The following is a 57,671-nucleotide window of genomic DNA, read 5'->3' on the forward strand; positions in this document are numbered from 1 at the left end:
GCGGGGGGGGCGCCGGCTGACCCCCCGCCTCGGCCCCGGGGCGCCCCCCCCGGGGGGCCGCCCCCCCCGGGGGGGGGGCCCCCCCGGCCGTGGCGTTCTGCCTGGCCGTGGCGTTCTGCCCGGCCGCCGCGGCAGCTCGTGTCGGGCACGTCACAGCACGTTCTGCACGGACTCCGCGACCGCCGAGATCCTGGTGTACACCCCCGGGCGCCCGGCCTGCGCGCAGCCGGCCCCCCAGGACACCAGGCCGGCCAGCCGCCCGCCCACCAGCAGCGGGCCGCCGCTGTCGCCCTGGCAGGCGTCCTTGCCGCCCCGGTCCTCCCCCGCGCACACCATGGTGCTCGCGTCGTACGCGCTGTCCGGTCCGCCCGGGTAGGCGCGCCCGCAGGCGGCGTCCGAGATCACCGGCACCGTCACCTGCCGCAGCGTGTTCGAGTAGCTGCCGTTGCCCCGGGTGTCGCCCCAGCCGAACACCGTCGCCGGGGTGCCCACCGCGTACGGCCGGCTCTCGCCCGCGCCCACCATCTCCAGCACCTGCCGGTCCTCCTGCGGCTCGGCCAGGGTGACCACCGCCACGTCCCGCGAGTTCGCGGCGAAGCTGTAGTTCGGCTCGATCCACACCCCGCTGACCGCCACCTCCCGCCCCGCGCTGCCCCGCAGGTCGTCCCGCCCGACGATCGCCCGCAGCCCCGGCCGCTGGACCGGCCGGCCGGTGGTCTCGTCGTAGAAGCAGTGCGCGGCCGTCACCACTTTGGTCGGGGTGACCAGCGCCCCGCCGCAGAACTGCCCGGAGCGGGACGAGCCGAACTGCGCACGGCTGGACAGCGCCACCATCCACGGATGATCGCTGGTGCTGGCACTCGTCCCCCCGACGATCCGCCGCTGCGCGGCGGCCGGGGCGGCCGCACCCAGCGCGATCAGCGGGGCAGGCAGGGCCGCCAGGGCGACGAGCGCGACCGCCCGGCGGCGGAGCCGAGGCGCGGACGGGTCCAGGATGGGCACCGGTTCTCCAGGGGGTTCGGCGTGCAGACGTGGGAAGTGCACTGGTCGGAGTGCGACAACCTGCCCAGCGTAGTCGCACCGTCACCCGCCGTGCCCAATCCGAACGCACCTGCCACCCCATCGGGCGACCCCCGGACATACGAACGGGCCCCTCCGCCGGCGGCGAAGGGGCCCGTCCAGGTGACGAACTGTCAGTCCAGGTAGTCGCGCAGCACCTGCGAACGCGACGGGTGGCGCAGCTTCGACATGGTCTTCGACTCGATCTGACGGATGCGCTCACGCGTCACGCCGTAGACCTTGCCGATCTCGTCCAGCGTCTTCGGCTGACCGTCGGTCAGGCCGAAGCGCATCGAGACCACGCCCGCCTCGCGCTCGGACAGGGTGTCCAGCACCGAGTGCAGCTGCTCCTGGAGCAGGGTGAAGGAGACCGCGTCGGCCGGAACGACCGCCTCGGAGTCCTCGATCAGGTCACCGAACTCGCTGTCGCCGTCCTCGCCGAGCGGGGTGTGCAGCGAGATCGGCTCGCGGCCGTACTTCTGAACCTCGATGACCTTCTCGGGGGTCATGTCGAGTTCCTTGGCCAGCTCCTCCGGGGTGGGCTCGCGGCCCAGGTCCTGGAGCATCTGGCGCTGCACGCGGGCGAGCTTGTTGATGACCTCGACCATGTGCACCGGGATACGGATGGTGCGGGCCTGGTCGGCCATGGCGCGGGTGATCGCCTGCCGGATCCACCAGGTCGCGTAGGTGGAGAACTTGTAGCCCTTGGTGTAGTCGAACTTCTCGACCGCACGGATCAGACCGAGGTTGCCCTCCTGGATCAGGTCCAGGAACAGCATGCCGCGGCCGGTGTAGCGCTTGGCCAGCGAAACCACCAGGCGGAGGTTGGCCTCCAGCAGGTGGTTCTTGGCGCGGCGGCCGTCCTCGGCGATGATCTCCAGCTCGCGCTTGAGCTTCGGGGCGAGCTTGTCGGCCTGGCTCAGCTTGTCCTCGGCGAACAGGCCGGCCTCGATCCGCTTGGCGAGCTCGACCTCCTGCTCGGCGTTGAGCAGCGGGACCTTGCCGATCTGCTTCAGGTAGTCCTTGACCGGGTCGGCGGTGGCACCGGCCACCGCGACCTGCTGCGCCGGGGCGTCGTCCTCGTCGTCGTCGGAGAGCACGAAGCCCTGGTCCGACTCCTCCTCGGGGCCGCTCTCTTCCTTGCCGTCGCCGGGCAGGGCCACGTCTTCGAGGAGCTCCTCCTCGCCGATCATGTCCTCGTCGCCCTTGGCGCCGGCCTTGCCGGCCGCGGTCTTCTTGGCGGCGGTCTTCTTCGCGGGAGCGGCGGTCTTCTTGGCTGCCGCCTTCTTCGCCGGCGCGGCCTTCTTGGCGACCGGGCGGGCCTCGGCGAGACCGATGGTCTCGACGACGGTGACCTCACCGGTCGTCACCGCGGCGGCCACGGCCACCGACGGGGCCGCGACGGGCGCGCCGGGGGCGATCCGGACCGGGGGCTTGGTCTGGGCGACCGGCGTGCGGGTGGTGACCGCCTTGGTCGCGGTGCGCTTGGTGGTGCTCTTGGCCGCAACGCTCTTGCGCTTGGCGCCGGCCGGCTCGGCCGCGCTGACCATGAGCTCCACCCCCTCCTCAATCAGCACCTGATTGAGGCTGCGCATGACGTTCTTCCACTTGGTGACCGGGATCTGGTCCGCCTCGAACGCGTGGCGCACGTCGTCACCGGCGATCTGCCCCTGGGCCTTGCCCCGCTCGATGAGCGCCAGCAGTGCCGCGGACTCGGCGATCTCGGGGGGAAGCGAACGGGATGTGCTGGCCGACACGAACAACCTCTCGGACGATGAGTGGACGATCCCGCACCGACCGCCCGAGCAGCTCGGATGGGTGGACGGTGATCGGGGTCTGCAGGACGGCAGCAGCGCCGCGCACCAACACAGCCATCTGGTCTGTGGTGGTATTCCGGAGCTGCTTCCGCTCCGTACACATCGCTGCCGCCACTCAAGTGTTACGCATGCCCGTCGTGGCGCCCGTCACACCACCCGGCGGCCGGTACGGGCTGCCCCGGGCGGCCTATCGGCGAGCGCGGCACCGGGGCCCTCGCGGCCGGCGGCCGAGGGCCCGGTGGCACCCTCCCGGACGGACCGCGTGCCTTTGCGGACAAGGTACCGGGGCCCTCGTGGGCGAGGTCTTCGCGGGCCGCCTCGCGGTGTGGCCCGCGCAACTGTGTGGCACGCGACACGCCGATGGCCCCCCGGCTGCGGGTGGAGCAGCAGAAGGGCCATCCGTTCGGAACGGGCGGGGCTGGACCGCTCAGTGCTCCCGCGGGGCCGGGACGGCGTGCTCGACGTCCGGGTGGACGGTGAGCAGCGCGCGGACGGCGGCCTCGGCGGCGGTGCCGTCCCCGGCGCCGAGCGCGTCGACCAGGCGGGTGTGCAGGCCGACCGCCGACTCGGACGGGCGCTCGCAGGTGCTGCCGGAACCGCCGGACACCTGGAGCGCGCCGGCCACGATCCCGGAGAGGTGCTCCAGCATCCGGTTCCCGGCCATCTGCAGCACCAGACCGTGCAGCTCGGCGTCGGCGCGGGAGTAGCTGACCAGATCGCCCTGGCTGCCCGCCTGGCTCATGATCTCGGTCAGCTCGGCCAGCCGCTGCTGAACGTCCTCCCGGCCGTGGCCGGCGGCGAGGCGGGCGGCCAGCGGCTCGATCGCCCAGCGCAGCTCGAACAGCTCACGGCGCTGCTCGTCGCGCTGCGGCCCGAAGGCGCGCCATTCGATGATGTCCGGGTCCAGCAGGTTCCAGTCACTGACCGGGCGGACCCGGGTCCCGACGTTCGGCCGGGCCGAGACCAGGCCCTTGGCCTCCAGCACCCGGAGCGACTCGCGCACCACGGTGCGGGAGACCTCGAAGCGCTGGCCGATCTCCTCCGGCACCAGCGGGCGATCGGCGCCCAGGTCTCCGGAGACGATCATCTGGCCGAGCTGCTGAACCAGCTGGCCGTGCAGGCCGCGGCCGCGGCTGCTGGTGGTCTTCCGACCGGCCCGGGCGAGTTCGTTCTCCGCCCCCTCCCAGCGGGGAGCGGGTGGCATCGGGCGGTCGGCGTACGGAAAACGGTCCAGCTCGGAGGCGGAGATCGACTCGGCCTGGCGAGCGGCGGTCACGGTGGGGTGCGCAAGGGTACTCACGCCATCCTTTGTCGGCGATCGGCGGGGCCGTCTTGAGCATTCTCCTGAAAAGCACACGAAAGGGTGATCGGCCGTGTCTGGATAATTGACTTCTTATCAGCCAGAAATGCGCATATCGGTCATCCTGGCTCGAATTCAGCTGCCGTTCCGAACGGTGCTTCACCCCGCCGCCACCGGCTCCGCCACACCTGCCGAACCGTCAGCACCGGCTGCCCGATGCACCGCCACCGACAGTTCCGGGGCGGGGTTTCCGTGCGGATTCCCGCGGTGCGCGGGGCATCCGAAAGCGGGCGGGCCTTCACGGCAGGCAGGGTCGTTACAGTGCGCGGCGGCGGAACTGGGCCACCAGCACCGCCAGCACCAGCAGCCCGGCCGGCGCCAGCAGGGCGGCCATCACCACGACGTCCAGCGCCGCCGCCGTCCGGTCGGCCGCCTCGCGCACCAGGTTGAAGCCGTACTGGAAGGGCAGCAACTCCCACACCCACAGCGGCCAATTCCGGCCGGAACGGTGCAGCAGCAGACCGGCGGTGGGCTCCAGCAGGGCAGGCGTCGCGCAGGTGAGCAGAACTCCCAGGACGGCACTGCGCACCAACGTCGCCAGCAACAGGCCGGCCCAGCCACCGGCCACCGCCAGCGCCAGGAACACCGGGAGCGGACGGCCGATCCCGCCCACCGCGAACGGGCCCGCCGCCGGGGCCGGCGCCAGGCCCGGGAAGGCCGTCAGTTCGGCGGGGTGCGGCAGGGCGAACACCGCCGAGGCATCCACCGCGCCAGGCAGCGCGAACCGGACCACCAGGGCGTTCACCACGAGCGTCAGCACCGCAAGCAGGAGCGCCGCCGCCCCGACCACCAGCAGCTTCGCGAGGAGCGCGCCGAGCCGACGGCCCAGATTCACCCGGGACGCGGCCAGGCCCGGCCAGCGCATCTCATGGCTGTACGCCAGCGCGCCGAGCACCGCAGCGGCCAGCGCGGTCAGCGGGAGCGGCAGCCACGGGACCACACCGGCCAGCGCCCGCACCGCCCCCGACACCGCCAACTTCCCGGCCGGGAACCGCTGGGCCAACGTCGCCGCCAGCGCCGCGTTCAGCAGCAGTGCCGCCGCGACCACCACCCACGTGGAGCGCACCCCGCGCAGCCGACGCACCTCACAAGCCACCAACCGCACCGTCACTCACTCCCGTTCTCGTCACCGACGGCACGCCTGCGCACCGCACTTGCCCCGCCCTCGCCCGCCGGCACCTGCGCCCGACCCGCCGCCGCCGACCCGACCGGCCTGGCCGGCCCGGCCGACCGCAACTCGGTGGCGTGGACCGGCCGGAGACGCACCTGCGCCCGGTCCTGCTCCTGCGCGGGCACCGGCCCCTGGGCTTGCGCCGGAGTGGAACCGTGGCCAACTCCCCTGATCCGGGCGGGAGTCAGCAACTCGGCGTCGGTCGGGTTGGCGGCCAACTGGTCGGCCTCGAGCACGATCGGCGTGGACGCGGCGGGCGTCGGTCCGGGCCGGGTCGCTGCGGGCTCGGGAGCGTTTCCGGCGGGCGGCTCCAGGTGTTCGGAGACCGGCTGCTCGGTGCGTACTCGGCGGAGCGCGGAGGCGCCGCGGGGCGTCCGGCGGGTGAGGTCGACAACGGGCGGCTCGGCCGGGGGCGTCGGGGCTGCGGGCGTCGCCTCGGGGGCGGTCGGGGCTGCGGCCGTGGCCTCGCGGGCGGTCGGGGCTGCCGGGGCAGTCGGGGCAGTCGGGGCAGTCGGGGCGGTCGGGGCGGTCGGGGCCGCCGGGGCAGTCGGGGCCGCCGGGTCGGGCGCGAGGGCGGCGGCGGCCCAACGGCCGGCCTGGAGGCCGCGATGGCCGAGGGCGCGGTGCTCGATGGTTCGCTCGGCGTCCGGGCCGGTGGCCGGGCGGCCGACGGTGACGGGCCTCGGGGCGGCGGGGGCGATCTGGGCCTGCCCGCCGGTACTTTGCCGGACCGGGCTCTGCCAGGCCGGACGGATCGCGACCTGGCCGGAGTGGCCCGATCCGCTGGGCAGGGCGGCCGGGAAGGAGATCGGACGCTGCACCACCCGGTCGGCCAACTCGTGCAGCAGGACACCGTTGCGGTAGGCGAGTTCACCGATCTCGGTGCGACCGACCCCGCTCACCGCGAGACCGACACCGCCCTCCCGCCGGACCTGCGCACCTTGGGCGACCAGCAGGTCCGCGAGACGGGCCATCTGCGGGCCCCGGACCAGGACTTCGGGGTGCAGCCGGCTGCGGCGGAACTCCACCACGGGCTGGTCGGCGGCCAGCCTGCCAGCGTCCAGGGTGACCACCCGGTCGGCGAGCACGGCGGCCGCCTCCGGGCTGCGGGTGGACATCAGCACGGTGCCGCCCGTCAGCGCGAAGGAGCGCAGAAAGCCGTGCAACCACTCCTCGCTGCGCGGAGACAGGCCCTCGGCCGGGGCATCCAGCAGCAGCGTCGCCGGGTCGCCGAGCAGGGCGGCGGCCAGGGCGAGCCGGCGGTGCATTCCGGGCGAGAAGGTGCCGATCCGGTGGTCGGCGACAGGGGCGAGGCGGACCTGCTCCAACAGGTCGTCGGCCCGACGCGCCGAAACCCCGACCGCCCCTGCCAGCATCCGCAGGTGCGCCCGGGCCCGCTGCCCCGGATGTCCGGCCTCCGGCCTGCCGGACGGCAGCAGCGTGCCGATCTCCCGCTCCGGTCGCCGAATCCGCCGATAGGTGCGGCCGTCGAACAGGGTGAGGCCGTGGCCGCGTTCGAGCTCCACCATCAGCCGGAAAGCGGTGGACTTGCCCGCCCCTTCCTCCCCCAGCACCGTGGTGATCATCCCTGGACGGGCGTCGAAGGTCAGGTCCAGCACCGCTGGGGGGTGGCCCCTTCGGTATTTCTTGGTCAGTCCGGTGATTTGGATCATCGCCGCCCGCTCCCTCGCCCGCCGACAGACCGGGGTTCGTCCGCCAGGCCTGAGCCTGCACAGTAGGACGCGGAAGCGGTGAAACCAGGCATTCCGGATGGATCGTTGACGGTGTTAGCGCCGAGCTCACCCGAACAGGGGACAGCGCACTCGCGCCACTGACGATTTACTTACGGATCGCCACCACCCCACCACCACAAGGGAACTGGCCCACCTCGTCTCGCCGAGCCCTCCCCTCGGCGACGGCGGCCACGACCTCGCCAGGGTCGGAGGTCAGGCCTCGGGGCGGAGCATCGGCGGGTTGAGGACGGTCGCCCCGCCCGCGGTAAACAGCTGTGCGGGGCGCCCGCCTTGACGGGTCGTCGTGCCGCCGGAGGGCAGCAGGAAGCCCGGGGTGCCGGTGACCTTGCGGTGGAAGTTCCGCGGATCCAACACCACGCCCCAGACCGCCTCGTACACCCGGCGCAGCTCGCCGACGGTGAACTCCGGCGGGCAGAAGGCCGTTGCCAGCGAGGAGTACTCGATCTTCGACCTGGCCCGCTCCACGCCGTCCGCCAGGATCTGCCCGTGGTCGAACGCCAGCAGTTCACCGTCGTTGCCGTCGACGCCGAACAGTTCACTGACCGGTGCCCACCGGGCGCTGCTGGCGTCGCCGCCCGCACGGGGCGACGGCAGGTCGGGGGCAAGCACCAGGTACGCGACGCTCACCACCCTCATCCGGGGGTCGCGCTGCGGGTGTCCGTAGGTGGCCAGTTGCTCCAGGTGCGCCCCGAACGGGTTCTGCCCCGCCAGGACTTGGCCCGGTGCGGACTGCGCCCTCAGCCCGGTCTCCTCCGCCAGCTCCCGGGACGCCGCCTCGGCCAAGCCCTCGTCCGGCCGCACGAACCCGCCGGGCAGCGCCCAGTAGCCCTGGAACGGCGCCTCACCACGCTTCACCAGCAGGGCGCACAGCTCATGGTCGCGCACCGTCAGCACCACCAGGTCAACCGTGACTGCGAACGGGGGGAAGGCCGACGGGTCATAACGCGACATGCCGCCGATCTTAGTCGTCTCTCTGACGATAATCACAGACCACGGCCTTTTCCCGTCCCCTTTCCCGCGCCTTTCTCGTGTCCTTCTCCCGTCCTTCCCGTCTTCTCTCCCGCCTCCTGGACCGCCCCGCGGACGGTCAGCCGGCGGCCAACTGCAGGAACGACGGCGCCTCTTCCACCACCGCGACGCCAATCCTGCTGACCCGAACCGAGAACGGCTCGCCGGCCACTCGCAGGCCGGTGAGTTCCAATGCGCCCAGGGGCGCGGTGCTCGCCGGGTGGGTGGCCACCCGCCCTGAGGGGACGTCGGGCCGGACTCCGGCCAGTGAGAGCACCAGGTGAACGGCCGCGGCCGCCGACATGGCGGCCGGACGGCAGGCCGCCGGGTGCGGCACCGGTGGGCAGTCGGCGACCTTCTGCTCGCCCGCGTACATCTCCGGCAGCCGGTACTCGAAGTGCGCGGACGCCTCCAACAGGCCTTCCAGCAGAATCTCGGCCTCCCGCTCGAATCCGGCGTCCACCAGCCCGCTCACCGCGAGCGCGGTCTCCTGCACCCGGACCACGCCGCTGCGATGGCCGAGCGGGTTGAACCGTGGGGACTTCGCGCTCAACGTCCGCAGGCCCCACCCGCAGTCGAGTTCGGGCGTCACCAGCCGCTGGGCGAGCAACCTGGTCTGCTCCCGGTCGAGCAGGCCCTCGTGCAGCTCGCCCTCGGCGCCGAGTCCGACGTCGAAGAGGTGGACCAGAGTTGAGGCGAGGGCCGGCACCGGCCGGTCCGGGCCCAGCAATGCGGCTGCCGGCCGACCACCTGACAGGTCGTCGATCCAGAACTGCTCGCGGAACCGTTCCCTCAGCTCAGCTGCCCAGGCCCGCCACTCCGCCGCTCCGGGACGGTCGAACGCTTCCAGCAGGTCCGCCCCTTGGAGCGCCGCGCGGTGCGCCTGCGCCTGGACTTCGCACCTGGCCGGACCTGGCCGCGCGGCCCGCTCCTCCGCCGGGCGACCGAGGTCGGTGACGAAGCCGATCGGCCCGTCCGGCCCCTCTGCCACTGCGGCCCGCAACGCCCCGAGGGCGCGCTCCGCGGCGGGCAGCAACTCGGCGACCTCGGCCCGGGGCATGCCCCAACGCCAGGCCTCTGCCAGCACGGTGACGAACAGCAGCGTCGCCTCCGTGGCCGTGCAGCTCGCCGGCAGCTCCGGGCCTCCGTGCCGCAGCGGCCCGGGAATCACGCCGTCCATCGCCTGCGCCGCCGCACCACTGTCAGTGGCCGGGGCGGACACGCTGCCCGCGCCCTGCACAGCGGCAGGCTGCGCTGCCGGTGGGCCTCCCGGCGCGGCGGCGACGGCCGGCGACGAACCGACCGCCGATGGGCTGGACGCCCCGTCGGCAGCGCCACTTTCGGCCGGGCGTGCGGCGCCTGCCGATGGCTGGGGCGCGAGGTGCTGACGGCGGGCCGTCGCGCGGAGCGTTCCGGCAGCGAGCCGGGTGCCGAGCGGCAGCGTCATCCGGGCCGCCCAGAGCGCGTCGGCGGCGGTGAGGCCGAAACGCCAGGGGGCGCCCGAGGCGGTGTAGAGGTCGGTCGGACGGTCCGCGTCGGCGAGCAGCAGCCCGCTCAGCGTGCCGAGGGCGCGGCCGACCAGGCGTGTGGCACGGCGATCGTCGGCCCGGACCTCCGGCTCGGACCACGGCAGCGGCACACCCGGGCCGCGCCCCGTCGGTGGACGACCGGTCGATGGAGCCTCCAGCTCCACCTGCAGGTCCACCGACCATCGGGCCCCTGGCTGGATGTCCAGATCCCACCGGAGCACACCCGCGCCGGCCAGCACCGCGTGCGGCGACGGGCGGGCGCTGACGGTGGCCGCGCGGCCCTGCCCGGCCCAGCGCAGGCCCGAGGACTGGACCTGGCCCGGCAGATCGGCCGAGCGCCGGCCCGCCGCGATGTCGGTGAGCTGGCCCAGGTCGGTACCCAGGGCGATCTCCAGTGGGAGGCGGGCCGGTCGGGCACCGGTGTTCCGGACCGTCACGGTCTCCGCGCCGTCGGCGTGCCGCAGCCGTTCGACCGTCAGCGCCGGATCCGGGTCGAGATCGCCCGGCACCCGGACCGAGCCGAGGAACCGAGCCGCCGCCGCGGACGTCAGGGTGCCCTGGAGCGGGAGCGGCTCCACGCCACCGAGGCGCAGCTCCATCCTGGCCAGGGTGCGCACGCCGTGCCGGAAGAAGCCGTGCAGGCTCTGGCCCCGAAGCTGCCCGTCCGGGCCGGAGGCTGCCATGCCCGGGGCATTGACGCACAGGACGTCGTGCGCCGCCGAGGGCTGCGGTCGTGGCACCGCCGCCGGAGCCGGCTGGCGGGCCGCCCCTGGAGCGGCCGCACCGGCTACCTGCTCCGAGCGTGCGCCCGCCACGCCACGCACCGGGGCCGTCACGCCCGGGCCCGGCCGGGTCGGGGTGCCGTAGGGCGGGGTGGGAGTGCCGTAGGGCGGGGTGGCCCCCGGCGCGTAGGGCGTGGGCGTGGTGGGAGTGCCGTACGGCGGGGTGGCCCCCGGTGCGTAGGGCGTGGGCGTGGTGGGAGTGCCGTACGGCGGAGTGGCCCCCGGTGCGTAGGGCGTGGGCGTGGTGAGCGTGCCGTACGGCGGCGTGCTGAGCGGGGCTCCGTGCTGCTGGACGGCGGCACCCGCGAGCGGCGTGCCGTACGCGGGGGTGGCGGATGCCGGGCTCGCGCCGGGCGTCCCGGGGGCGTGGCCGGTGGGTACCGGGGCGCCGGTGGGCGTGCCGTACGGGGGTGTGGCCCGGCGCGGACTCGGTGGGCCGGCCAAGTGTGGGGGCATGGGGGAAGCCGCTGCTCCGATGGGTGCCGAAGCGCCGCCCGGTGCGGGCGGGTTGGTGGGCGGCAGCGGGTGGGACGCTGCGTGGGGTGGCCTTGAATCGGTCACCAGGCTCTCCTCCCCTCGACCGGCCGACGGCTGCGGGCCCGGCCGGCCGCGAGCGTGCTCGATCGCGGACTTTGCTGCTCTGCCGCCGGAACACGCGGCTCTGACCTGGGCGGGACCGGATCGCCGGTGCTCCGCCCCGACCGGGGTGGTGTCCCGGCCCGGACGCCAAGGTCGCGCGTGGCCCGGTCGCACCGGGTCGAGCGACGCGTGACCGGTGCCCGACACGGTCGCCCTGGCCGCTACTGGCCCGGCGGTGCCGGTTCTGGTTTCGGCGTTCCGCAGGTTGAACGCCGTACACCTGCCCGAGGTCACGCCTGTCCGGCGGACCTCCGGTCGAATGCGGCCACGCGCCGTCGGTCCTTCGGCAGTCTGCGGCCGGCACCCGGGGTGCCCGCTGTGTCGTGGCGCCGTTCGGGGTTCTCCGCACGTGGCGGCCGCCCCCGGGCGGCTCCTGTCCGCCGTCAGGATACGGTGCGAGCACGGCGACGGAACCCCTGGTGACCTCGGTGACCGGCGCCGCAACCAGCCTGTGACCAGCTCACATCTAGGAGTTGCATGTCCTCCCTCAGCCGCATCCCCGGGATCGTCGCCACGGATCATGTCTTCCGGGTGCCGCTGGACCACGGAGCTCCGGGCGGCGAAGCGATCAAGGTCTACGCCCGCGAGGTGGTGGCCGCCGGACGCGAGCACGACGAACTTCCTTGGCTGCTCTACTTGCAGGGCGGCCCGGGTGGAAAGGCCAATCGGCCGCTCGGCCGGGACGGCTGGCTGGACCGGGCGCTCGACGACCACCGGGTGCTGCTGTTGGACCAGCGCGGCACCGGCCGCTCCACGCCCGCCAACCGGCAGACCCTGGCCCGGCGCGGCGACGCCCGGCAGCAGGCCGACTACCTGGCGCACTTCCGTGCCGACTCGATCGTCCGGGACGCCGAGCTGATCCGCCGCCAACTGCTGGGCGAGGACGGTCGATGGAGCCTGCTGGGGCAGAGCTTCGGCGGCTTCTGCACCCTCACCTACCTCTCGCTGGCCCCGGAGGGCCTGCGAGAGGCGTTCGTCACCGGCGGGCTGGCCGGCCTTCGCCGCTCGGCGGACGAGGTCTACCGCGCGGCATACCCGCGGGTCGCCCGCAAGAACGCCGGGCACTACGCGCGCTTCCCCCAGGACGTGGCGGCGGTACGGCGAATCGCGGCGCACCTGATCGAGCAGCCCGCACCTCTGCCGGATGGTGGGGTCCTCACCGTCGAGGCCTTCCAGGCGCTGGGCATGATGCTGGGCAGCGGCACCGGCTCCTACGTCCTGCACTATCTGCTGGAGGAGGCCTGGGTGGAGGGGGCGGACGGGCCGGAGCTGTCCGACACCTTCCTGGCGGGGGCGCAGGTGCAGCTGTCCTTCGCCCAGGGGCCGCTGTACGCCGTGCTGCACGAGTCGATCTACGGGCAGCGCTCGGTCGACGCCGGGGCCACCGACTGGTCGGCGGAGCGGGTGCGCAAGGAGTTTCCCGAGTTCGACGCCGCGGCAGCGCTGGCCGGGGACGGGCCGGTACTGCTCACCGGCGAGATGATCTACCCCTGGATGTTCGAGACCGACCCGTCGCTGCGGCCGCTGCGCGAGACGGCGCAGCTGCTGGCCGAGCGCACCGAGTGGCCCGACCTGTACGACCCGCAGCGCCTGGCTTCGAACCAGGTGCCGGTGTACGCGGCGGTGTACCACGACGACATGTACGTGGACACGGCGCATTCGCTGGAAACCGCGGATGCGGTGGCCGGTGTGCGGACGTGGATCACCAACGAGTGGGAGCACGACGGGGTGCGGGTGAGTGGCCGCCGGGTGCTGGACCGCCTGATGCGGATGGCGCGCGGCGAGGTCTAGCCGTTCGCCCCGCGGCCGGGGGGTGAGCGTACGCATGTCAGCCTCCGGTGGACTGCTGGTGTCGGAATGCCCTGCTGCGGGGCCTGGGGATTCGCGGCGACGCGGCCCGCAGCGGGCAGGATCGGTGCTCGCCGCCCGGCCGGCGGACCTCGGCTGACGCGGCGTCGGGCGAGATTGTCGACCGGCCGCCGCCTGGGCTGCCGTCCTCGCCCGGCTCGGCGTGGCCCGGCCCGGGCTCGGCGCCCGCGCGGTCCGGCCCGGATCCGCCCTGGCCTGCCCTGACGGCTTTCGTCGGTTCGGCGCCGGACCGGGGCGGGGGCCCGGGCGGGGCGGCGGACGCCCGCGAGGGACCGCCGGGCCGTTCGGCTCCCGACGGCCCGGCGGGCGGCAGGAGCTCTGGGTGCCGGCGGCTCCCCGCCCCGCGCAGCCGGGTGCTGCGTTCGCTCCGGACCACCTGGAGCAGTGCCTCCGCGGCGAGGCCGGAGTTCAGTGATTCGTAAAGCAGTTGGGCAAGGGTGTAGCCCGCGTCCAGTTCCAGTGCCCTGGCCAGTACGACCCTCGCCGTGGCGGGGTCTCCGGCCAGCCAGGACGTCCAGGCCAGCAGTGTCATCGGCGGGGCGGCGAGGTGTTCGAACGGGTCGACGCAGCGCTGGATGAGGTAGCGCCACAGCTTCTGGGCGGTGGCGAGTTCGTGCGGTTCGGCGTACTCGGCAGCGCGATCGCGGCCGAGTTTGTCCTGCAGGCCGATCAGCAGGCGGGCCGTCCGTCTGGTGTCGAGCTCCCGGGCGCCGCTGCGGAACTCGGCCATCGCGCTGGCCAGCAGCTCGTCGGTGCGCTCGACCGCCGTATGGCGGCCGCCGGGGCCGGCCAGCTCACGGATGAACGGCGGCCCGGCGTCTTCCAGGGCGCGGCGCTGCACCTCGCAGAGCGGCGGGCCCACCGGGGCGAGGCCGGCCACGATCGCCTTGCGGCTGCCCCTCGGGGCGAGGCCCGCGAAGGTGGCCGCGGCGGCGAGCGGACTGGGCTCGTGGGCGGCACGGACCGGAGTGCCGTCCGGCGGACAGCAGTCGACTCCGGTACACAGGAAGGACCACCAGCGGCCCGCAGAGACGCACAGCGACTCCTTGACGATCACCTGCTCGCCCTGGAAGGCCCTGGTGAGTGCGGCAGCCAGTGGGCGGAGCTCCGCCAGCACGGCCTGCCGCCCCTCGGACACTGGCGTGCCGTCGGCGGGATCCCGGCACAGGTACAGCAGGACTTGGACGGGGCGGCGGTCGCGCTGTTCGGACAGCTCGACCAGCAGCCGGGCGGATTCTTCGGCGGTGCGCTCCCAGGATTCCGGATCGGCCGGAATGTCGATACGGATCACTCCGCCCTGATCGAGCGCGGGGCCCTGCAGGCCCACCGCGACGATGCTGTCGTCGGGGAAGAAACCCAGCAGGTAGGGGAGCATCTCCGCCATGTCGGCGGGGCCGCGCAGCCGGACCGGGAGGTGGCCGGGGCGCGAGGAGGGCTTGGTGGTGCGGTCGTCTGCGGTCATGGCGGAAAGCCTGGACCCGATTCCGCCACCACTGCGGATATTTCATTCGCCCTGTGGATAAACCAGGGGGTTCAGCATTAGCTACCCCTAATGGCGGACAATTCCGGCCCGAACAGCGCACTCTGACGCCATATCACCCGATTAGATCCAGGTTGTCCACAGCCCGCCATTCGCGGTCCGTCCGTGAAGCGCGGTATCCATGACCTCATGCAGACGCGCGAACTCCATCCGACCACCCCAGCCGACCGCGAAGCCGTCCGGGCCGCCGCGGAAGCCGTGCTGCACAGCCTCGCGGGGCCCTCCGCGACGCTGCGCGAGGACCAGTGGAAAGCCATCGAGGCCCTGGTGGTGGACAACCGCCGCGCTCTGGTGGTGCAGCGCACCGGATGGGGCAAGTCCGCCGTCTACTTCATCGCCACAGCGCTGCTCCGCGCGCGCGGGGCCGGCCCGACGGTGATCGTCTCGCCGCTGCTGGCGCTGATGCGCAATCAGGTCGAATCGGCCGCCCGGGCGGGCATCCACGCCCGGACGATCAACTCGGCCAACCCGGAGGAGTGGGAGGAGATCCAGCAGGAGGTCGCCGACAGCCGGGTCGATGTCCTGCTGGTCAGCCCGGAGCGGCTCAACAACCCCGACTTCCGCGATCAGGTCCTGCCCAAGCTCGCCGCCTCCACCGGCCTGCTGGTGGTGGACGAGGCACACTGCATCTCCGACTGGGGCCACGACTTCCGGCCCGACTACCGACGGCTGCGCACCATGCTCGCCGAGCTCTCCCCCGGCGTCCCGGTGCTGGCGACCACGGCGACCGCGAACGCCCGGGTCACCGCGGATGTCGCCGAGCAGCTCGGCACCGGCGTCGGTGACGCGCAGGCCCTGGTGCTGCGCGGCCCGCTGGACCGGGAGAGCCTCAGCCTCTCGGTGCTCTCACTGCCCGACCCGGCGCACCGGCTGGCCTGGCTCGCCGACCACCTGGCCGATCTCCCCGGCTCCGGCATCATCTACACCCTGACGGTCGCCGCCGCCGAGGAGGTCACCGAGTTCCTGCGCGAGCGCGGCTACCCGGTCGCCTCCTACTCCGGCCGGACCGAGGACGCCGAGCGCCGCGAGGCCGAGGCCGCCCTGCTGGCCAACCGGGTCAAGGCCCTGGTCGCCACCTCCGCGCTCGGCATGGGCTTCGACAAGCCGGATCTCGGCTTCGTGGTCCACCTCGGCTCGCCGAGTTCTCCCATCGCCTACTACCAGCAGGTCGGCCGCGCCGGCCGTGGCGTCGACCGTGCCGAGGTGCTGCTGCTCCCGGGCCGGGAGGACGAGGCGATCTGGCGGTACTTCGCCTCCATCGGCTTCCCCGCCGAGGAGCAGGTCCGCCGTACCCTGGCCGCGCTGGCCGAGGCCGGCCGCCCGCTCTCCACGGCGGCACTGGAGACCTCTGTCGACCTCCGTCGCTCCCGACTGGAGATCATGCTCAAGGTGCTCGACGTGGACGGCGCAGTCCGCCGGGTACGCGGCGGCTGGGAGTCCACCGGCGAGCAGTGGCGGTACGACGGCGAGCGGTATGCCAAGGTCGCCCGGGCCCGCGCGGCCGAACAGCAGGCGATGCGGGACTACATCGCGACCGAGGGCTGCCGGATGGAGTTCCTGCGCCGCCAGCTCGACGACCCGGAGGCAGCCCCGTGCGGGCGCTGCGACCGGTGCACCCATGCCCAGCACTCCACCGAGGTCTCGGCCGAAGCCACCGGCGCTGCCCGCGCCGCCCTCGGCCGGCCCGGGGTCTCCTTCGAGACCCGGCGAATGTGGCCGACCGGCATGGAGTCCCTCGGTGTCCCGCTGCGTGGCCGCATCCCTCCCACCCAGCAGGCCGAGCCGGGGCGCGCCCTCGGCCGGCTCTCCGACATCGGCTGGGGCACCCGGCTTCGCACGCTGCTCGACGAGCGTTCCCCGGACGGCCCGCTGCCGCGCGAGGTGCTGGACGCCGTCGTCGGTGTGGTCGCGGACTGGGCGCGCGGCCCGGGCGGCTGGGCCGGACCGGCCGGTCCGGACGGCACCCGGCTGGAGCGCCCGATCGGCGTGGTCGCCCTGGAGTCCTCCACCCGACCACAGTTGGTGTCCGATCTCGCCGGAGGCCTCGCCTCGATCGGCCGGATGCCACTGCTCGGCCGGATCCAGTACGCCACCGGGGAGCCCCCGCACGGGCCGCGCAGCAACAGCGCCCAGCGGCTGCGCTCGGTCGCCGGAACGCTCGTACTCTCGCCGGGCCTGGCCGACACACTGGCCGCGACTCCCGGCCCGGTCCTCCTGGTGGACGACCTGGTGGATTCCGGCTGGACGCTGACGGTCGCGGCTCATCTGCTCCGCCAGGCGGGTGCCACCGCGGTGCTCCCACTCGTCCTGGCCATCCGGGGGTGAGGACGATTCGGCCGAGCTCGACGCCGGTCCTGGCACTCCGGCACGCCCGGACGCCAGGCCCCGGTCACCGGTCGGCCTCCACACACCCCGCTCACCGATCTGTCAGCCGAATGGCCGCACGACAGGGCTGGGACATGTCGGGCAATTAGGCGGGTCCCGGGCGGCGTTTGTCAGTTCATCATTGCCGCCCGGCGGCTCTCGCCCGAGAATTGGAAGGTATCCAGCGCCCGGTCCGTCGGACCCGGCCTTCGGCGTACGCCCGCGCACCTCCGGGAGCGTGGGCACGGGAAGGAGGATCGTGATCAACGGCATCGACCGAGGTCCTTCCCACTACGACGGCCGTCGGGCCATCACGCTGCAGGAGTGGGAGCGCCTCGGCGTGCCCCTCCTTCGCACACCCCGAGAGTTCGTCACCGAACTTCACCAGCGGCACCTACCGCAGCCCGGCACCACCGTGGTCGCGGTACTCGACCCCGAGCATCGGGTGGTGGCGTCGGCCTCCTTCGGCGTCCGCCCGCAGTTCAGCGACGGCTGGGACCACCGCAACGCCCTGCTCGGCCACCTCCGCCGGGTCACACCGCACGACCTGAGGCGGATATCCCCGAGCCGCACCGCCGTCCTGCTGCGCTGCCGGGACGGCGGGCCGGACTGGACCGAGCAGGACGGGGCATGGATGTGGGCGCTGCGCGCCGCCGCCGAACTGCACGGGCTGCGCTGCGGCTCGTACCTGACGCTCACCCCGGCCGGCTGGCAGTCGCTCGGCGACGGCCGGCGCGGGCGCAATCCGCACGCCGGGTCGTGGGCGCTCGGCCCAATTCACACCGTCACCGAACTACCCTCGCGCATCCCGTCCGGCACCGGATCCGAACACCCCGCACTGCCGGCGCCCTTGGAGCCACCGGTCGCCCCGGTCACCTCACTGAACGCGATCCGCGCCCTGGAGGCCGGCCGCGACAGCCGGGCGATCCGTCGAACCGCCGCCCGCTGAGCGGTCGTCCACCCGCGGTGACCCGCTCACCGAAGCAGGCAGCCCGACGCGCCCCGGCAGCAAAAGCCCCAACGGCACCGCAGGACAACCGCGTTACGGCCCGGCGGAACCAGGACACGGCAACGGTCCGGCCCCGCCCGCAGACGGAGCCGGACCGGCACGACGAACCGGCGGTCAGGCGGACCGGCGGACCAGCGGTCAGGCGAACAGCGGGGCGACGGTGTCCGTCTCGCCGCAGACCACCAGCAGCTTCGCGGCACGCTCCAGCGCCTTGCGCGCCGCAGCGGCCACCCGCTCCGGGTGGTTCTCGTTGACCACCAGCACCACCACGTCGCGGCGCAGCGTCCGGGCCGTGGCGGCGTCGGCGTAGAACACGTCGCCACCGTCGGCGAGTTGAGCCCAGTAGCGCTCCTCGCCGAAGCTCGTCTCGTGCTCCTGCCAGGGGTGCGCGGCACCGACTGTCAGGACCAGCACGTCGCCGGGGCGGCGGCCGGACTCCAGCAGTGCGTCGACGGCCTCGTCGGCGCGGTCGAGCGCCTCGGCCGCAGCCACGGGCAGGAGTTGAACGGTCGGCCGACCGGGGCGCGGCGCGTGGCCGGGCTTGGGTCGGGGTGCGGGCCGCGGGCCGGGAATCGGCCGGTCCGCACGGGGCGGTGCGGGACGCGGCGGGCCGGGGCGAGGGCCCGGGACCGGAGCGGCGACGGCGGTGGAGGAAGGCATACGGTGGGCAGGTGCGTCCGACTTGTGGGGAAGGGGAACGCCGGGGCCCGGGATCGTCTCGTGAATCTCCGGCTCCTCGGGGAAGACAGGCATACCCGGATTCCTATCAAATGCCGGTCGGATGCGCACGGGCACCCCACCACTTGAAAGTGTCGCCGCCGGAACGCGGGTACGCGGCAACGCCCGAGTGACGGGTGGATGAATGTTGACGAACCGTCAGAATCGACGAATATCGACGGACACGGTCGCCGCCAAAGCCCTCGGAGGGCACCCGGCAGCCGCAGCGAACCATCGGATTGTGCGACTGCGCGAGGGCGCGTTGCGGCACTGAGGGCGCTCAGAAACCGAGCGAGAGCTGCTCGCCGGTGTCGACCGGGATCCGCTGCCGCTTGAGGTGGCTCCACTTCGGCAGGGCGTCCATGTAGGCCCAGGACAGGCGATGGTGCTCGGTGGGCCCGAACTCCTCCAGCGCGGCACGGTGGGTCGGCGAGGGGTAGCCGGCGTTCTCCTCGAACGCGAACGCCGGGTGGTCCACCCCGAGTTCGGCCATCAGCGCGTCCCGCCGGACCTTGGCCAGCACCGAGGCGGCGGAGACACAGACGCACGACTGGTCGCCCTTGATCACCGTACGGACCCGCCACGGGCCGCCCAGGTAGTCGTGCTTGCCGTCCAGGATCACCGCGTCGGGCTGCACCGGCAGCGCCTCCAGGGCGCGGACGGCGGCCAGCCGCAGTGCGGCCGTCATGCCGAGGTCGTCGCACTCCTGGGACGAGGCGGCGCCGATCGCATAGGCGGTCACCCAGTTCTCCAGGATCGGGACGAGCGCCTCCCGGCGCCGCTCGGTGAGCAGCTTGGAGTCGGTGAGCCCCTCCGGCGGGCGGCGCAGGCCGGTGACTGCGGCACCGACCATGACCGGCCCGGCCCAGGCGCCGCGGCCCACCTCGTCCAGCCCGACCACCAGGCGGGCTCCGGCCCGGCGCAGGGAGCGCTCGACCGAGTGGGTCGGGGGGTCGTACGGCATCGGGGTTCCTTCACTGGACAGGGGACAGCCGGGGCCGCGCCCGAGGACGCGCCCAGCTGCTTTCAGCCTACGCCGCCGCCCGGACAGCCCAGCCGCCCAAGCCGGGCCCGGCGACCCCGGGCCCGGACCCGGACCCGGACCCGCCACGCCACGCCACGCCACGCCACGCCACCGGGCCAAGCCCGCTCCCCCGCCCGGCCCGCGTTACGGCCTGATCGCCGGCAGCAGCACCTGCCCGAGCAGGTCCTCGCAGAACTCGTCGTCGAACACCCCGGCGCAGAACTTGGCGCGGTACAGCAGCATCGCCGGCAGCACGTCGGCGACAATCGACACCGCCGCGCCCCGGCGGACGTCGCCCCGCGCCTCGCCGCGGCGCAGGATGCCGAGGATGCCCTCGGCGGTCGGTCCGACCACCCGCTCGTGCATGAAGCCCTTGAAGAACTCGGCGCGCTCGTGGTCCAGTTCACCCATCAGGGCGCGGACGGCCGCACCGGTCCGGGAGTTCAACACCGCGATGTAGGCCTCGATGACGTGCCGCAGCTCGGCCTCCGCGGAGCCGAGGTCGGGGATGTCGGCGGGGGGCGGCATCACGGCGACCAGGGCGTCCATCACCAGGTCCGCCTTGGAGGCCCAGCGCCGGTAGAGCGCGGCCTTACCGGTCTGCGCGGCGCCGGCCACGCCTTCCATCGTCATCCGGGCGAACCCGCCGGACGTGAGCTGGTCGAGCGCGGCCTCGAAGATCGCGGCCTCCAGCGCCTTGCCGCGCCTGCGCAGCGGGGCTCCCTCCACGGGGCCGTCGGCCGATTGCCGCCGGTCCGGCTGATCCATCGTCATCCACCCTAAAAGACGGTTGCGTTCACTATCGGCGCCGACTAATGTCCCCGACAGTGAACGAGACCGTTCACTATCCGCATTGCCGAGCACCTTACCCAAACAGCAACCGATAGCAGTAGCCGGCAGGGGGCACAACAGTGGCTATCTCCGACATGCTCAGCAAGTCGGCTCCACCGGGGGCCGGTCGCGACCGGCGCAAGGGCATCACGCTCACCGTCATCGCGGCCACGCAGCTCATGGTCGTCCTCGACGCGACCATCGTGAACATCGCGCTTCCGCACATCCAGGACGCGCTGAAGTTCTCCACCACCGACCTGTCCTGGGTGATCAACGCCTACACACTGACGTTCGGCGGCCTGCTCCTGCTCGGCGGCCGGGCCGGTGACATCCTCGGCCGCCGTCGGGTGTTCGTCGTGGGCGTGCTGTTGTTCGGCCTGGCCTCGCTGCTCGGCGGTTTCGCGCAGAACGGCGGCATGCTGCTGGCCGCCCGGGCGCTGCAGGGCGTCGGCGGTGCGATCTGTTCACCGACGGCGTTCGCACTGATCGCCACCAACTTCAAGGAGGGACCGGAGCGGAACCGCGCGTTCGGCGTCTTCTCGGCGGTGGCCGGCTCGGGCGCCGCGATAGGCCTGCTGGCCGGCGGAGTGCTCACGGAGTACCTGAACTGGCGCTGGGTGTTCTTCGTGAACGTGCCGATCGCCGCGCTGATCGCCATCGCCGCGCCGCGCTACATCAACGAGTCCGAGCGGCACCCGGGCGCCTTCGACCTGCCCGGCGCGCTCGCCTCCACCCTCGGCCTGGTCAGCCTGGTGTACGGGTTCATCCACGCCGCGGACCCGAAGGCCGGCTGGGGCAACGGCGTGACGATCGCCTCGTTCGCCGTCGGCGCGGCCCTGCTGGTCGCGTTCGCGGTGATCGAGCAGCGCACCGCCCAACCGATCACCCCGCTGCGGCTGCTGCGGAACCGCAACCGCACCGGCGGCCTGATCATGATGCTCTGCCTGGCCGCGGCCATGTTCGGCATCTTCTTCTACGTCACGCTCTTCGTTCAGCGCGTGCTCGGCTACAGCGCGCTCAAGGCGGGTGTGGCCTTCCTACCGATCAGCGTCGCGATCATCGTCGCCGCGCAGCTCGCCTCCGCCCTCCAGGCCAGGCTCGGGCCCAAGCCGTTCCTGGCCACCGGCAGCCTCCTGGTGACGGCCGGTCTGAGCTGGCTGACGCAGACGGACGTGCACAGCAGCTACCCACTGGGCGTGCTCGGCCCGACGGTCACCTTCGGCTTCGGCATGGGCCTGATCTTCGTCCCGGTGATGCTGATGGCGGTCTCCGGGGTCGCGGCGCACGAGACGGGCGCGGCCTCGGGCCTGCTCAACTCGGTGCAGCAGATAGGTGGTTCGGTCGGCCTGTCGATACTCACCACGGTCTTCGCCAAGGCCGCCACCTCCGAGGGCAGCCGCCAGCAGCCGGACTTCCTCGCCCACGCCGGCCCGGCCGAGCTGCAGTTCGCCCAGCAGCACCAGACCTTCCCGCCCGGCAGCAGGTGGGCCAACGAGGTGCTGGCCTACGCCGTCTCGCACGCCTTCGTGGTGGGCGTGGCGTTCGCGGCGGTCGCGCTGCTGTCCGCAGTGTTCGTGGTCAGGGCGAGGGCCTCCGACCTGCCGGCCGAAGCCCCGGCCGGAATAGCGATATGACGCCACATCACGCCGGCTGACACACAAGGAGGGCGGGGGGTGCCACTCGACACTCCCCGACCCCCGTCAACGACCGCCGGCCGCCGGCCGCCGAACGTCAGCGGACCTCAATGACCGTGACCAGCCCGACCCGCCGGCAGGCCTCGCCTCGGTCCCAGATCACGGGGCGTGCCGCGAGGATCTCCCGGGCTCGGGCCTCGGCCCGGCTGACGGCGTACCAGGAGGGCGCGGGCTCGTTCGCCAGGTCGGCGGCGATCGGCTGGAGCGCGCAGGTGCGCAGGTCCTCGGGCAGCCGGTCCAGAGCGGGCACGGCGTCGACGGAGAGGCCACGCAGGTAGTCGACGTCGAGGTGGGCCGCGGAGGTGCGGTAGCGGTCGACGTTCTGCTCGGCGATCAGGCCGTCGGTCCGCAGCAGGCCGAACAGCGCCACGGCCAGGGCGGCACTGAGCACCACCGCGCGGGGCAGCCAGCGGCGGGAGGAGAGCACCGAGCCGACCAGCACCATCAGGAAGACCAGGCCGAGCCAGATCTCCATCGCGGCGACGTTGACCCGCAGGCGGGTGAGTCCGAAGGCGTCCATGTACAGGCTCATCCGGACCAGCGCGGTGCCGACCACCACCAGGGTGAGCGCGCACAGCAGTCCGAGCATCACCTTGACCAGCAGCCGGTCGCCCGCGTTGCTGCGCGGCGCCCAGTACTTGGCGAGCGCGACGACCACCAGGGTGAGCACGGCGATCCAGAGCAGCTGCCAGAAGCCCTGGCGGGCGTACTCGGCGGGGGTCATCCCGGTGCGGCGCATGATCGAGCCGTAGCCGCCGATCAGCACCACCAACTGCACCACCACGAAGACGCCGAACAGCAGGTTCATGACCGCGAGCGGCATCGCCCACTCCAGCCGTCCGCGCTCCTTGCCGGCCCGGGTCCTGGTGCGGTCCCAGCGGCGGGGGGCGGCGGCGGCGTGCGCGGCACCCAGGGCAAGCAGCACTCCACCGACGAAGTACACGAAACGCTGCGGGACGTCCCCGGCCTCCACCGAGGGAACGAGGTGCCCCAGCAGGCCGGCAACGGTGGAGTCGGCGCCGGCGAACAGCATGCCGAAGACCACCAGCAGCACCAGGGAGACTCCGACGGCCTTCACCACCTGCCCGACCCGGGCCTTGGCCGGAAAGCGACGCTCCTTCAGCGCCCGTATTCCCCAAGCGAGTCCGGGCAGGAAGTGGGCCCACAGACCGATCGATCCCATCGCCACCCCGACCCAGCGGGCGCCGCCGTGCAGGGTGAGTGAGGCGACGCAGATCGCGGCGATCACCGCGAGCGTCACCGCCCCACCCGCACCGCTGACGGCCGGGACCAGGCAGAGCAGCAGCGCGGCCGCGGCGAACGCCAGGTGCCAGGGCTTGACCCGCCGCCCGGTGCCCAGTGCGGTGATCGCGGCACCGACCGCGCCCGCGAGGGCGCAGAGCAGCAGGTTGACGCCGAGTCCGCCACCGAGTGCCAGTGCGCTGACCAGCCCGGACGCACCCGCCGCCGCCAGCACTCGCAGCCCGGCGGGCTCGATCGTCCGGGCCTTGCTGGGCCGCAGCCACTCCGGCTCGGGCAACGGCGCCTGCGGCCGGTGCTGGTACGGCGCGTAGGGATTGGCACCCGCCACACCTGCCGCACCCGCCGCACCCGCCGCAGTCGCCGAGCCCGCAGCGACCCCCAGCGGCGTCCCCTTCCCGAAGGCCCCCGGACGCGGCCCCGCAGGTGCCGCGAACGGGTCCGCCGGCTGCGGCTGTTCGCCGGAAGCACCGGGACCGGTAGAACCGCCAGCGCCACTGGAGTCGGACGGCTGCGACATGAAACCCCCTCAGAATGCGGGCATGCGGCGGTTTTCGGCCAGCCGCACGCCCGGTCGTGCCGGTGACTCTAGAGCCCGAACACCACTTCTGAACAGGTTCAAAAAGCCGCCGGGGCGGCTTGGTCACAGACTTGTGACACAAACCGCCCCGGCGGTGGGACGACAAGCGGGACAACGGGTGGGACGTCGGACGGGGCCAACAGGCCCGGTCAGTAGGCCCCGTACAGCGAGTACACGAGGTTGTCCTTCACGGCGGTGCCGAAGCTCGCCGGGAAGGTGCCGAACGGGACGCTCGCGTTGCTGTAGACGCCGGACCCGGCGGGGCCGGAGCTGTAGTGCATGTTGTTGACGGTGGAGCTGGTGCCGTTGGAGTTGTAGACCAGCCAGTAGGTGGTGTTGGCGGCCAGCGTGTAGGTGACGGCGGCGCTGTTCCAGGCGTTGGCGTTCAGCACGCCGACCGAACTGGTGGCCAGCAGGGCGTCCGGCGAGCCACCGTTGTCGCTGTAGACGGCGATCTGGAACTGGTTGTTGGGCGAGGCGCTGGTCTGTCCGGTGTGCACGTTCAGCGAGCTGAGCGCGATCGGCGAGTTGCCGGTGGTGATCTTCGAGCCGTTGAGGTGGTTGGAGTTGGTGTCGTCGAGCTGGGTGCCGATGGCGTTGTTGCCGATGGTCTGCGGCGGTGCGCCGGCGGTGGTGAAGGCCGCCGTGTAGGCGGCGGCCTGGGTGTTGCCCGCCAGGTCCTTCACGTTGGCGACGCTCAGCGTGTAGCCGGTGTTGAGCGAGAGGGCGGCGTTCGGGGTGAAGGTGGCGGTGTTGGTCGCGGAGTCCAGCGCGACGGTGCCGGCCACCGCGGTGCCGCCGCTGGTGGTCTTCAGCGTGACGTTGGTGGAGTTGACGGTGGCGGCCTGGACCGGCTCGCTGAAGGAGGCCTTCACCGGGGCGGTGGCGGCGACGCCGGTCGCGCCGTTGGCCGGGACGGAACCGGTGACGGTCGGCGGGACGGTGTCGGTGCCGTAGGTCGCGGTGTAGGAGCCCACGTTGCCGTCGAAGAAGGCGTACGTGATGCCGTGGATGGTCTCGATCCGGTAGTTGACGGCGGTGGTGCCCTGCTTGATGCCGGTGAGGGTGCCGCCCGCCGAGTTGACCGGGACCATGGCGCGCAGGCCGTTCGCGCCGCCGGTGATGCTGAAGCTCAGGGTGTTCGCGTTCCACGCCATCCCGGAGAACGCGGAGCCGTTGCGGAAGTCCAGCCAGTTCAGCAGCTGGCGGCCGGAGACCACGGGGGTGCCGTGCGCCTTGGCCGAGGCGATGACCTGGTCGGACGCGGTGGAAGCGGCGTAGTCGGTGTGGATGTTGGCGGTCAGGACGGTGTAGTAGCCCTTGGCGTTGTACGCGTTGTCCAGCAGCGTGTTGACGGTGCCCGGCATGGACTGCCCGGACTCGTCGGTGAGTTGGGTGGTGGCCTGGTACTCGTTGATGGTGGCGCCGTTGCTGTCCGCGAACTTCATCGGCAGGCCGGTGCCGTTGAAGTAGCCGGGCCGGTCCTGCACGAAGCTGCCCGGGTAGTAGTAGTAATCGGTGTCCAGCCGGATGCCGTTGGCCAGCTTGGTCTTGGCCTGGGTGGCCCAGTCGTCCCACTCGACGCAGTGGGTGCGGGTGCTGTCCGGGTTGGGCAGCGAGGGGTACTTGGCCTTCCAGGCGGCGAGCTGGGTGGTGTAGACGTTCGCCAGATCGGTGGGGGCGCCCCACGGGGTGCAGTTCGTGGTGATGTGGGTGCTGATCTCGAAGCCCTGGTCGGAGTAGGCCTTGGCCTGGGCGTCGGTCATCGGCCCGCTGGTGTAGACGTTGGACGAGGCGCGCACGCACTCCCAGTTGGCGACGTTGCAGCCGGCCGGGCTCTGCGCGATGTAGCCGTCGAAGCGTCCGGTGGTGCCGCCGATGCCGTGGTCGTCACCGGTCATCACCACGACGGCCTTGACGTCGCGGGGGAAGTACCAGAACTTCGGCAGCGGCTTCTTGGCGGCGTCCATGGTGGTGATCAGGTTGCCGAGCAGGCGCTGCTGTTCGTCGGCGATCGGGATCTGCGCCTTGTCGAGGTTGTTCCAGTTGAGTTGGCCGCCCGTGCCGAAGAACATCTCGCTGGCTTCGATGCCGTCCACGTTGTCGCGCTGCTGTCCGCCCCAGGCGATGTTGCCCTGGCGGGTCTGCACCACGGACTTGGCGAGGTCGAAGGTGAACGCGGCGGCCTGGCCGGTGCCGGCGGTGCGCAGGGTGACGGCCGGGTTGGTGGTGGCCACGGCGACGTCGCTGTACAGGGTGGCCACGGCGGTGGCGCCGTTCAGCGTGTACTTGTCGGCGGTGCCGTGGAAGCCCATGGTGTCGGAGGTCAGTCCGGTGCCGGGCGCGGCGGTGGTGTCGATCTTCAGGTAGGAGTCGGCCAGCGTGTCGGTGGTGGCGGTGAGGCCGAGCAGCCCGGCGAGCTGCTTGTCGGGCCGCATCGCGACCAGCCGTCCGCCGCCGTTCACCCAGGTGGTGAACATGGTGGTCTGGGCGGCCGTCAGCTGGTTCTCCGCCAGCAGCACCACGTCGTACTGGGCGAGCGTGGCGGAGGTGACGGTGCCGAGGTCGGCGGTCTTGTAGTAGTTCAGGCCCTCGGCCTTGAGGATCTCGCCGTAGTACGAGGTGTACGGGTTGGCGGGGTCGGTGACCAGCAGGATCGGGCCCTCGTTGCCGGGGCCGTTGCCGGGTGTGGTGCTGCCGCCGCCGGACGGGGTGTAGGTGGCGTAGATGGAGTAGTTGAGGCTGCCGGTGGAGACGGCGCCGAAACTGCTGGGCCAGGTGCCGAAGGCCTGGCCGCCGGTGGAGTAGCCGCTCTGGCCGCCGCCGGAGTAGTTGAGGTTGTTGACGGCGGCGGAGACACCGTTGGAGTTGTACGCCAGCCAGTAGGGCGTGTTGGGCGCGAGGGTCGCGGCGACCGGCAGGGTGTTCCAGGCGTGCGCGGTGAGCGTGCCGGACGCGGAGGAGCCGAGCAGCGGGCCGGGCTTGCCGGCGACGTCGCCGTACACCGCGACCTGGTACTGGTCGTTGGGCGTGGAGCCGACGGCGCCCACGTACACGCTGACGCTGTTGACCGTTCCGCCGCTGGAGCCGGTCACGAAGCGCGAGGTGTTGATGTAGTTGGAGTCGCCGGAGTCGGTGGCGGTACCGACGGTGTTGTTGCCGAGGACGGCGGTGGTGCCCGCGTGTGCCGCGGGCGCCGCCATCAGTCCGGTGGATGCGAGCAGGGCCACGAGCAGCCCGGCGAGCCGTTTTCTGAACCTCACGCCAACCCCCCAAGGTCGGATGACCGGATGAACGGCAGAAGTGCCGTCCTCCGTCCTATCGGCTCCGACCCCGGCGCGTCCGCAGAACCCTCACATCACAGCCACGACTTCCGGCCAACTCGAACGCGAAAGCTCCGCATCCGACCAGTATGTCTGCACACCTTCAACACAGCCGTTTGCGTTCAACACTTGAACAACCCGGTCGCAGGCGTCACAGGCTTCAGCCCTTCACCGACCCTGCCAGCAGCCCGCGGACGAAGAAGCGCTGCAGCGCGAAGAACACCGCCAGCGGCACCAGCATCGACAGGAAGGCGCCCGCCGAGAGCAGTTCCCAGCGGCTGCCGTTGGAGCCGGACAGCTGGGCGAGCCGGGAGGTCATCGGCGCGACCGTCGGATTGCCGCCGGCGAAGGTGAGCGCCACCAGCAGGTCGTTCCACACCCACAGGAACTGGAAGATGGCGAACGAGGCCAGCGCGGGGGCGCTCAGCGGCAGCACGATCGAGCGGAAGATCTTGAAGTGCGAGGCGCCGTCCACCACCGCGGCCTCCATCAGGTCGCGCGGCAGCTGGGCGATGAAGTTGTGCAGCAGGAAGATCGCCAGCGGCAGCGCGAACATCGTGTGGGTCAGCCACACCGGCACATAGGTGTCCTTCAGATTGAGCGCCGGAATGATCGTCATCGAGCCGAGGTGGGCGCCGCCGGAGAACAGCCGCAGCAGCGGGATCAGCGACATCTGCAACGGAACGATCTGCAGCGCGAAGATCACGAAGAACAGGGTGTCGCTGCCCTTGAACCGCACCCAGGCCAGCGCGTACGCCGCCATCGCGGCCAGCACCAGCGGGAAGACGGTGGCGGGGATGCTGATCGCCACCGAGTTGACCAGGTACGGCATCAGGCCGCCGGAGGTGCCGAAGGAGTTGTCGAACAGCACCGCCCGGTAGTTCTCCAGCCCGAAGTCGGGGTGGACGAACGCCTCCCACCAGCCGGTGGACGCCACGTCGGCCTTGGGGCGCAGCGAGGTGACCAGCAGACCGACGGTCGGGATGGTCCACAGAGCGGTCACGACGACCACCAGGAGGCTCGCCAGCGGGCTGCTGAAGGACCGCCGGACGGCCTTCACGGGCGGCAGTTCGGGCTCGGGTGCCTTGGCGGGGGCCAGGGTGGGCTGGGCGCTCATCGGGTCGCACGCTCCTTGCGCAGCAGGGCGATGTTGTAGACCACCAGGGGGACCACCGCGAGGAAGAGGATCACCGCGAGGGCGCTGCCGCGTCCGTAGTTGTACTGCTCGAAGCTCTGCGAGTACATCTCGTTGGCGAGCACCTGGGTGCCGTAGTTGCCTCCGGTCATGGTGCGGACGATGTCGAAGGCCTTCAGCGTGATGATCATGATGGTGGTGAGCACCACCACCAGCGTGGTGCGGATCATCGGCACGGTGACGTGCAGGAACAGCCGCAGGCCGGTGGCGCCGTCGAGCCGGGCGGCCTCGGTGATCTCGTCCGGGATGGCCTTGATCGCGGCGGACAGCACCACCATGGCGAAGCCGGTCTGCACCCAGATCAGGACGGCCATCAGCAGGAAGTTGTTCAGCGGCTGGGACAGGATCCAGTTCGGCGGGTCGTCCCAGCCGAGCGCGACGGCGAGCTGGCTGAGCAGGCCGACCTGGTTCTGCCCGGCGCCGCGCGACTCGTACACCAGCTTGAAGATCAGCGAGGCGGCCACCAGCGAGACCGCCATCGGCATGAAGATCAGCGACTTCCAGACCGCCTGCCCGCGCATCCGGTCCACCATCAGGGCCAGCGCGAGGCCGAGCCCGGTGGCCGCGAGGGGGGCGATCACCAGCCACAGCAGGGTGTTCAGCAGCACCCCGTGGATGGGTGAACTGGTCAGCGCCCAGCCGTAGTTCTTCCCGCCGACGAAGCTCGCGCTGTCGGCGTCCAGGAAGCTCAGCACGACGGTGCGCACCAGCGGCACCACCAGGCCGGTGAGCAGCAGGACGATCGCCGGGCCGAGCATCAGCGCGATCGCCAGTGGCCGGGAGAAGCGTCCGGTGGCGCGGCCGGCCGCGAAGAACACGGCGAGCAGGATGCCGACGAAGCCCAGTACGGCGCCGCCGGTGTTGCCGAACTTGACTGCCGCGTCCTGCCACAGCGAGTCCGCGAGCTGGAGCGCCGGCCCGGCGAGCCGGGTGTCGGTGGGCATGCGCAGGGTCCTTCCTCAAGACCTGGTGATCCCGGGCATGGGGAGGGCAGCGCGGGCGGACGGCTCACCTGCCCGCGCTGCCCTGCGAGTTCGACCTACTGGGGCCAGGCGGCGTCGATGTCGCCGGCCGTCTTCTGGATCGACTGGCCCTCGGCGAACCAGGCGGTGAGCGCCTTCCATTCGGCGCCGGCGCCGACGGCGGCGGGCATCAGGTCGGAGGCGTCGAACCGGAAGGTGGCGGTCGGGTCGGTGAGGAACTGGGCGGACAGCTTGTCGATCGGGTCGGTGTAGAGGCTCTTGTCGACGCCCTGGTTGGCGGAGACCCAGCCCGGCGAGACCTTGACCCGGCTGCCGGCCCACTCCGAGGTGGACAGGTAGTTCTGCACGGCCTGCACCTCGGGCCGGTCGGAGAACGCGGTGAGGAATTCGCCGCCGCCCTCGACCGGGCTGGTGACCTGCGGGTTCACCGCGGGCAGGTGGAAGGCGAAGACGTCGCCGTCGGGGCCGATGTTGGTGCCCTTGGGCCACTGCGCGCGGTAGAAGGACGCCTGCTGGAGCATCGCGCACTTGTTGCTGAGGATCGGGGTGCCGGCGTCCTGGAAGGTGGTGGTGGCGATCGACTTGACGTCGCCGAAGCCGCCGTTGACCCAGGCCGGGTTCTGCATCCAGTCGGCGACGGTCTTCATCGCTGTGGTGATCTTCTCGTCGGAGAACTTCACCTTGTGGCTGACCCACTGGTCGTAGACGTCGCCGCCGTACGAGCCGAGGACGATCTCCTCCAGCCAGTCGGTGGCGGGCCAGCCGGTGGCGGTGCCGGAGCCGATGCCGCCGCACCAGGGCTTGGTCGCGCCGGCCTTGGCGATCTTGTCGCTGAGCGCCATCAAGTCGGCCCAGGTCTTGGGGACTTCGTAGCCGGCGGCCTTGAAGGCCTTCGGGGAGTACCAGACCAGGGACTTCATGTTGGCGCTCATCGGCGCCGCGTAGAAGGTGCCGTTGACCGATCCGTAGGTCTTCCAGATCGGCGACCACTTGTTCTCGTTGTCGACGGTCTGCTGCGGGGGCTTGACCACCTTGCCGCTCTTCACCATCTGGGCGAGCAGGCCGGGTTGCGGGATGACCGCCAGGTCGGGGGCGTTGCCGCCGGCCACCCGGACCGGCAGCTGCGACTCGAAGTCGTTGGAGCCCTCGTAGACGATTTTGATGCCGGTGCAGGAGCTGAAGTCGGCCCAGGACTTCTCCAGCGAGTCCGACTCGGGCGCCAGGATCGACGCGTACATCGACACCTTGGTACCCGAATGACCGGCGTAGGCCTGGTACTTGGCGCAGTCACCGGTGAGCGCGGCGGCCGGCGCCCCGCCCCCGCCGGACGAGGAGCTGTTGGAACAGGCGGCTGTCAATGCCAGTGCCAGAACAGCCGGTACGGCCAGCAGCCTCCGGCGTCCAGTGGTCACGGGGATGATCAATGCGGTCCTCCTTGCCAGGGCATGGGCATGCCAGCCGTAAGAGAAACAACACTGCGCTGTACCGAAGATGGGGTCTGTGTACCCAGCTGATCGCTGGCTCAAAGACGTTAACCCACCGACCACCCCACGCCAAGGAGCGCGTTCGACCTTCATCGGGCAGCACTCCAGTTGTGACCGCGCCGTGCTACGAGGCCGCCGCCCGGCCGTCCGTCAGCGCCGCCTCCGCCTCCCGCTCCAGATCCGCCAGGTCCACACCCCGCTCGCGCAGCAACCGCGCCGCCGCACCGCCCTCCCGGATCAGCCCGAGCAACAGGTGGCCGGTCTCGATCCGGCGCACCCGCCGCCCGGCCGCCGCGCGCAGCGACAGCGCCAGCACCCGCTTGGCCGAGTCGGTGAACCTCGGACCGCCCCAGCGCGACGGCCGGCCCGGCGGCGGGGCGTCCAGCGCGCCCGGGCCGAACGTCGACTCGACGGCCTCGCGGACCGCCGCCAGGTCGATGCCGATCGCCGCCAGCGCCGCCCCGTCCCGCTCCGGGTCGGGGCCGCCCACCGCACGCCTGGCCTCGTCGAGGCCGATGCCGAAGCGGCCGAGCAGTACGGCCGTCGGGTCCTGCGGCTGGGCGAGCAGGCCGAGCAGCAGGTGCTCGGCGCCCAGGTGGTCGTGGCGCAGGAGCTGCGCCTCCTCGGCGGCGAGCGTCACCGTGCGGCGGGCCTCCGCCGCGAACCGTTCGAACATCTCAGTCCCCTCCCCGTTCGGTCGTCCGCTTGGCGTACTTCTTGTGCACCGCCTGCCGGGTCACGCCCAGGCAGACCGCGATCTCGTGCCAGGACCAGCCCTTGCCGCGGGCGTTGCCGACCTGGAGTTCCTCCAGCCGGTCGGCCAGGTCGCGCAGCGCCCGGACGGCGCGCAGGCCGATCGCCGGGTCGCCGCTGCTCGCGTCGGCCGCGAGCTGTCTCGTCTCGCTCATGGTGTCAACATAGGTTGACACGGGCGGGCCCGTCAACCTTGGTTGACAAAATCAGTACCGCTCCGCCAGGAACTCCGCGAAGGTGATCCGCCCGTCCGCGTGCTCGGGCGTCAGGTTCGCCCCGGCGCGCATCGCTCGCACCGCCCCGCCCGGCGTCGGCACCCGCAGCACCGGCCGCCGCCGGCCCCGCGCGTGCAGGAACTCCGCCGCCAGCGCCTCGACCGCGCGCACCTGCGGGCCACCGAAGTCCGCCACCCGCCCGGCCGGCCCGCCCTCCGCCAGGTCCGCCAGCCGCTCCGCGACGTCGCGGACGTCCACCGGCTGGAACGCCACCCCGCGCGGCAGCAGCAGCACCGGCGCCTTCGACAGCCCCTCCAGCACCCGCAGCACCAGGTCGTGGAACTGGGTGGCCCGCAGCACCGTCCAGCCGAGACCGGACCCGGCGATCAACCGCTCGCACTCCTCCTTCGCCCGGTAGTAGCCGAGCGGCACCGCGTCCACGCCGACGATCGACACATACACCAGGTGCGCGACGCCGGCCGCGCGGGCCGCCGCGACCAGCCGGCCGGTCGCCTCCACGTCCCGCTTCCCGTTGGTGGTCGCGCAGTGCACCACCGTGGTCGCGCCCGCCAGCGCCGCCTCCACCCCGCGGCCGGTCACCAGATCCGCGACCGCCCACCCGTGCTCCCCCGGCGTGTGCGCCTGCCGGCTCACCACCCGCACCGGGCGCCCTCGCGCCACCAACCGGCGCACCACGACCCGCCCCAGCGTCCCCGTCCCGCCCGTCACCACGATCTGCCGCATCGCGCTCACCCCTCTCCTCCCCCAGCCTGCGCGGGCCACCCGCGTCCGGCAGCCCGGCCGACGCACCCGGGGGAACGGGGTCACCCCGGGGTCACAGGTCCTCCGGCCACGGGTAGCCGAGCTGTTCCGCGTACTCCGCACTGCCGCCGCAGACCCGCGCCCAGGCGCGCGGGTCCGCCGAGGTGAGACGGTCGACCAGCTCGGCGGCCAGGGCGACTGGGTCTCCGGCGGGAACGGTCAGCTCGGCCAGGAACTGCAAGTGCGGAGATGTGCCGCGGCCGACCGGCACGGCCGGGTGGTAGAAGGTCAGGTCGATCCGGTCAGGGCCCCCGGGCCAGGTCCACACCTCATCGAGCTCGCACTCCCAGGCGGCCAACAGCTCCGGCCGACGGACGAGTTGGGCCTGCAACAGACGGCCGACGCCGCGCGCGGGCCAGTCCTGGACACCGGTGCCCGCGCGGTCGATCTCCCCGAGGTACTGCCCGGCGTCGAACCGGTACGCCGGGAGATCGAGGTCCTTGATGTACGGGTTGCGCCAGCCGTCCCAGACCACGACGCCGCCCTCCTGGCGCACCGTCACGTACAGGGCGCCGCAGCACTTCTCGCCGCATCCGGACAGGTGGAGCCGGACTTCCCGGGGCTCAAGACCCGGAACCAGCGGGCTGTACGGCCCGAGCAGCGACCGCGGGTCCGGGCCGAGGTGCCCATCGGCGAACCCCGTGTCCAGCAGGTCGCGCCCGTCGACCAGCAGCCGGAGGTGGCGCCGTCCTTCCGAGGCGTCCTCGATGCGCAGTTCCAGCCGGTTGTTCGATGCCTCGTCCATCCCGGCATTGTGCCCGCACACGGCGCAGGGCGCCGACCGAATTACGGTCGACGCCCTGCGCGTCACTGCACGTTGACGGCTTGTCAGCTGCAGCCGCTGGTGGAGCCGCAGCCCTCGCAGAGGTAGCAGCTGCCGGCGCGGCGCATCTTGGTGCCGCAGGAGAAGCAGAGCGGCGCGTCGGCGTTCAGGCCGAGGCGGATCTCGGCGAGCTCCGTGGAGTTGTGCGCGGCCGGGGCCGACTTGGGCTGCTCGACGACCGGCAGGGCGACGTGCGGCTTCTCGGCGGCGAGCGGCGCGGACTGGGCCAGCGACTCGACGTCGAGCTCGTCCTCGATCGGCTCGTAGGAGCCGGTCTCCAGGTGCCGGGTGCGCTCCTCGACGGAGTGGATGCCGAGCGCGGAGCGGGTCTCGAACGGCAGGAAGTCGAGGGCCAGGCGTCGGAAGATGTAGTCCACGATGGACTGCGCCATCCGCACGTCCGGGTCGTCGGTCAGACCGGCCGGCTCGAAGCGCATGTTGGTGAACTTGGCGACGTACGTCTCCAGCGGGACGCCGTACTGGAGGCCGACCGAGACGGCGATGGAGAAGGCGTCCATCATGCCCGCGAGGGTCGAGCCCTGCTTGGACATCTTCAGGAAGACCTCGCCGAGGCCGTCGTCCGGGTAGGAGTTGGCGGTCATGTAGCCCTCGGCGCCGCCGACCGTGAAGGAGGTGGTGATGCCGGGGCGGCCCTTGGGCAGGCGCTTGCGGGTCGGGCGGTACTCGACGACCTTCTCGACGGCGGGGGCCGCGGCCGGGGCGGAAACCGAAGTGGCCGCCGGGGCCTTGGTCTTGGCCGAGAGCGGCTGGCCGACCTTGCAGTTGTCGCGGTAGATGGCGAGCGCCTTGACGCCGAGCTTCCAGGCCTGGAAGTAGATCTCCTCGACGTCCTCGACGGTGGCGTTCTCCGGCATGTTGACGGTCTTGGAGATCGCGCCGGAGATCCACGGCTGGATCGCGGCCATCATCCGCACGTGGCCCATCGGGGAGATCGACCGCTCGCCCATGGCGCAGTCGAACACCTCGTAGTGGGCGGCCTTCAGGCCGGGCGCGTCGATGACGTTTCCGGTCTCGCCGATGTGCGCGACGATCGCCTCGATCTGCTCGTCCTGGTAGCCGAGGCGCTTCAGGGCGCGCGGGACGGTGCCGTTGACGATCTGCATCGAGCCGCCGCCGACCAGCTTCTTGAACTTGACCAGGGCCAGGTCGGGTTCGACGCCGGTGGTGTCGCAGTCCATCATCAGGCCGATGGTGCCGGTCGGGGCGAGCACCGAGGCCTGCGCGTTGCGGAAGCCGTTCTGCGCGCCGAGCCGGACCACGTCGGTCCAGGTGTCGTTGGCGACGGCCCACACCGGAGCGTCCAGGTCGTCGAGCGGGGCGACGGCGGAGGAGGCGTCCGCGTGCTGCTTCATCACGCGCTGGTGCGGGGCGGCGTTGCGGGCGTAGCCGTCGTACGGGCCGACCACGCCGGCGAGTTCGGCGGAGCGGCGGTAGGCGGTGCCGGTCATCAGCGAGGTGATCGCGCCGGCCAGGGCGCGGCCGCCCGCGGAGTCGTAGGCGTGGCCGGTGGCCATCAGCAGGGCGCCGAGGTTGGCGTAGCCGATGCCGAGCTGGCGGTAGGCGCGGGTGGTCTCGCCGATCTTCTCGGTCGGGAAGTCGGCGAAGCAGATGGAGATGTCCATCGCGGTGATGACCAGCTCGACGACCTTGGCGAAGGTCTGCGCGTCGAAAGTGTCGTCGTCGCGGAGGAACTTCATCAGGTTCAGCGAGGCCAGGTTGCAGCTGGAGTTGTCCAGGTGCATGTACTCGGAACACGGGTTGGAGGCGTTGATCCGGCCCGACTCGGGGCAGGTGTGCCAGTGGTTGATCACCGAGTCGTACTGGATGCCCGGGTCGGCGCAGGCCCACGCGGCCTCGGCCATCTTGCGGAACAGGCCCTTGGCGTCGACGGTCTCGATGACCTCGCCGGTCATCCGGCCGCGCAGGCCGAAGCCGGTGCCGTTCTCGACCGCGGTCATGAACTCGTCGTTGACGCGGACCGAGTTGTTGGCGTTCTGGTACTGGACGGAGGCGATGTCGTCGCCGCCGAGGTCCATGTCGAACCCGGCGTCGCGCAGGGCGCGGATCTTCTCCTCCTCCTTCACCTTGGTCTCGATGAAGGCCTCGACGTCCGGATGGTCGACGTCGAGGACGACCATCTTGGCGGCCCGGCGGGTCGCGCCACCGGACTTGATGGTGCCGGCCGACGCGTCGGCGCCGCGCATGAAGGAGACCGGGCCGGAGGCGTTGCCACCGGAGGACAGCAGCTCCTTGGAGGAGCGGATCCGGGACAGGTTCAGGCCTGCGCCCGAACCGCCCTTGAAGATCATGCCCTCTTCCTTGTACCAGTCCAGGATCGACTCCATGGAGTCGTCGACGGACAGGATGAAGCAGGCGGAGACCTGCTGCGGCTGCTGGGTGCCGACGTTGAACCAGACCGGCGAGTTGAAGCTGAACACCTGGTGGAGGAGGGCGTACGTCAGCTCGTGCTCGAAGATCTCGGCGTCGGCCGGGGAGGCGAAGTAGCCGTGCTTCTCACCGGCGGCGCGGTAGGTGAGCACCACGCGGTCGATGATCTGCTTCAGGCTCCACTCGCGCTGCGGGGTGCCGACCGCGCCGCGGAAGTACTTGCTGGTGACGATGTTCACCGCGTTCACCGACCAGAAGTCGGGGAACTCGACGCCGCGCTGCTCGAAGTTGATCGAGCCGTCGCGCCAGTTGGTCATCACGACGTCCCGGCGCTCCCAGGAGACCGCGTCGTACGGGTGGACCCCAGGAGTGGTGTAGATCCGCTCCAGCCGCAGGCCCGACTTGGGGGCCTTGGCGCCCTTCGCGGCCTTCTCCGACTTCGACCCGCGCGCGGAACCGCTCGTGGTGTCTGTCATGCCTTGCTCCTCCTCCTGGGCAAACGCCCGAAGTGCCCTGAAAAGTCCGGGCACGACTGGTTCGTTCTCCTGGTGCGCGGGCAGGCCGGAGCCCGGCCACGGCACACGGGTAATGCGGTGACTTGAATGAAAAAAGATGAAAGGAAGGACCCGGCCGTTACGGCACGGGCAGCGGGACCGCGGGCCGCTCGGAGCGCAGCTCCGCGATCGCGGCCTCGAAGTCCTCGAGGTTGTCGAACGCCCGGTAGACGGAGGCGAACCGCAGGTACGCCACCACGTCCAGCTCCTTCAGCGGGCCGAGTATCGCCAGGCCCACATCGTGGGTGGAGAGCTCGGCGCTGCCGCTGGCCCGCACGCACTCCTCGACCCGCTGCCCGAGCTGGGCCAGCGCGTCCTCGGTGACCGGGCGGCCCTGGCAGGCCTTGCGGACGCCGGAGATCACCTTCTCGCGGGAGAAGGGCTCGGTGACGCCACTGCGCTTGATCACCATCAGGGTGGCGGTCTCGACGGTGGTGAACCGGCGGCTGCAGTCCGGGCACTGCCGGCGGCGGCGGATCGAGCACCCGTCGTCGCTGGCGCGACTGTCCACGACACGGCTGTCCGGATGCCGACAGAAGGGGCAGTGCACCTGGAACTCCCTCCCTGCGACCCGACGGCGAACGACTCGTACCACTCTACCCGACTCGAAACACAAGACCTGTGCCCGATCGAGGACACTAGCCACTAGATCTAGTGGCGGATGGGGCGCCACGCCGGGCGAACGGGTGACAGCCGGGGACCGGCCGGGGACATCGCGCGCCGGGACCCCATAGACTGTTCGAGTCGAACATGCAATCGACTTACACCCGGAGGCTTGATCAAGTCAGGCAACCTCGAATAAATTCACTCGAACGTGTGTTTGGCGCAACCTTTCGATAGAGGCGCCAGTTGAGCTGGGCAGTTGGAGCACCAGTCGAGAGGGTCGCCCGCGATGTCCACCCCCAGCGCCGCCAGCGTCATGCACACCGTCGAAGCCAAGACCGCCATCCCGGTGCAGGAGCGTTCCGCGCGCACCACTGACCAGGAGAGCATGGATCAGACCATGAGCCGTAGTCAGCCGATCGAGGAGTCCCCGCTCGGTGTGCCCACCCCCGTCGTCCGTGCCCTCCCCGGCCGACCCCCCGGCATCCGCACCGACGAGGCAGGACTGACCGAGCGCCAGCGCCGCGTCATCGAGGTCATCCGGGATTCCGTCCAGCGGCGCGGCTACCCGCCGTCCATGCGCGAGATCGGCCAGGCCGTCGGCCTGTCCTCCACCTCCTCGGTCGCCCACCAGCTGATGGCCCTGGAACGCAAGGGCTTCCTGCGCCGCGACCCGCACCGCCCGCGCGCCTACGAGGTCCGCGGCGTCGAGGTCGCCCGCCCCGCCGCGGCGGAAACCTCCGGCCGGCCCTCCACCTCCTACGTCCCGCTGGTCGGCCGGATCGCCGCCGGTGGCCCGATCCTCGCCGAACAGACCGTCGAGGACGTCTTCCCGCTCCCCCGCCAGCTGGTCGGCGAGGGCGAGCTGTTCGCCCTGACGGTCAAGGGCGACTCGATGATCGACGCCGCGATCTGCGACGGCGACTGGGTCACGGTCCGGCGCCAGCCGGTCGCCGAGAACGGGGACATCGTCGCGGCGATGATCGACGGCGAGGCGACGGTGAAGCGCCTGAAGCGCGAGGACGGGAAGATCTGGCTGATGCCGCACAACGTGGCGTACGAGCCGATTCCCGGCGACAACGCGACCATTCTGGGCAAGGTCGTGGCCGTTCTGCGCCGCCTCTGAACGCACTACGTGGATCGGCCCGAGGAGAGGGGTTCTCTCGTCGGGCCGATCTTTGCGTTCAGCGCCTTCTGCTTCGCGCAGTTCCCCGCGCCCCTGTCGGGGCGCGGGGGAGTCAGCGAGGCTTGACCGGGGGCGCCGACGCGTCGATCGCGGCCAGCGACCTGCGGACCTGGTTGCGGTCCGTGGTGTACCAGAAGTCCGGCATGGACGAGCGGAAGAAGCTCCCGTACCGCGCGGTGGCGAGTCGCGGGTCGAGGACGGCGACGACGCCGCGGTCGTCCGCCGCGCGGACCAGGCGGCCGGCGCCCTGCGCCATCAGGAGCGCGGCGTGCGTCGCGGCGACGGCCATGAAGCCGTTGCCGCCGTGGGCTTCGACGTCCTTCTGGCGGGCGCTCATCAGCGGGTCGTCGGGGCGCGGGAAGGGGATCCGGTCCATGACGACGAGCTGGCAGGCGGAGCCGGGGACGTCGACGCCCTGCCAGAGCGAGAGGGTGCCGAACAGGCAGGTCTGCGCGTCGGAGGCGAAGGTGCGGATGAGTTCGCCGAGGGTGTCCTCGCCCTGGAGGAGGATCGGCACGTCGAGGCGTTCCCGGAGGGCTTCGGCCGCGGCCTGCGCGGCCCGCATCGAGGAGAACAGGCCGAGGGTGCGGCCGCCGGAGGCGCCGATCAGTTCGGTGAGTTCGTCGAGCATCTCGGGCCGGTCGGGTTCCCGGCCGGGCGGCGGCAGGTGCTTGGCGACGTAGAGGATGCCCTGCTTGGGGTAGGTGAACGGGGAGCCGACGTCCAGTCCGCGCCAGTACGGCGGGGCGTCCTCGCCGGTCTCGGCGCTGGGCCCGTCGGGGGTGCGGTGGTCGGGCAGCCTGGTCTCGCCGGGCAGGCCGAGGGACGCGGCGACGCCGTTGAAGTCGCCGCCGAGCTTGAGGGTGGCGGAGGTGAGGACGACCGAGCGGTCCTTGTACAGGTTCTCCCGGAGCAGCCCGGAGACGGACAGCGGGGCGACCCGCAGCGACGCGGTGCCGAGGCCGAAGCGGTCGCTGCGTTCGATCCAGATGACGTCGTACTCGGAGCCGGTGAGCAGCCGGTCCGCCGTCTCGTGCAGGGTCTCCGCGGAGGCCATCGCCTGCTTGCGGACGGCGTCCTCGTCGCTGAGGCCCTTGTCGCGGTTCTCGCCGAGCGAGGTGATGACCTGGCGGCAGGCGTCCCGGATGCCGGCCACGGCGTAGCCGAGGTACTCGGGGAGTTCCTCGACCTGGCCGGGCTGGGCGGTCTCCATCAGGCCGTGGAAGTTCTCGGCGGCGGCCTGCAGCGCGTCCACGGACTTCTCGTTGGCGAGTTTCGCGGCGCGCTTGACCGCCCGGTTGACGGCGCCGACGGTGAGTTCGGCGGTGGCGGCGCCGGTGACGCGGTTCACCAGCTCGTGGGCCTCGTCGATGATCAGCAGGCCGTGTTCGGGGAGGACGGGCGCGCCCTCGATCGCGTCGATCGCCAGCATCGCGTGGTTGGTGACCACCACGTCCGCCAACTTGGCGCGTTCGCGGGCCTGTTCGGCGAAGCACTCCTGGCCGTAGGCGCACCGGGCGGCGCCCAGGCACTCCTTGGAGGTGACGGAGAGCTGGGCCCAGGCCTTGTCGGAGACGCCGGGGGTGAGGTCGTCGCGGTCGCCGGTCTCGGTCTCGTCGGCCCAGTCGCGCAGCCGCAGGACGTCCTGGCCGAGCTTGCCGGTGGGGCCGCCGAGCGCGTCGACCGGGTCGAACAGGCCCTCGCCCTCGTCGCTCGGGGTGCCCTCGTTGGCGCGGTGCAGGCACAGGTAGTTGGAGCGGCCCTTGAGCATCGCGTACAGCGGGCGGCGGCGCAGCGTCGGGTGCAGGGCGTCGACGGTGCGCGGCAGGTCGCGTTCGACGAGCTGGCGCTGGAGGGCGAGCGTCGCGGTGGCGATCACCACGTTGTCGCCGTGGGCGAGGGCGGGCACCAGGTAGGCGAGGGACTTTCCGGTGCCGGTGCCGGCCTGGACGAGGAGGTGTTCGCCCTCGTCGACGGCGGCGGCGACCGCCTCGGCCATCCGGACCTGCCCGGGCCGCTCCACGCCGCCGACGGCGTTGACGGCGGCGTGCAGCAGCTCCGGGATACGGGAGGCGGGGACGGGGGGCGCCGATGCGTCCGGGCCGCCGGGCAGGGGTGCGGTGTCGTTCGTCATGACGCAACCAGCCTACGGGGCCGGGGTGACAATTCGGTGCCGTCGGGACGGGAGGTGCGCGGTGCTGTGCAGCGGGTTGTCGACCTGGCCGTGGACGGCGGCGTGCGGACGGTCCGGGCGGTCGCGGTAGCCGTCGAGCAGCAGCCGGTTGCGGTTCAGGCAGAGCCGGTCGATCCGCGGCGCGAACAGGTCGAACAGTTTGTGCCGGTCGGCGAGTTCCGGGAAGCGCCGCTGGCAGTCCCGGATCCGCTCGGCGAGCAGCTCCCAGAACTCGGTCTCGGGGAGGCCGAGTTGTTCCTCCAGCAGGGGTGCGAGGTAGCGGTAGACGCCGATGAACAGCCCGGAGTGCAGGAACTGGCACAGGTAGTCGGGGTTCTCGCGCAGCAGGACGTCGCCGATGCCGTCGGGCAGGTCGGCGAGTTCCGGCAGCGGCTGGTCGCTGATGTTGACGTCGTCGACGAAGTCCTTGACGGCGAGCCGGACGGGGACGTCCTGCTGGTCGAAGACGATGATCGCGTTCTCGCCGTGCGGGGAGAACACCAGGCCGTAGCGGTACAGGAAGTGCAGCAGCGGCGGCAGCATCACGGTGAACAGCCGGTCGGTCCACTCGCGGACGTCCAGGCCCGAGCGGGCGACGAGTTCGGCGGTCAGCGCGCGGCCGTCGGAGCCGGTCTGCAGCAGCGCGGCCAGGGTGCGGCCGTGTTCGCCGTCGTCGAGGTGGCGGCCGAGCGGCTCGCGCCAGATCGCGCCGAGCAGTTCCTTGTACTGGTAGGGCGCGTCGGGAAGGTCCCGGTACAGCGGGTGTTCGACGGTGACGGAGGCGATCTCGCCGAGCAGGATCACCCGGCATTCGTCGCGCAGGTACGGGTCCTGGTCGCGCAACCCCTGGATCCAGCCGGTGACGGCGGGTGCGGCGAGGGCGCGTTCGGTGGGCAGGCCGCGCCAGACCAGGGTGTTGAGGATGGCGAGCGGCAGTTTGACGGTGCACCGGTCGGGGCGGCTGAGGTTGAAGAACGACCGGATGGACTGCTGGGGCAGCCGCAGGTCGCCGTCGGTGGGCAGTGGGACGATCTCGCCGCTGGCGATCCAGGGCGCGAACAGGCCGACCACGGTCTCGTCCCACTGCCAGGGGTGCACCGGCAGCAGCCAGAACTCGTCGGCGCGTTCGCCGAGTTGGGCGCGGAACGCGGGGTCGAGTTCGGTGTCGTAGATGGTCTCGTCGCCGCGGAAGGCGGCCAGGTTCTTGTGCACGGCGAGCCACGGCAGGGTGCGGGGCAGCCGGGCCTCGGGGGCCCAGCGGGCGGCGTCGGCGGCGGAGAAGCCGAGCCGGCCCTTGTTGGCGACGATCCACGGGTGGCCGGTCTGTCTGCCCTCCAGCGCCGCGTGGTCGAGGTCGGCGAGTTCGGCGGCGGTCAGTGCGGTGGCCCGCAGGTGGGCGTCGGCGATCAGGGTGGCGGTGAGTTCGCGGACCAGGTGGCCGGTGGTGTCGCCGGTCAGCTTCAGGGTGTGCCGGGCCTGTTGGAGGAATCTCAGCGGGTCGTCGCCGCCGATTATCGAGGCCGGGTCGACCCGCCAGCTGCCGTAGGCGCCCCGGCGCGCGGTGAACCGGTAGTCGGCGTCCGGGAGTTCGAGCAGGTAGTGGTCGCCCTCCGGCCGGGGGTGCAGCAGTTCCTCGTAGGCGAATTCGCCGAACAGTTTGGCCAGCATGGCGCGTGCGGCGGCCTGCCAGTGACCGGTGGTGAGCTGGGACGGCAGGTGGAGTGCGGTGTCAACGGCCGGCTGCGGCACGCTCGTTCCCTTCCTGGGGTCGCGGGAGCACCGGGGCCGGGGCGGGCTCGGGTGCGAAGGTGGTCCAGGCGGTGCGGTGGGGCAGCGGGTGCAGGGTCTTGCCCGCGACGGCGTTCAGGATCACGGCGGCGCGGTGCGCGCCGAGCCCGAGGTCCGGGGTGCCGACTCCGTGAGTGTGCAACTCGGCGTTCTGGACGTACAGCCCCCCGGTGAGTTCCGGCCGGGTGGCGACCCGGTGGTCGAGGTCGACCCGGTAGCGGCCCTGTGCGTCCCAGTCGATCAGCCCGGCGATCGGGTCGAGCAGGGCGGGGCGGTGCGCCCGGTAGCCGGTGGCGAGCACCACGGCGTCGGTGCGGATCAGGTGGCGGCGGCCGGAGTCGGTGTGCCGGCAGCGCAGTTCGAGCCGCCCGTCGGGGCCGGGGAGGGCCTCGGTGACGGCGGTGCCGGGGAGGATCTCGACGGGTTCGGCGTCGATCGGGCGGCCCACGGTGCGCTCGTACAGGTGATCGTGGATCTCGGCGAGGGTCTCCGTGCTGGCCGCCTTGTGCAGTTGCCACTGGGCGGGCACCAGGGCGTCCCGGACCGGCTCGGGCAGGCCGTGGAAGTAGCGGGTGTAGTCGGGGGTGAACTGTTCCAGGCCGAGCTTGGAGTACTCCATCGGCGCGAGCGCCCTGGTGCGGGTGAGCCAGCGCACCCGGGTGCCGTCGCCGGCGTGTCGGCGCAGCAGGTCGAGGAACACCTCGGCGCCGGACTGGCCGGAGCCGACCACCGTGATGTCCCGTGCGCCGTCGAGCCTCTGACGCTCCGTCAGGTACTCGGCGGAGTGCAGCACCGCCGGGTGGTGGCGCAGCGCCGCGAACGCCTCGGGGCGGGCGGGTTCGGTGCCGACGCCGAGCACCAGGTTCCGGGCCAGGTGCACCGCGCCGGCCGCGTGCACCCGGTAGTGCTGCTGCCCGGCGTCCCAGTGGACGGCGTCGACGGGGCTGTCGAAGCGGCAGTTGGGGAGCCGGTCGGCAGCCCAGCGGCAGTAGTGCTCGTACTCGCGGCGCGGCAGCTGGAAGCGTTCACTGAAGTAGAACGGGAACAGCCGCTGCTGGTGGCGCAGATAGTTGAGGAACGACCACGGGTTGGTGGGGTCGACCAGCGAGACCAGGTCGGCGAGGAACGGGACCTGCATCCGGGCGCCGTCCACCAGCATGCCGGGGTGCCAGCGGAATTCGGGGCGGGCGTCGAGGAACAGCGCGCTGACGGTGTCGGCCCGGTCGGCGAGCGCGGCCAGCGAGAGGTTGAACGGGCCGATGCCGACGCCGATCAGGTCGTACGGCTCGGGCTGCTGAGTGTTCATGACGTCCTAGGTCTCGGGCCGCGCGCGGATCATCAGGGCGGCGCGCTTGTCGGGGAGGTCGAGATCGGCGGCGCGGGTGAATCCGGCGGCGGTGAACGCCCGGACGGAGGGCGTGTTGCGGACGTCGGGTTCGGCGAGCACCCGGGTGCAGCGGGGTTCGTCCCGCAGCAGCCGGGCGGCGATCGCGTCGAGCAGCAGGGCGCCCAGGCCCCGGCCGCGGGCGGCGGGGGCGAGCAGCAGGTGGATGCCCAGATCGTGCGGGCGGGCGGGGTAGTGCGCGGCGAGCGGGTCGAGGTCGGCGCGGTACAGCTCGAAGTAGCCAGTGGGTTCGCCGTCGAGCAGCGCGAGGACGGGGCGGCTGCGGCCGTCGCCGTCGAGCTGCCCGGCGAGGTGCGCCGCGGTGGTCCCGGGCGGGCCCGCGAGGGCCCACCAGCGGTCGGTCTCCGGGTCGTTCATCCAGCCGGTGATCAGGTCCAGGTCGGTGCTCAACTGGACGGTGCGCAGGACGAGTTCACCGGCGCTGGTGGCGATGGGCCTCACGCCCGGGCCACCGGGTTGTCGATCTCCACGTACACCGACTGGGTCTCCACCGGGCCGACCAGTTCGTCCAGGCCGTGCAGCCGGGTCAGCAGGTTGGCCTTGCAGCGCAGGGTGGGGGCGTCCAGCAGGTGGGCGGGCAGCGTGGAGCGGGTGGCGGTGGCGGCGGGGCCGGACAGGAAGCGGCGCAGCGCGGCCAGCAGCAGTCGTTCGTCGGCGAGTTGCTGGGAGCCGAAGGCGCCGATCAGGCCGAGCACGTGGTTGATGCCGAGGTAGTAGGCGAAGCGTTCGTCGGCGACCGCGTCGGGGACGAAGGTGTCGCTGTGCGCGCCGAGTCCGGGCAGCATCCGGTGCAGCCGGTCGGCGTGCGAGGTGCGGAAGTAGTAGCCCTGGTTGTCGCGGTAGCGGCCGCCGGTGGGCCAGCCCTGCGCGTCGAGCAGGACCAGGCTGTTCTGCTGGTGGGCCTCCAGCGCGATGCCGGCCTGCCCGTCGAGCCAGAGGATCGGCAGCACCACGGCGTCCAGGTAGCGCAGGAACCATTCGGTGGCGACGGTCGCCGCGGGTCGGCCGCTGCGGGCGGCGAGTTCGCCGATCAGCTGGGCGAGTTGCGAGCCGTCCGGGTCGATGGGCTGTTCGGCGACCAGGCCGGCCACGCACAGCGCCCGGTCGGCGGGGCCGAACGGCAGCTCCCGCAGCACGGTGTCCAGGCCGTTGGGGTCGCCGAGGGCGGGGTGGTCGACGCCGATCCAGGCCGGGTCGCGGACGATGTCGAAGCCGGGGTGGGCGGCCTGCCACTTCCGGCCCAGGCCGGCCTCCAGCAGCCGGTGTACCTCGACGCCGCGGTGGAGTTCCTTGCGGAGGTTCTCCCGGCGGGAGTTGGTGATCCGCAGGCCCAGCGAGAGTTTGAGCATCCACGGGGTGCCGGGTCGGCAGACGGTGCGCACCGAGCTGGTGGGGTGCCAGGGTTCGCCGTGCTGGCCGAGGTCGGTCAGCAGGCCCTGGTCCAGCAGGTCGGCGACGGCGGGACGGAGGGTCAGCTCCCGGGCCTGCCACGGGTGCAGTGGCAGTGCGGCGGTGCCGGCGGGCAGCGGGCGGCCGTACAGCTCGGCGGTGAGCCGCTCGGCGGGGGCGCCGGCTGCGGAGTCCGCGGCGAGCAGACTGCGGTCGACGGCCCACCAGTGCAGCCGGAACGAGCCGTGCAGCTCCGGCGAGTAGGCGGCGGACTGGGCGGGGCCGAGGCCGTCGCGGCTCTTCGGGGTGGGGTGCAGCGGGTGGCCGAGCAGCAGCGACTGTTCGGCGCGCAGGAACGGGTCGACGGGGGCGGAGGTGAACGTCCGCCGGTGGGCGAGGATCTCGGCGGTGCGGCCGACCGAGTCGGCCACCCGGGAGGTGAGGTCGGCGAGCTGGCCGGGTTCGGGGCGGCCGGTGGCGCCGGCCACCAGGGCGGCGACGGTGACGGCGTCCACCGGGTGTTCGGCGTTGCCGGTGGAGACGGTGGCGGGGCCGAACCGGTGCCAGCCGCAGGCCGACCAGTGCCGCACCGGCGCGGACAGCTGGGCGGCGCCGCCGAGGACGGGGATGCGCAGCAGGTCGCCGTCGGGGCGTTCGGCGGCGGTCTCCCGGGCCCAGCACCGCAGCAGGCTCTCGGTGGCGGCGTGTTCGGCGGCGACGGCCGGATCCGGGTGGAGCAGCAGGTCCGGGGTGGGGTGCCCGGCCGACGGCAGGACGACCGGGAGAACCTCGGTGAGGGTGGTGGACAAATCCGCTCCTTGAGCCGCGCGAGAGCCTTCGGGTAAGGGTTACCTATCCCGGAGCGCCGGATACAAAATCGCCTCACCCGTTCCAGTGAGTTTCCGTTGATCACCCGCGCAGCAGCCGGCCGGCTGGGATCCTGACGGACCGTCACCATCACGGTTCGATGACCGGACGCCAACAGGACCGCACCGCCCGCCGGTGGTTCGCGCCCCGAATGAAAGACTGTCCCGGGGGAACGGACCGTTTCAGGGGGGTTGAGAGTGAGGGCACGGGGGGTGCTGGCCGCGCTGACCGCGGCGGTGCTGCTGGGCGGGGTGGCCGGCTGCGGCTCGGACGGCGGCCCGGGCGGGGACGGGAACCCGCACAGCTTCGCCGAGTTGAAGCACTGGGGGTTCACCGAGTGGGACCACTGGGCGCAGCGGCACAGTTTCCGCAATCCGGTGATGGCGGGCGCGTGGAGCGCCGAGACGATGGACCAGGCGCCGCCGCAGCAGCCCGCGCCGGCGCCCGAGTCGGCGTCCGCAGCACCCTCGCCGTCCACGGGAACCGGTCCGGGCCCGGTCCCGGCGGTCGCCGCGCAGCCGGTGCCGCGGCCGTACACCAGCTATCCGGCGTCGGGGAAGGTCTTCCTGACCGCGCCGAACGGCGGCACCGGCCAGTGCTCGGCCACCGTGGTGGCCGATCCGGCGAACCCGGGCCACAGCAACCTGGTGTGGACGGCCGCGCACTGCGTCCACGAGGGCAAGGGCGGCGACTGGTACAAGAACCTGGTCTTCGTCCCGGCCTACAACAGCTCGGGCGCAGCCAGCGACCACCACAAGGCCTCGCTCGCCGAGGTCGCCCCGCTCGGGCAGTGGTGGGCGGACAAGGTGATCACCTCACCGCTGTGGACCACCGAGGGCACCAGGGGCGGGGACGCCGCGAACCAGTACGACTTCGCGGTGATCAAGGTGCACGGCCCGGAGGGCGAGAGCCGCTCGCTGGAGGAGGTGCTCGGCACCGCCGTTCCGGTCTGGTTCGACGCGCCGCGCGAGCAGCTCGCCATCCAGGCCTGGGGCTACCCGGCCGTCGCGCCGTTCGACGGGCAGGAGCTGGAGCGCTGCGACTCCGGCCGCCCGGCCGCCCGGAGCTTCGACGCCGCGCGCCCCGCGATGCTGGTGATCGGCTGCACCATGACGGCCGGCGCCTCCGGCGGCGGCTGGTTCGTTGACGGCCCGGACGGCCGTCAACGGCTGGTCAGCAACACCTCCATCGGCACCCAGGCGCACACCGCCCTGAACGGCCCCTACCTGGAGGGCGTGGCCCGCCAGGCCCTCGACTACATCTCCCGGAAGTGACCGCCCGTCACCTCCGCACGACCTTCTCGACCGAACGACGACCACGGGGGGAATCACCCATGACCGACCAGCACCGCGTGAAGCGCCGCATCCGGAACGCGTCCGCGGCCGCCCTGGTGACGGTACTCGCCGTCACCACCGCCGCCTGCCAGAGCCAGAGCAAGACCACGAACGCGGCGCCTCCGGCCAGCAGCAGCTCCGGGCAGCCAGGTGTCGATGTGAAGGACATTCAGGGCGCCCTCTCCAAGATCTCCAGCTGGAACGCCTCCGACTGGGCCGACTGGGCCTCCAAGAACGGCTTCAAGCCCGAGGACCTGGAGGCGATCAAGGCCTTCTGGGACAACGCGAAGGTCTCGGGCGCGAAGGGCGTCACCACCGACCGGCCGAACGTCCAGCAGTACCCGACACTGTCGAAGGTGACCTTCCCGAAGACCATCGCGGCCAAGCCGCAGCCGCACCCGTACAGCGCGGACACCGCGGTGCTCGGCAAGATCTTCTTCCAGGCTCCCGAGGGCAACATGGTGTGTTCGGGCACCGTGGTGTCCGACCCGAGCCACCCCGGCAAGAGCAACCTGGTGTGGACGGCCGCTCACTGCACGCACGGGGGAAAGGGCGGTGACTACTTCAAGAAGATCATGTTCATCCCCTCCTACAACAAGTCCGGTGCGACCAGCAACGGCAAGGGCAAGAACGCCACCCGTGAGCAGATGGCCCCTCTGGGCGTCTGGGCGGCCCGCGACATGTACGTGATGCCACAGTGGAACGAGAAGGTCGGCCACACCGGCGGCCCGACCAGCCAGTTCGACTTCGCGGTGCTCCGGGTGGCCTCCCAGGACGGCTCCAGCCGTTCACTGGAGGAGACCGTGGGCGGATCGGTGCCGATCTGGTTCGGCGCCCAGCCGGACGAGATCACTTCGCCGTCCTCGTACGGCTACCCGAACGACCCGCCGTTCGACGGCCAGGAGTTGGAGCACTGCGACTCCCCCCTGAAGCCGACCCCGTTCGTCTTCGACCCCTCCCGCCCGCCGATGCTCGCCATCGGCTGCGACCTGACCGGCGGCGCCTCCGGCGGCGGCTGGTTCACCAAGCACGACGGCAAGACGGTGCTGTTCTCCGACAACTCGATCGGTGACGACACCTGGATGGCCGGGCCCAACCTCGGCCCGGACGCCAAGCGAATGTTCGAGGCCTTCATCCAGAACACCAAGTAGCCCTGGCACGCGGACGGCCCGCGGCGGGAACTCCCACCGCGGGCCGTCCGTAGTTCGTGCGCTACCACTACGCGGTGACGACCGCGTACCGCTCCAGCTCGGCCGCCAGCACCGCCGCCACCTTGGCGTGCAGCAGCGTGCCTTCCGCCGTGTGCTCGGCGCTGATCAGCTCGCCCTCCGCGTGCACCCGGGAGACCAGGTCGCCGCGGGTGTAGGGGACCAGGACCTTGACCTCCACCGCGGGGCGGGGCAGTTCCTCGTCGATCAGGGTGAGGAGCTCCTCGATGCCCAGGCCGCTGCGGGCCGAGACCACGATGGCGTGCGGCTCGCGGCGCAGCAGACGCTGGAGCACCGCCGGGTCGGCCGCGTCCGCCTTGTTGATCACCACGATCTCGGGCACGTTCTGTGCCTCGACCGAGACGATCACCTCGCGCACGGCGGCGAGCTGCGTCTCCGGCTCCGGGTGGGAGCCGTCCACCACGTGCAGGATGAGGTCGGCGTCGGCGACCTCCTCCATGGTGGAGCGGAACGCCTCGACCAGGTGGTGCGGCAGGTGCCGGACGAAGCCGACGGTGTCGGCCAGCGTGTACAGCCGGCCGCTCGGGGTCTGCGCCCGGCGGACCGTCGGGTCCAGGGTGGCGAACAGCGCGTTCTCCACCAGGACGCCGGCGCCGGTGAGCCGGTTGAGCAGCGAGGACTTGCCGGCGTTGGTGTACCCGGCGATGGCCACCGAGGGCACCTGGTGGCGCCGCCGCTCCTGCCGCTTGGTGTCGCGGCCCTTCTTCATGTCGGCGATCTCCTTGCGGAGCTTCGCCATCTTCTCGCGGATCCGCCGACGGTCGGTCTCGATCTTGGTCTCACCGGGACCACGGGTGGCCATACCGCCGCCCGAGGTACCGGAGCCACCGCCACCCATCTGCCGGGACAGCGACGCACCCCAGCCGCGCAGGCGCGGCAGCATGTACTGCATCTGCGCGAGCGAGACCTGTGCCTTGCCCTCACGGGACTTGGCGTGCTGGGCGAAGATGTCCAGGATCAGGGCGGTGCGGTCGACGACCTTGACCTTCACCACGTCTTCCAGGTGGATCAGCTGACCGGGCGTGAGCTCACCGTCGCAGACCACGGTGTCGGCGCCGGAGGAGGCGACCAGGTCGCGCAGCTCCTTGGCCTTGCCGGAGCCGATGTAGGTGGCCGCGTCGGGCTTGTCACGGCGCTGGATCACACCGTCCAGGACTTCGGAGCCGGCCGTCTCGGCGAGCGCGGCGAGCTCGGCCATCGAGTTCTCCGCCTCCTCGAGCGTGCCGTCCGTCCACACGCCGACGAGCACCACACGCTCCAGGCGGAGCTGGCGGTACTCGACTTCGGTGACGTCCTGCAGTTCGGTGGAGAGGCCCGCGACACGCCGGAGCGCGGCGCGCTCGGAACGGTCGTACTGCTCTCCGTCGTAGTTGCCGAGGCCCTCGTCGATCGCCGCGAGGTCCTCGTCCATCAGGGCTTCCGCCTTGAGGTCGGCGAGGCGGTTGGCCGACTCGCTCGATCGGGTGCGGCTGTCGAACGTGGAGGTCATTTCATCCTTGGATTGATCGGGTGATGCTCTCGGACAACACGGCGGAACCGCCGTGAATTCCCCACGATGGTCGCACGCCCGCTGTGCCCGAGTCATCCCTTTTACCAGCCGCCACGACGGCCTCCGCCACCGGCCCCGGCACGGCCCGCTCCGTCCCGGCCGCCGGCGCCGGAGCCCGGCCGGGCAGCTCCTCGGGCCCGCCCGGCCGGTACACGTCGTACACGCCCGACACCCGGAGCATCGCCCGCATCACGGCGGGCAGCTTGGCGGCGTCGGCGAGTTCCAGGGTGTAGCTGTGCCGCACCCGCAGCTGGCGGGGCGGCTCGACGTCGGCGGAGAAGATCGACACGCCCTCGCCGGAGATCGCGGCGGTCAGGTCGGCCAGCAGCCGGGGCCGGTTCAGCGCCTCGGCGTGCAGGGTGGCCCGGTAGCCCCACTGCGGGGCGCCGCCGGGCAGCCAGCGGACCGGGACCGCCCGGCGGCCGCCGCGCAGCATCCGGGTGCCGGTCGAACAGCCGGTCCGGTGCACCGCGACGACGCCGCCGCTCAGCACGATGCCGGCCACCGCGTCGGGCGGCACGGGCGTGCAGCAGCGTGCCAACCGGACGGTGGCACCCGGCAGTTCGGGCACGTCGGCGGGCGCGCCGGGTGCGGCGGCGGGCGGCGCGGGCGGGGCGGCGGCGGGCACCGGGGCGCCGGCCGCGGGCGGCCGTTCGGCGGCGGGCGCGGGCAGCGGCCCGGCCGCCAGCCGGCGCTCGATGGCGAGCCGGGCGGCGGGGGTGCGGACGTACTCCAGCCACTCCCGGTCGGGGCCGCTGTCCTCGCCGGGCGGGGCGGTGAGCAGGCCGAGCACGTCGCCGTCGCGCAGTTCGGTGGAGAGCGCGGTGAGCCGGCCGTTGATCCGGGCGCCGATGCAGCGGTGGCCGGTCTCCTCGCCGATCAGGTAGGCGGCGTCCAGACAGCTGGCGCCGGCGGGCAGGTGCAGGGTGGTGCCGTCCTCGGTGACGGCGGTGATCTCGCGGTCGTCGCGCAGGTCGGCGGTGAGCGCGGACCAGAAGGCGTCCGGGTCGGGGGTGTCCTGCTGCCACTCCAGCAGCCGGGCCAGCCAGCCGGGGCGGGCGGGGTCGGTGCGGTCCTCGGGGTCGTCGGCGGCGCCCTGCCGGTCGGCGGTGCGCGGGTCGCCGAGCGCGACCACGCCGGTCTCGGCGACCTCGTGCATCCGCCGGGTGCGCACCAGGACCTCGATCACCTCGCCGCCGGGCAGCGCCACCGCGGTGTGCAGCGACTGGTACAGGTTGAACTTGGGGGCGGCCACGAAGTCCTTGAACTCGCCGGGCAGCGGCGTCCAGCAGGTGTGCAGTTCGCCGAGCACCGCGTAGCAGTCGGCGTTCTCCTCGACCACCACCAGCAGCCGCCCGTAGTCGGCGGGCCGCAGCGCCGCGCCGTCCGGGCCGGCCCCGCGTTTGATCATCACCCGGTGCAGCGAGACCAGGTGCCGGGGGCGGACGGTGACGGCGGAGGAGATCCCGGCCTCGCCGAGCTGGCGGCCGAGTTCGGTGGCGAACGGGGCGAGCACGCCGTCGGCCCAGCCGCCGGCCACCGCGCCGGTGTCCGCGTACTCCTCGGGGTGCAGGGTGGCGAACACGATGTCCTCCAGCTCCGCCTTCACCACCTGGATGCCGAGCCGTTCGGCGAGCGGGATCAGCACGTCCCGGGTGACCTTGGCGATCCGCACCTGGCTGGCCGGCTTCATGTGCCGGATGGTGCGCATGTTGTGCAGCCGGTCGGCGAGTTTGATCACCATCACCCGGACGTCGTCACCGGTGGCGACCAGCATCTTGCGGAAGGTCTCGGGTTCGGCCGCCGCGCCGAAGTCGACCTTCTCCAGCTTGGTGACGCCGTCCACCAGGTACGCGATCTCCGGCCCGAAGACCTCGGCGACCTGATCGAGCGTCACTTCGGTGTCCTCGACGGTGTCGTGCAGGAGCGAGGCGACCAGCGTGGTGGTGTCCGCGCCGAGCTGGGCGAGGATCATGGTGACGGCGAGCGGGTGGGTGATGTACGGCTCGCCGCTCTTGCGGGTCTGCCCGCGGTGGCTCTCCTCGGCGACCCGGTAGGCCCGGGCCAGCAGCGCCAGATCGGCCTGCGGGTGGTGCACCCGGTGCGCCTGCACGATCGGTTCGATGGCGTCGGGGACGGGCGTCCGCCCGGTGGCGAGCAGCGCCGCCCGGCCGGCCCGGCCGAGCGCCGCACGGCTGAAGCGGCTCGCCTGCTGCTTGGACGGCGAGCCCGCCAACTCGGAGCGGATGGTCATCTGCACCTCCGGCAGCAACACCGGAGCGACGGCCGACCCGGTGGTCCATGCTACCGAGCACAGCACGTTCGGCGAGCCCCCGCTTCGGCTCTGCCATCGGTATCACCCGAACGGGGGGATTAGCCGGATAGCGGCGTGGGAAGCGGGAGCTGACGGTTCGTCCGGCTGACCTGCCGTTACACCAAAACGCCCTCGGCGACGATCACGGCGGGGCCGGTCATCTCGATCCGGCCGTCGGGGAACTCCTCGATCACCAGCCGCCCGCCGGGCAGGTCGACCGTCCAGCTGACGGCCCGTCCGGTGTCCGCCGGGTCCAGTCCCGCGCGGCGGATCGCGGCCACCGCGACGGCGCAGGCGCCCGTCCCGCAGGAGCGGGTCTCGCCGGAGCCGCGCTCGTGCACCCGCATCGCCACGTGCCGCTCGCCGCGGTCCACCACGAACTCCACGTTCACGCCCTGGGGGTACACGCCCTGGGGCGCGGTGGCCGGCGCGTCGTACAGGCGCCCGGCGTACGCGAGGTCCTCGACGAACGCGACGGCGTGCGGATTGCCCATGTTGACGTTCAGCGCGGGCCAGCTGCGGCCGTCGACGGTGACGGTGATGTCGTCCGGGCCGGGCAGCACCGCGCGGCCCATGCCCACGGTGATCTCGCCCGGGGTGCCGTCGGCGGCGTCCTCGGCGATCCGCACCTGCTTCACCCCGGCCCGGGTGGCGACCGCCAGCTCGCCCGGCTTCGCGTGCCCGGCGTGCACCAGGTAGCGGGCGAACACCCGCACCCCGTTGCCGCACATCTCGGCGATCGAACCGTCCGCGTTGCGGTAGTCCATGAACCACTCGGCCTGCCCGGCCATCCCCGCCGCCACCGGCTCGGCCGCCGAGCGCACCACCCGCAGCACGCCGTCCGCGCCGATCCCGGCCCGCCGGTCGCACAGGGCGGCGACGGTGGCCGCCGACAGCTCCAGCTCACCGTCCGGGTCGGGGACGATCACGAAGTCGTTCTGGGTGCCGTGCCCCTTGAGGAAGGCCGTTCCGCTGATTCCGCTGCGCTCGCTCACACCGCCGATGGTAACGGCCGCGAAGAGCTAACCGCGCAGGTGGACGACCCGCCAGACGGCCAGCGCCAGGGCGACGGCCACCAGCAGGGTGTAGACCACGATGGCCTTCCAGCCGGCCCGCTCCGAGGAGCCCCGGCGCGGCACGCCCGGCCACTTGTAACCGGCCCGGCGGGCGGCCATCGCACCCCAGCCGACCGAGGCGGCGGTGATCAGCAGGCCGAGCATCCCAATCATCGCGGTCGCGCCCTCGCTGCCGAAGGCCAGCGGGAAGGCGAACATCAGCGAGCCGAACATCACCGTTCCGGCGATCGGCAGGATCTGCCACCAGCGCAGCCGGCGGCGCGGCCGGATGTCCCGCACGTGCACCACGCCCGGCGCGGTGGCCAGGTCGTCGATCGCGGGAAGCGCCACCGCGTACGAGGTGGTCGGGACGGCCAGTTCGGGCAGCGTCTCGGAACCGTCGGACACGTCGCCCAGCAGCTCATCGGTTTCGGGGCCGGTACCCGTTGACACGCGGCCTCCCCTGACGGCTCGACGCGAACTCCGGAGCTCGCGGGCGGTGAGGCCGGCCCGCGTGCCGGGCCTCGGTGCTACCGATGATGGCACGCGGCAAGACCCGGACAGGGCGTCCCACGGGGTGATCGGGTGATCCGATGCCAGGACGTGATCCGGCCGTGACCGCCGGTACCTCCTGCACCTGCGTCTGCCGGTGCAACTGCCCGGGCGACTGGCCTGATCACGCCCCTGGGCAGCCGAAATCCGCCGGTCAGCCGGTGTCGCCGGGGCGTTCCGGGCGATCAATCAGTTCCATTGCGCGGCCCAGGAGTTCGACCGGATCGGCGCCCTCCGGACGGTCCAGCCAGTGGATCCGGTCGTCCCGCCGGAACCACGACTCCTGACGCCTTGCGAACCGCCGGGTGGCCCGCACCGTCTCCGCCCGCGCCTCGTCCTCGGTGCACTCGCCGGCGAAGAACGCCAGCACCTGCTGGTAGCCCAGCGCCCGGCTCGCGGTCAGCCCCTCGCGCAGCCCGACCCGCTCCAGCGCCCGCACCTCGTCCAGCAGGCCGGCCTCCCACATCCGGTCGACCCGCAGCTCGATCCGCCGGTCCAGCTCCGGCCGCGGCACCTGCACACCGATCTGCACCGCCTCGTACACCGCGCGCTGCGTCGGCAGGTTCGCGGTGAACGGCTGCCCGGTGATCTCGATGACCTCCAGCGCCCGGACGATCCGCCGCCCGTTGCTGGTCAGGATCGCCTCCGCGGCCGCCGGGTCCAGCCCGGCCAGCCGCCGGTGCAGGACGCCCGGCCCGACCCGCTCCAGCTCCTCCTCCAGCCGGGCCCGCACCTCGGGGTCCGTACCGGGGAACTCCATCTCGTCGATCGCCGCCCGCACGTACAGGCCCGAACCGCCCACCAGCACCGGCACCCGGCCGGCCGCCAGCAGCCGGTCCATCTCGGCCCGGGCGAGACGCTGGTACTCGGCCACCGAGGCGGTCTCGGTGACCTCCCAGATGTCCATCAGATGGTGCGGAACACCGCCGCGCTCGTCCTCGGGCAGCTTGGCGGTGCCGATGTCCATGCCCTTGTACAACTGCATCGAGTCGGTGTTCACCACCTCCCCGCCGAGCTCACGGGCGATCGCCACCGCCAGATCGGACTTGCCGGCCGCCGTCGAACCGACCACCGACACCACCCGGCGCGGACGTACATAAGAAGAAGAGGAGGAACCGCTCACCCCACCAGTCTCGCAAAACCCGGGCACCTCTCGTGTCGCGGCCTCGTTGACCGGGGAAGATCAGCTATGCCTGGACCGATCTGACACGAAAAGCGAGGAACGCCCCATGGGTCTGATGGACAACCTCAAGGGCAAGGCCGAGGAACTCAAGGACAAGGCCAGTGAGCTGGCCGGAAAGCACGGCGACAAGATCGACAACATGGTGGACAAGGCCGGCGAGACCATCGACAAGGCCACCAAGCACAAGTACAGCGAAAAGATCGAGAAGAGCACCTCGGCCGCCAAGCACGCCCGCGACGACTTCGCGGCGAAGCCCAAGGACGACTGAAACCTCGCGCCCCGGTGGCCTGCTGGCGATCAGCGCCAGGAGGCCACCAGGTAGCCGACACCGTACGGAGCGTCCTCGTACCGCAGCTCGCCGCCGAGCGACGCGCCCTCCGCCGCGCCCGCCAGCACCTGCCAGGGCGCCCGGCCCTCCGCGAGCAGCTCCGCCGAGAGCTCCGCGTCCAGCGCGGCCAGCGCCGCCACGTCCGCCGCGGCCAGCGCCGCCGCCACCGCCCCGTCGTAGCCCTCGGCCCGCTCGTCCAGATACCCCGGAGCCTTCACCGAACGCCGGGCACTGCCGTCACCCAGCACCAACAGACCCACCCGATCAGCGAGTTCGGCCAGCCCCCGGCCCAGCCCCAACAACCGCTCGGCGGCCGTGTCCGGCCGCACCGCGACGGCATGCGTCGGCACCTGGACGCCCGCCTCCTCCAGCAGCCACGCCCCCACCGTCAACGCCGGCGAAAGCTCCGGGCCGTCCACCCCGCCCAGCGGCAGCTTCACGGCCTTCGGCACCCCGTACCGACGGAACGACCCCGCCCCGCCCTCGGTCCACACCCCGGCCTTGTCGCCCGTCCCCACCACGACGACCAGCTCGACATCCGCGAGCCCCCGCACCGCGTCCAGGCACGCCCCCCGCAACGCCTCCGCCTCCCCCGCGGCCCCCACCGCGACCTCGGGCACGAGCAACGGCGGACACGGGCACACGGCGGCGGCAACAAGCATGCGGATCACTCTACGGTGCGGGTGCGAAACCAGGGGCGCGGGGAACTGCGCGAAGCGGGAGGCACCCCACCGCAAGATCGCGACGCAGGACAATGACCTGCACTTGATCGCGACCTAGCTGGCGTTCACTCCTTGCTCGCGCAGTTCCCCGCGCGCCAGGTCGTGCATCCCCCTGTCAGTTCACCCGCAGCCGCCCGGCGCAGCCGGCAGCGGAGCCGGAACGCCGATCGACGGGAGGCCCAACATCACACCGGCCGCCTTCGCGGGCGCAGCCTGTCGCTTCTCCCACGCGTCCCCCGCCCGGGTGCGGCGCACGCCGAGCGCGGGGCCCTCCGCGAGGAGGTGGTGCGGGGCGGCGTAGGTGATCTCGACGGTCACCACGTCGCCGGGGCGCACGCCCCCCTCGGGGCGGGTGAAGTGCACGAGCCGGTTATCGGGCGCGCGGCCGGAGAGGCGGTCCGTCCGATCGTCCTTCTTGCCTTCGCCCTCGGCTACCAGGATCTCCAGCTTGCGGCCGACCTGCTTCTTGTTCTCCTCCCAGGAGATCTCCTCCTGGAGGGCGATCAGCCGGTCGTAGCGCTCCTGCACCACGGCCTTGGGGATCTGGTTCTCCATCTCGGCGGCCGGCGTCCCCGGGCGCTTGGAGTACTGGAAGGTGAACGCGTTGGCGAACCGGGCCTCCCGGACGACGTGCAGGGTCTGCTCGAAGTCCTCGTCGGTCTCGCCGGGGAAGCCCACGATGATGTCGGTGGAGATCGCGGCGTCGGGCATCGCGGCGCGCACCTTCTCGATGATGCCGAGGAAGCGTTCCTGCCGGTAGGAGCGTCGCATCGCGCGCAGCACGGTGTCGGAGCCGGACTGGAGCGGCATGTGCAGCTGGTGCATCACGTTCGGCGTCTCGGCCATCGCGGCGATCACGTCGTCGGTGAAGTCCTTCGGGTGCGGCGAGGTGAAGCGGACCCGCTCCAGGCCGTCGATCTCCCCGCACGCCCGCAGCAGCTTGGAGAACGCCTGCCGGTCGCCGAGGTCGGAGCCGTAGGCGTTGACGTTCTGGCCGAGCAGGGTGACCTCGACGACGCCCTCGGCGACCAGCGCCTCGACCTCGGCGAGGATGTCGCCGGGCCGGCGGTCCTCCTCCTTGCCGCGCAGGGCGGGGACGATGCAGAAGGTGCAGGTGTTGTTGCAGCCGACCGAGATGGCGACCCAGGCCGCGTACGCGGACTCGCGCCGGGTGGGCAGGGTGGAGGGGAAGGTCTCCAGCGAGTCGAGGATCTCGACCTGCGCGGTCCGCTCGATCGCGGCGCGTTCGAGCAGGGCGGGCAGGTGGCCGATGTTGTGGGTGCCGAAGACCACGTCGACCCAGGGGGCCTTGCGGACGATGGTCTCGCGGTCCTTCTGGGCGAGGCAGCCGCCGACGGCGATCTGCATGCCGCGGTTGGCCTGCTTGGCGGGGGCGAGCCGGCCGAGGTTGCCGTACAGCTTGTTG

Annotated in this window: 42 protein-coding genes (1 of these 42 running past the window's edge); 8 read left to right on the forward strand and 34 right to left on the reverse strand. The window is 72.1% G+C overall.

Annotated features, from left to right (window positions below):
* Window positions 1–150 precede the first annotated feature (150 nt).
* From ACIHEI_RS31910 to ACIHEI_RS31940, 7 genes are all read right to left on the reverse strand, one after another.
* The gene (locus ACIHEI_RS31910) at window positions 151–1,002 is read right to left on the reverse strand and encodes a S1 family peptidase (RefSeq protein WP_396609147.1); all 852 of its coding nucleotides are present in this window, start codon (window positions 1,000–1,002) and stop codon (window positions 151–153) included.
* A 191-nt stretch (window positions 1,003–1,193) separates the two neighbouring features.
* Window positions 1,194–2,816: an RNA polymerase sigma factor gene (locus tag ACIHEI_RS31915; protein ID WP_396609148.1), complete on the reverse strand. Its 1,623-nt coding sequence runs from the start codon at window positions 2,814–2,816 to the stop codon at window positions 1,194–1,196.
* 487 nt (window positions 2,817–3,303) lie between these two features.
* On the reverse strand, window positions 3,304–4,176 hold the full coding sequence (locus ACIHEI_RS31920) for a FadR/GntR family transcriptional regulator (RefSeq protein ID WP_387648840.1): 873 nt from the start codon (window positions 4,174–4,176) through the stop codon (window positions 3,304–3,306).
* Window positions 4,177–4,492: 316 nt separating this feature from the next.
* Window positions 4,493–5,332 (reverse strand): hypothetical protein, encoded by an 840-nt coding sequence (locus ACIHEI_RS31925; protein WP_396609149.1) that lies wholly within the window; start codon window positions 5,330–5,332, stop codon window positions 4,493–4,495.
* Between the two features lie 11 nt (window positions 5,333–5,343).
* Entirely contained in the window at window positions 5,344–7,080 is a 1,737-nt protein-coding gene (locus tag ACIHEI_RS31930) for an ATP-binding cassette domain-containing protein (RefSeq protein ID WP_396609150.1), read from the reverse strand.
* 273 nt (window positions 7,081–7,353) lie between these two features.
* Window positions 7,354–8,112, reverse strand: a complete 759-nt coding sequence (locus tag ACIHEI_RS31935; protein WP_380486908.1) for an NUDIX domain-containing protein — start codon at window positions 8,110–8,112, stop codon at window positions 7,354–7,356.
* A gap of 136 nt (window positions 8,113–8,248) precedes the next feature.
* A complete protein-coding gene (locus ACIHEI_RS31940) occupies window positions 8,249–10,936 on the reverse strand; it encodes a glycogen debranching N-terminal domain-containing protein (protein WP_396609151.1) in 2,688 nt (895 codons plus the stop codon).
* A 660-nt stretch (window positions 10,937–11,596) separates the two neighbouring features.
* On the opposite strand from ACIHEI_RS31940, the gene ACIHEI_RS31945 reads away from it, so the two are divergent.
* Window positions 11,597–12,910, forward strand: coding sequence for an alpha/beta fold hydrolase (locus tag ACIHEI_RS31945; RefSeq protein ID WP_387648829.1), 1,314 nt, complete (start codon window positions 11,597–11,599; stop codon window positions 12,908–12,910).
* Between the two features lie 37 nt (window positions 12,911–12,947).
* Here the strand turns inward: ACIHEI_RS31945 and ACIHEI_RS31950 are convergent, their stop codons facing one another.
* Window positions 12,948–14,450, reverse strand: a complete 1,503-nt coding sequence (locus ACIHEI_RS31950) for a DUF4192 domain-containing protein (RefSeq protein WP_387866667.1) — start codon at window positions 14,448–14,450, stop codon at window positions 12,948–12,950.
* 207 nt (window positions 14,451–14,657) lie between these two features.
* Between ACIHEI_RS31950 and ACIHEI_RS31955 the strand changes: the two genes are divergently transcribed.
* On the forward strand, window positions 14,658–16,853 hold the full coding sequence (locus ACIHEI_RS31955) for a RecQ family ATP-dependent DNA helicase (RefSeq protein WP_396609152.1): 2,196 nt from the start codon (window positions 14,658–14,660) through the stop codon (window positions 16,851–16,853).
* Window positions 16,854–17,154: 301 nt separating this feature from the next.
* A complete protein-coding gene (locus ACIHEI_RS31960) occupies window positions 17,155–17,841 on the forward strand; it encodes a hypothetical protein (protein WP_387866721.1) in 687 nt (228 codons plus the stop codon).
* 198 nt (window positions 17,842–18,039) lie between these two features.
* Here the strand turns inward: ACIHEI_RS31960 and ACIHEI_RS31965 are convergent, their stop codons facing one another.
* The 3 genes from ACIHEI_RS31965 to ACIHEI_RS31975 all read right to left on the reverse strand — a co-directional run bounded on the left by ACIHEI_RS31965 (window position 18,040) and on the right by ACIHEI_RS31975 (window position 20,410).
* Complete coding sequence (locus ACIHEI_RS31965; protein WP_387866662.1) at window positions 18,040–18,393, reverse strand: hypothetical protein; 354 nt, start codon at window positions 18,391–18,393, stop codon at window positions 18,040–18,042.
* A gap of 505 nt (window positions 18,394–18,898) precedes the next feature.
* A complete protein-coding gene (locus tag ACIHEI_RS31970; protein ID WP_392955398.1) occupies window positions 18,899–19,582 on the reverse strand; it encodes a ribonuclease HII in 684 nt (227 codons plus the stop codon).
* A 204-nt stretch (window positions 19,583–19,786) separates the two neighbouring features.
* Window positions 19,787–20,410, reverse strand: a complete 624-nt coding sequence (locus ACIHEI_RS31975; protein ID WP_396609153.1) for a TetR/AcrR family transcriptional regulator — start codon at window positions 20,408–20,410, stop codon at window positions 19,787–19,789.
* 143 nt (window positions 20,411–20,553) lie between these two features.
* On the opposite strand from ACIHEI_RS31975, the gene ACIHEI_RS31980 reads away from it, so the two are divergent.
* Window positions 20,554–22,107, forward strand: coding sequence for an MFS transporter (locus ACIHEI_RS31980; protein WP_396609154.1), 1,554 nt, complete (start codon window positions 20,554–20,556; stop codon window positions 22,105–22,107).
* Window positions 22,108–22,204: 97 nt separating this feature from the next.
* Here the strand turns inward: ACIHEI_RS31980 and ACIHEI_RS31985 are convergent, their stop codons facing one another.
* The 11 genes from ACIHEI_RS31985 to nrdR all read right to left on the reverse strand — a co-directional run bounded on the left by ACIHEI_RS31985 (window position 22,205) and on the right by nrdR (window position 37,118).
* The gene (locus tag ACIHEI_RS31985) at window positions 22,205–23,758 is read right to left on the reverse strand and encodes a DUF4153 domain-containing protein (protein ID WP_396609155.1); all 1,554 of its coding nucleotides are present in this window, start codon (window positions 23,756–23,758) and stop codon (window positions 22,205–22,207) included.
* Between the two features lie 398 nt (window positions 23,759–24,156).
* Window positions 24,157–27,270: an Ig-like domain-containing protein gene (locus tag ACIHEI_RS31990; RefSeq protein WP_396609156.1), complete on the reverse strand. Its 3,114-nt coding sequence runs from the start codon at window positions 27,268–27,270 to the stop codon at window positions 24,157–24,159.
* 220 nt (window positions 27,271–27,490) lie between these two features.
* Window positions 27,491–28,447 (reverse strand): carbohydrate ABC transporter permease, encoded by a 957-nt coding sequence (locus ACIHEI_RS31995; RefSeq protein WP_387866649.1) that lies wholly within the window; start codon window positions 28,445–28,447, stop codon window positions 27,491–27,493.
* Window positions 28,444–29,469: a carbohydrate ABC transporter permease gene (locus tag ACIHEI_RS32000; RefSeq protein ID WP_396609157.1), complete on the reverse strand. Its 1,026-nt coding sequence runs from the start codon at window positions 29,467–29,469 to the stop codon at window positions 28,444–28,446. The genes ACIHEI_RS31995 and ACIHEI_RS32000 overlap by 4 nt, the downstream gene beginning before the upstream one ends.
* A 95-nt stretch (window positions 29,470–29,564) precedes the next feature.
* Window positions 29,565–30,932: an ABC transporter substrate-binding protein gene (locus tag ACIHEI_RS32005; RefSeq protein ID WP_392955412.1), complete on the reverse strand. Its 1,368-nt coding sequence runs from the start codon at window positions 30,930–30,932 to the stop codon at window positions 29,565–29,567.
* Window positions 30,933–31,116: 184 nt separating this feature from the next.
* Complete coding sequence (locus tag ACIHEI_RS32010; protein WP_396609158.1) at window positions 31,117–31,668, reverse strand: Clp protease N-terminal domain-containing protein; 552 nt, start codon at window positions 31,666–31,668, stop codon at window positions 31,117–31,119.
* A 1-nt stretch (window position 31,669) separates the two neighbouring features.
* Window positions 31,670–31,900, reverse strand: a complete 231-nt coding sequence (locus tag ACIHEI_RS32015; protein ID WP_387648797.1) for an RNA polymerase subunit sigma-70 — start codon at window positions 31,898–31,900, stop codon at window positions 31,670–31,672.
* A 51-nt stretch (window positions 31,901–31,951) separates the two neighbouring features.
* Window positions 31,952–32,704 carry an SDR family oxidoreductase gene (locus tag ACIHEI_RS32020; RefSeq protein WP_396609187.1) on the reverse strand — a complete coding sequence of 251 codons (753 nt, stop codon included), beginning with the start codon at window positions 32,702–32,704 and terminating at the stop codon, window positions 31,952–31,954.
* 91 nt (window positions 32,705–32,795) lie between these two features.
* The gene (locus ACIHEI_RS32025; RefSeq protein WP_396609159.1) at window positions 32,796–33,527 is read right to left on the reverse strand and encodes a hypothetical protein; all 732 of its coding nucleotides are present in this window, start codon (window positions 33,525–33,527) and stop codon (window positions 32,796–32,798) included.
* 83 nt (window positions 33,528–33,610) lie between these two features.
* A complete protein-coding gene (locus ACIHEI_RS32030) occupies window positions 33,611–36,490 on the reverse strand; it encodes a vitamin B12-dependent ribonucleotide reductase (RefSeq protein ID WP_396609160.1) in 2,880 nt (959 codons plus the stop codon).
* Window positions 36,491–36,647: 157 nt separating this feature from the next.
* On the reverse strand, window positions 36,648–37,118 hold the full coding sequence (nrdR, locus tag ACIHEI_RS32035; RefSeq protein ID WP_387648791.1) for a transcriptional regulator NrdR: 471 nt from the start codon (window positions 37,116–37,118) through the stop codon (window positions 36,648–36,650).
* A 453-nt stretch (window positions 37,119–37,571) separates the two neighbouring features.
* Between nrdR and lexA the strand changes: the two genes are divergently transcribed.
* Complete coding sequence (gene lexA / locus ACIHEI_RS32040; protein ID WP_198520699.1) at window positions 37,572–38,297, forward strand: transcriptional repressor LexA; 726 nt, start codon at window positions 37,572–37,574, stop codon at window positions 38,295–38,297.
* Window positions 38,298–38,409: 112 nt separating this feature from the next.
* Here lexA and ACIHEI_RS32045 read toward each other — a convergent pair whose 3' ends face one another.
* From ACIHEI_RS32045 to ACIHEI_RS32065, 5 genes are read right to left on the reverse strand one after another with little or no spacing between them, the layout of a single operon-like run.
* The gene (locus ACIHEI_RS32045; protein ID WP_387648788.1) at window positions 38,410–40,491 is read right to left on the reverse strand and encodes an ATP-dependent DNA helicase; all 2,082 of its coding nucleotides are present in this window, start codon (window positions 40,489–40,491) and stop codon (window positions 38,410–38,412) included.
* A gap of 12 nt (window positions 40,492–40,503) precedes the next feature.
* Complete coding sequence (locus ACIHEI_RS32050) at window positions 40,504–42,279, reverse strand: IucA/IucC family protein (protein WP_392955424.1); 1,776 nt, start codon at window positions 42,277–42,279, stop codon at window positions 40,504–40,506.
* Window positions 42,260–43,624: a lysine N(6)-hydroxylase/L-ornithine N(5)-oxygenase family protein gene (locus ACIHEI_RS32055; protein WP_396609161.1), complete on the reverse strand. Its 1,365-nt coding sequence runs from the start codon at window positions 43,622–43,624 to the stop codon at window positions 42,260–42,262. The genes ACIHEI_RS32050 and ACIHEI_RS32055 overlap by 20 nt, the downstream gene beginning before the upstream one ends.
* Before the next feature lie 6 nt (window positions 43,625–43,630).
* Window positions 43,631–44,269 carry a GNAT family N-acetyltransferase gene (locus ACIHEI_RS32060; RefSeq protein ID WP_396609188.1) on the reverse strand — a complete coding sequence of 213 codons (639 nt, stop codon included), beginning with the start codon at window positions 44,267–44,269 and terminating at the stop codon, window positions 43,631–43,633.
* Window positions 44,161–45,921 carry an IucA/IucC family protein gene (locus ACIHEI_RS32065; RefSeq protein ID WP_387648782.1) on the reverse strand — a complete coding sequence of 587 codons (1,761 nt, stop codon included), beginning with the start codon at window positions 45,919–45,921 and terminating at the stop codon, window positions 44,161–44,163. The genes ACIHEI_RS32060 and ACIHEI_RS32065 overlap by 109 nt, the downstream gene beginning before the upstream one ends.
* Window positions 45,922–46,176: 255 nt before the next feature.
* Here ACIHEI_RS32065 and ACIHEI_RS32070 point away from each other — a divergent pair, with 255 nt between their 5' ends.
* Together ACIHEI_RS32070 and ACIHEI_RS32075 are read left to right on the forward strand one after the other, a co-directional pair.
* Entirely contained in the window at window positions 46,177–47,253 is a 1,077-nt protein-coding gene (locus ACIHEI_RS32070; RefSeq protein WP_396609162.1) for a trypsin-like serine peptidase, read from the forward strand.
* A gap of 59 nt (window positions 47,254–47,312) precedes the next feature.
* On the forward strand, window positions 47,313–48,464 hold the full coding sequence (locus ACIHEI_RS32075; RefSeq protein ID WP_396609163.1) for a trypsin-like serine peptidase: 1,152 nt from the start codon (window positions 47,313–47,315) through the stop codon (window positions 48,462–48,464).
* Window positions 48,465–48,531: 67 nt separating this feature from the next.
* Here the strand turns inward: ACIHEI_RS32075 and hflX are convergent, their stop codons facing one another.
* The 5 genes from hflX to miaA all read right to left on the reverse strand — a co-directional run bounded on the left by hflX (window position 48,532) and on the right by miaA (window position 55,093).
* Window positions 48,532–50,031, reverse strand: coding sequence for a GTPase HflX (hflX, locus tag ACIHEI_RS32080; RefSeq protein ID WP_387648776.1), 1,500 nt, complete (start codon window positions 50,029–50,031; stop codon window positions 48,532–48,534).
* Between the two features lies 1 nt (window position 50,032).
* The gene (locus tag ACIHEI_RS32085; protein ID WP_396609164.1) at window positions 50,033–52,345 is read right to left on the reverse strand and encodes a RelA/SpoT family protein; all 2,313 of its coding nucleotides are present in this window, start codon (window positions 52,343–52,345) and stop codon (window positions 50,033–50,035) included.
* Window positions 52,346–52,521: 176 nt separating this feature from the next.
* Window positions 52,522–53,400: a diaminopimelate epimerase gene (dapF, locus tag ACIHEI_RS32090; protein WP_396609165.1), complete on the reverse strand. Its 879-nt coding sequence runs from the start codon at window positions 53,398–53,400 to the stop codon at window positions 52,522–52,524.
* 27 nt (window positions 53,401–53,427) lie between these two features.
* The gene (locus ACIHEI_RS32095; protein ID WP_387648770.1) at window positions 53,428–53,913 is read right to left on the reverse strand and encodes a hypothetical protein; all 486 of its coding nucleotides are present in this window, start codon (window positions 53,911–53,913) and stop codon (window positions 53,428–53,430) included.
* 253 nt (window positions 53,914–54,166) lie between these two features.
* Window positions 54,167–55,093, reverse strand: coding sequence for a tRNA (adenosine(37)-N6)-dimethylallyltransferase MiaA (gene miaA, locus ACIHEI_RS32100; protein ID WP_396609166.1), 927 nt, complete (start codon window positions 55,091–55,093; stop codon window positions 54,167–54,169).
* 148 nt (window positions 55,094–55,241) lie between these two features.
* Here miaA and ACIHEI_RS32105 point away from each other — a divergent pair, with 148 nt between their 5' ends.
* On the forward strand, window positions 55,242–55,463 hold the full coding sequence (locus tag ACIHEI_RS32105; RefSeq protein ID WP_387648766.1) for an antitoxin: 222 nt from the start codon (window positions 55,242–55,244) through the stop codon (window positions 55,461–55,463).
* 29 nt (window positions 55,464–55,492) lie between these two features.
* Here ACIHEI_RS32105 and ACIHEI_RS32110 read toward each other — a convergent pair whose 3' ends face one another.
* Both ACIHEI_RS32110 and miaB read right to left on the reverse strand, forming a co-directional pair.
* Entirely contained in the window at window positions 55,493–56,185 is a 693-nt protein-coding gene (locus ACIHEI_RS32110) for a hypothetical protein (protein WP_392955442.1), read from the reverse strand.
* A 180-nt stretch (window positions 56,186–56,365) separates the two neighbouring features.
* Window positions 56,366–57,671: the 3' portion of a tRNA (N6-isopentenyl adenosine(37)-C2)-methylthiotransferase MiaB gene (miaB, locus tag ACIHEI_RS32115; RefSeq protein WP_396609167.1), read on the reverse strand. 173 nt of this gene lie beyond the right edge of the window; only the last 1,306 of its 1,479 coding nucleotides appear in the window; its start codon lies beyond the right edge, outside the window; it ends in the stop codon at window positions 56,366–56,368.

Source organism: Kitasatospora sp. NPDC051984 (assembly GCF_044593455.1).
Taxonomy (GTDB): Bacteria; Actinomycetota; Actinomycetes; order Streptomycetales; family Streptomycetaceae; genus Kitasatospora.

What these genes read in the sequence shown, in the direction of transcription:
- ACIHEI_RS31930 (WP_396609150.1), bottom strand. Translation starts at nt 7,080, where the DNA reads ATGATCCAAATCACCGGACTGACCAAGAAATACCGAAGGGGCCACCCC.
- ACIHEI_RS31935 (WP_380486908.1), bottom strand. Translation starts at nt 8,112, where the DNA reads ATGTCGCGTTATGACCCGTCGGCCTTCCCCCCGTTCGCAGTCACGGTT.
- ACIHEI_RS31940 (WP_396609151.1), bottom strand. Translation starts at nt 10,936, where the DNA reads ATGCCCCCACACTTGGCCGGCCCACCGAGTCCGCGCCGGGCCACACCC.
- ACIHEI_RS31945 (WP_387648829.1), top strand. Translation starts at nt 11,597, where the DNA reads ATGTCCTCCCTCAGCCGCATCCCCGGGATCGTCGCCACGGATCATGTC.
- ACIHEI_RS31950 (WP_387866667.1), bottom strand. Translation starts at nt 14,450, where the DNA reads ATGACCGCAGACGACCGCACCACCAAGCCCTCCTCGCGCCCCGGCCAC.
- ACIHEI_RS31955 (WP_396609152.1), top strand. Translation starts at nt 14,658, where the DNA reads ATGCAGACGCGCGAACTCCATCCGACCACCCCAGCCGACCGCGAAGCC.
- ACIHEI_RS31970 (WP_392955398.1), bottom strand. Translation starts at nt 19,582, where the DNA reads ATGCCGTACGACCCCCCGACCCACTCGGTCGAGCGCTCCCTGCGCCGG.
- ACIHEI_RS31975 (WP_396609153.1), bottom strand. Translation starts at nt 20,410, where the DNA reads ATGGATCAGCCGGACCGGCGGCAATCGGCCGACGGCCCCGTGGAGGGA.
- ACIHEI_RS31995 (WP_387866649.1), bottom strand. Translation starts at nt 28,447, where the DNA reads ATGAGCGCCCAGCCCACCCTGGCCCCCGCCAAGGCACCCGAGCCCGAA.
- ACIHEI_RS32000 (WP_396609157.1), bottom strand. Translation starts at nt 29,469, where the DNA reads ATGCCCACCGACACCCGGCTCGCCGGGCCGGCGCTCCAGCTCGCGGAC.
- ACIHEI_RS32010 (WP_396609158.1), bottom strand. Translation starts at nt 31,668, where the DNA reads ATGTTCGAACGGTTCGCGGCGGAGGCCCGCCGCACGGTGACGCTCGCC.
- ACIHEI_RS32015 (WP_387648797.1), bottom strand. Translation starts at nt 31,900, where the DNA reads ATGAGCGAGACGAGACAGCTCGCGGCCGACGCGAGCAGCGGCGACCCG.
- ACIHEI_RS32020 (WP_396609187.1), bottom strand. Translation starts at nt 32,704, where the DNA reads ATGCGGCAGATCGTGGTGACGGGCGGGACGGGGACGCTGGGGCGGGTC.
- ACIHEI_RS32025 (WP_396609159.1), bottom strand. Translation starts at nt 33,527, where the DNA reads ATGGACGAGGCATCGAACAACCGGCTGGAACTGCGCATCGAGGACGCC.
- ACIHEI_RS32030 (WP_396609160.1), bottom strand. Translation starts at nt 36,490, where the DNA reads ATGACAGACACCACGAGCGGTTCCGCGCGCGGGTCGAAGTCGGAGAAG.
- lexA (WP_198520699.1), top strand. Translation starts at nt 37,572, where the DNA reads ATGAGCCGTAGTCAGCCGATCGAGGAGTCCCCGCTCGGTGTGCCCACC.
- ACIHEI_RS32045 (WP_387648788.1), bottom strand. Translation starts at nt 40,491, where the DNA reads ATGACGAACGACACCGCACCCCTGCCCGGCGGCCCGGACGCATCGGCG.
- ACIHEI_RS32055 (WP_396609161.1), bottom strand. Translation starts at nt 43,624, where the DNA reads ATGAACACTCAGCAGCCCGAGCCGTACGACCTGATCGGCGTCGGCATC.
- ACIHEI_RS32075 (WP_396609163.1), top strand. Translation starts at nt 47,313, where the DNA reads ATGACCGACCAGCACCGCGTGAAGCGCCGCATCCGGAACGCGTCCGCG.
- hflX (WP_387648776.1), bottom strand. Translation starts at nt 50,031, where the DNA reads ATGACCTCCACGTTCGACAGCCGCACCCGATCGAGCGAGTCGGCCAAC.
- ACIHEI_RS32085 (WP_396609164.1), bottom strand. Translation starts at nt 52,345, where the DNA reads ATGACCATCCGCTCCGAGTTGGCGGGCTCGCCGTCCAAGCAGCAGGCG.
- ACIHEI_RS32105 (WP_387648766.1), top strand. Translation starts at nt 55,242, where the DNA reads ATGGGTCTGATGGACAACCTCAAGGGCAAGGCCGAGGAACTCAAGGAC.
- ACIHEI_RS32110 (WP_392955442.1), bottom strand. Translation starts at nt 56,185, where the DNA reads ATGCTTGTTGCCGCCGCCGTGTGCCCGTGTCCGCCGTTGCTCGTGCCC.